This is a genomic window from Williamsia sp. SKLECPSW1 (genome assembly GCF_054332755.1).
Genome location: NZ_JBTGLI010000001.1, coordinates 114826 through 170696, shown reverse-complemented (window position 1 = coordinate 170696; position 55871 = coordinate 114826). Strand labels below are relative to the sequence as shown.

The 55871-nt window shown below is 70.5% G+C and carries 55 protein-coding genes and 2 tRNA genes (2 of these 57 only partly in view); 33 read left to right on the top strand and 24 right to left on the bottom strand.

Annotation, left to right across the window (positions count from 1 at the left end; all coding sequences use genetic code 11):
* The 4 genes in view from ACXVUM_RS00825 to ACXVUM_RS00810 are tightly spaced (at most 51 nt apart) and all read left to right on the top strand, a layout consistent with a single transcriptional unit that may run on beyond the window.
* A protein-coding gene (locus tag ACXVUM_RS00825) for a lysophospholipid acyltransferase family protein (protein ID WP_458519993.1) crosses the window boundary here: on the top strand, positions 1-219 show its end. It extends 678 nt beyond the left edge of the window; the window shows 219 of its 897 coding nt (coding positions 679-897); its start codon lies off the left edge, out of view; the stop codon is at positions 217-219.
* 51 nt (positions 220-270) lie between these two features.
* Entirely contained in the window at positions 271-1470 is a 1200-nt protein-coding gene (locus tag ACXVUM_RS00820; protein WP_458519992.1) for a cysteine desulfurase family protein, read from the top strand.
* 3 nt (positions 1471-1473) lie between these two features.
* Positions 1474-2556 (top strand): tRNA 2-thiouridine(34) synthase MnmA, encoded by a 1083-nt coding sequence (mnmA, locus tag ACXVUM_RS00815; RefSeq protein ID WP_458519991.1) that lies wholly within the window; start codon positions 1474-1476, stop codon positions 2554-2556.
* Positions 2553-3578: a vitamin-B12 independent methionine synthase gene (locus ACXVUM_RS00810; protein WP_458519990.1), complete on the top strand. Its 1026-nt coding sequence runs from the start codon at positions 2553-2555 to the stop codon at positions 3576-3578. Before mnmA ends, ACXVUM_RS00810 begins: the two co-directional genes overlap by 4 nt.
* Positions 3579-3587: 9 nt before the next feature.
* On the opposite strand, the gene ACXVUM_RS00805 is transcribed toward ACXVUM_RS00810, so the two are convergent.
* Both ACXVUM_RS00805 and ACXVUM_RS00800 read right to left on the bottom strand, forming a co-directional pair.
* On the bottom strand, positions 3588-4169 hold the full coding sequence (locus tag ACXVUM_RS00805; protein ID WP_458519989.1) for a L,D-transpeptidase: 582 nt from the start codon (positions 4167-4169) through the stop codon (positions 3588-3590).
* 40 nt (positions 4170-4209) lie between these two features.
* Complete coding sequence (locus ACXVUM_RS00800; protein ID WP_458519988.1) at positions 4210-4332, bottom strand: hypothetical protein; 123 nt, start codon at positions 4330-4332, stop codon at positions 4210-4212.
* Positions 4333-4413: 81 nt separating this feature from the next.
* Here ACXVUM_RS00800 and ligA point away from each other — a divergent pair, with 81 nt between their 5' ends.
* The gene (gene ligA / locus ACXVUM_RS00795; RefSeq protein WP_458519987.1) at positions 4414-6525 is read left to right on the top strand and encodes an NAD-dependent DNA ligase LigA; all 2112 of its coding nucleotides are present in this window, start codon (positions 4414-4416) and stop codon (positions 6523-6525) included.
* Positions 6526-6595: 70 nt separating this feature from the next.
* On the opposite strand, the gene ACXVUM_RS00790 is transcribed toward ligA, so the two are convergent.
* Positions 6596-7264: an amino acid-binding protein gene (locus ACXVUM_RS00790; protein WP_458522745.1), complete on the bottom strand. Its 669-nt coding sequence runs from the start codon at positions 7262-7264 to the stop codon at positions 6596-6598.
* Positions 7265-7386: 122 nt separating this feature from the next.
* Here ACXVUM_RS00790 and gatC point away from each other — a divergent pair, with 122 nt between their 5' ends.
* Both gatC and gatA read left to right on the top strand, forming a co-directional pair.
* Entirely contained in the window at positions 7387-7686 is a 300-nt protein-coding gene (gene gatC / locus ACXVUM_RS00785; protein ID WP_458519986.1) for an Asp-tRNA(Asn)/Glu-tRNA(Gln) amidotransferase subunit GatC, read from the top strand.
* Positions 7683-9170 (top strand): Asp-tRNA(Asn)/Glu-tRNA(Gln) amidotransferase subunit GatA, encoded by a 1488-nt coding sequence (gatA, locus tag ACXVUM_RS00780; RefSeq protein ID WP_458519985.1) that lies wholly within the window; start codon positions 7683-7685, stop codon positions 9168-9170. Before gatC ends, gatA begins: the two co-directional genes overlap by 4 nt.
* A gap of 9 nt (positions 9171-9179) precedes the next feature.
* On the opposite strand, the gene ACXVUM_RS00775 is transcribed toward gatA, so the two are convergent.
* Both ACXVUM_RS00775 and ACXVUM_RS00770 read right to left on the bottom strand, forming a co-directional pair.
* On the bottom strand, positions 9180-10397 hold the full coding sequence (locus ACXVUM_RS00775; RefSeq protein ID WP_458519984.1) for an alpha/beta-hydrolase family protein: 1218 nt from the start codon (positions 10395-10397) through the stop codon (positions 9180-9182).
* Positions 10394-10972 carry a hypothetical protein gene (locus tag ACXVUM_RS00770; protein WP_458519983.1) on the bottom strand — a complete coding sequence of 193 codons (579 nt, stop codon included), beginning with the start codon at positions 10970-10972 and terminating at the stop codon, positions 10394-10396. Before ACXVUM_RS00770 ends, ACXVUM_RS00775 begins: the two co-directional genes overlap by 4 nt.
* 164 nt (positions 10973-11136) lie before the next feature.
* On the opposite strand from ACXVUM_RS00770, the gene ACXVUM_RS00765 reads away from it, so the two are divergent.
* The gene (locus ACXVUM_RS00765) at positions 11137-12396 is read left to right on the top strand and encodes a sensor histidine kinase (protein ID WP_458519982.1); all 1260 of its coding nucleotides are present in this window, start codon (positions 11137-11139) and stop codon (positions 12394-12396) included.
* 4 nt (positions 12397-12400) lie between these two features.
* Complete coding sequence (locus ACXVUM_RS00760) at positions 12401-13054, top strand: response regulator (RefSeq protein WP_458519981.1); 654 nt, start codon at positions 12401-12403, stop codon at positions 13052-13054.
* Between the two features lie 25 nt (positions 13055-13079).
* Here the strand turns inward: ACXVUM_RS00760 and ACXVUM_RS00755 are convergent, their stop codons facing one another.
* From ACXVUM_RS00755 to ACXVUM_RS00745, 3 genes are all read right to left on the bottom strand, one after another.
* Entirely contained in the window at positions 13080-13811 is a 732-nt protein-coding gene (locus tag ACXVUM_RS00755) for an SDR family oxidoreductase (RefSeq protein ID WP_458519980.1), read from the bottom strand.
* A 42-nt stretch (positions 13812-13853) separates the two neighbouring features.
* The gene (locus ACXVUM_RS00750) at positions 13854-14945 is read right to left on the bottom strand and encodes an NAD(P)H-dependent amine dehydrogenase family protein (protein ID WP_458519979.1); all 1092 of its coding nucleotides are present in this window, start codon (positions 14943-14945) and stop codon (positions 13854-13856) included.
* Positions 14946-15027: 82 nt separating this feature from the next.
* Complete coding sequence (locus ACXVUM_RS00745) at positions 15028-15897, bottom strand: hypothetical protein (protein ID WP_458519978.1); 870 nt, start codon at positions 15895-15897, stop codon at positions 15028-15030.
* A gap of 111 nt (positions 15898-16008) precedes the next feature.
* Between ACXVUM_RS00745 and ACXVUM_RS00740 the strand changes: the two genes are divergently transcribed.
* On the top strand, positions 16009-17040 hold the full coding sequence (locus ACXVUM_RS00740) for a 6-phosphofructokinase (RefSeq protein ID WP_458519977.1): 1032 nt from the start codon (positions 16009-16011) through the stop codon (positions 17038-17040).
* 9 nt (positions 17041-17049) lie between these two features.
* Here the strand turns inward: ACXVUM_RS00740 and ACXVUM_RS00735 are convergent, their stop codons facing one another.
* Positions 17050-17262 (bottom strand): PspC domain-containing protein, encoded by a 213-nt coding sequence (locus tag ACXVUM_RS00735; protein ID WP_458519976.1) that lies wholly within the window; start codon positions 17260-17262, stop codon positions 17050-17052.
* A gap of 211 nt (positions 17263-17473) precedes the next feature.
* Here ACXVUM_RS00735 and gatB point away from each other — a divergent pair, with 211 nt between their 5' ends.
* The 3 genes from gatB (at position 17474) to ACXVUM_RS00720 (ending at position 21091) form a co-directional block, all read left to right on the top strand.
* On the top strand, positions 17474-18976 hold the full coding sequence (gatB, locus tag ACXVUM_RS00730; RefSeq protein ID WP_458519975.1) for an Asp-tRNA(Asn)/Glu-tRNA(Gln) amidotransferase subunit GatB: 1503 nt from the start codon (positions 17474-17476) through the stop codon (positions 18974-18976).
* A gap of 115 nt (positions 18977-19091) precedes the next feature.
* Complete coding sequence (locus tag ACXVUM_RS00725; protein WP_458519974.1) at positions 19092-19457, top strand: DUF485 domain-containing protein; 366 nt, start codon at positions 19092-19094, stop codon at positions 19455-19457.
* Positions 19454-21091 carry a solute symporter family protein gene (locus ACXVUM_RS00720; RefSeq protein ID WP_458519973.1) on the top strand — a complete coding sequence of 546 codons (1638 nt, stop codon included), beginning with the start codon at positions 19454-19456 and terminating at the stop codon, positions 21089-21091. The genes ACXVUM_RS00725 and ACXVUM_RS00720 overlap by 4 nt, the downstream gene beginning before the upstream one ends.
* Before the next feature lie 24 nt (positions 21092-21115).
* Here ACXVUM_RS00720 and ACXVUM_RS00715 read toward each other — a convergent pair whose 3' ends face one another.
* The gene (locus tag ACXVUM_RS00715) at positions 21116-22252 is read right to left on the bottom strand and encodes a PQQ-dependent sugar dehydrogenase (RefSeq protein ID WP_458519972.1); all 1137 of its coding nucleotides are present in this window, start codon (positions 22250-22252) and stop codon (positions 21116-21118) included.
* A gap of 77 nt (positions 22253-22329) precedes the next feature.
* On the opposite strand from ACXVUM_RS00715, the gene ACXVUM_RS00710 reads away from it, so the two are divergent.
* Together ACXVUM_RS00710 and ACXVUM_RS00705 are read left to right on the top strand one after the other, a co-directional pair.
* Positions 22330-23514, top strand: coding sequence for a DoxX family protein (locus tag ACXVUM_RS00710; protein WP_458519971.1), 1185 nt, complete (start codon positions 22330-22332; stop codon positions 23512-23514).
* A 33-nt stretch (positions 23515-23547) separates the two neighbouring features.
* Positions 23548-24240, top strand: a complete 693-nt coding sequence (locus ACXVUM_RS00705; protein WP_458519970.1) for a hypothetical protein — start codon at positions 23548-23550, stop codon at positions 24238-24240.
* 3 nt (positions 24241-24243) lie between these two features.
* On the opposite strand, the gene ACXVUM_RS00700 is transcribed toward ACXVUM_RS00705, so the two are convergent.
* The 4 genes from ACXVUM_RS00700 to ACXVUM_RS00685 form a co-directional block, all read right to left on the bottom strand.
* On the bottom strand, positions 24244-25065 hold the full coding sequence (locus ACXVUM_RS00700; RefSeq protein WP_458519969.1) for a crotonase/enoyl-CoA hydratase family protein: 822 nt from the start codon (positions 25063-25065) through the stop codon (positions 24244-24246).
* A gap of 53 nt (positions 25066-25118) precedes the next feature.
* Positions 25119-26789: a GMC oxidoreductase gene (locus ACXVUM_RS00695; RefSeq protein WP_458519968.1), complete on the bottom strand. Its 1671-nt coding sequence runs from the start codon at positions 26787-26789 to the stop codon at positions 25119-25121.
* A gap of 245 nt (positions 26790-27034) precedes the next feature.
* Positions 27035-28882, bottom strand: a complete 1848-nt coding sequence (ilvD, locus tag ACXVUM_RS00690) for a dihydroxy-acid dehydratase (protein WP_458519967.1) — start codon at positions 28880-28882, stop codon at positions 27035-27037.
* A gap of 136 nt (positions 28883-29018) precedes the next feature.
* The gene (locus tag ACXVUM_RS00685; protein WP_458519966.1) at positions 29019-29525 is read right to left on the bottom strand and encodes a PH domain-containing protein; all 507 of its coding nucleotides are present in this window, start codon (positions 29523-29525) and stop codon (positions 29019-29021) included.
* 265 nt (positions 29526-29790) lie between these two features.
* On the opposite strand from ACXVUM_RS00685, the gene ACXVUM_RS00680 reads away from it, so the two are divergent.
* Genes ACXVUM_RS00680 through ilvC form a run of 3 tightly spaced genes read left to right on the top strand, consistent with a single transcriptional unit; the run spans position 29791 to position 33270 of the window.
* Complete coding sequence (locus ACXVUM_RS00680) at positions 29791-31722, top strand: acetolactate synthase large subunit (protein ID WP_458519965.1); 1932 nt, start codon at positions 29791-29793, stop codon at positions 31720-31722.
* Positions 31719-32219 carry an acetolactate synthase small subunit gene (gene ilvN, locus ACXVUM_RS00675; RefSeq protein WP_458519964.1) on the top strand — a complete coding sequence of 167 codons (501 nt, stop codon included), beginning with the start codon at positions 31719-31721 and terminating at the stop codon, positions 32217-32219. The genes ACXVUM_RS00680 and ilvN overlap by 4 nt, the downstream gene beginning before the upstream one ends.
* A 49-nt stretch (positions 32220-32268) precedes the next feature.
* Positions 32269-33270: a ketol-acid reductoisomerase gene (ilvC, locus tag ACXVUM_RS00670; protein ID WP_458522744.1), complete on the top strand. Its 1002-nt coding sequence runs from the start codon at positions 32269-32271 to the stop codon at positions 33268-33270.
* Positions 33271-33892: 622 nt separating this feature from the next.
* Here ilvC and ACXVUM_RS00665 read toward each other — a convergent pair.
* The gene (locus ACXVUM_RS00665) at positions 33893-34552 is read right to left on the bottom strand and encodes a serine protease (RefSeq protein ID WP_458519963.1); all 660 of its coding nucleotides are present in this window, start codon (positions 34550-34552) and stop codon (positions 33893-33895) included.
* A 224-nt stretch (positions 34553-34776) separates the two neighbouring features.
* Between ACXVUM_RS00665 and serA the strand changes: the two genes are divergently transcribed.
* The 3 genes from serA to ACXVUM_RS00650 are packed head-to-tail and all read left to right on the top strand — an operon-like array spanning position 34777 to position 38270.
* On the top strand, positions 34777-36372 hold the full coding sequence (gene serA, locus ACXVUM_RS00660) for a phosphoglycerate dehydrogenase (protein WP_458519962.1): 1596 nt from the start codon (positions 34777-34779) through the stop codon (positions 36370-36372).
* A complete protein-coding gene (locus tag ACXVUM_RS00655; protein ID WP_458519961.1) occupies positions 36369-37376 on the top strand; it encodes a 3-isopropylmalate dehydrogenase in 1008 nt (335 codons plus the stop codon). Before serA ends, ACXVUM_RS00655 begins: the two co-directional genes overlap by 4 nt.
* Positions 37377-37433: 57 nt before the next feature.
* Entirely contained in the window at positions 37434-38270 is an 837-nt protein-coding gene (locus ACXVUM_RS00650) for a class I SAM-dependent methyltransferase (protein WP_458519960.1), read from the top strand.
* Here ACXVUM_RS00650 and ACXVUM_RS00645 read toward each other — a convergent pair.
* Positions 38199-39494, bottom strand: a complete 1296-nt coding sequence (locus ACXVUM_RS00645) for an MFS transporter (protein WP_458519959.1) — start codon at positions 39492-39494, stop codon at positions 38199-38201. The genes ACXVUM_RS00650 and ACXVUM_RS00645 overlap by 72 nt on opposite strands.
* Positions 39495-39602: 108 nt before the next feature.
* Between ACXVUM_RS00645 and ACXVUM_RS00640 the strand changes: the two genes are divergently transcribed.
* From ACXVUM_RS00640 to ACXVUM_RS00620, 5 genes are all read left to right on the top strand, one after another.
* The gene (locus ACXVUM_RS00640; RefSeq protein ID WP_458519958.1) at positions 39603-40376 is read left to right on the top strand and encodes a fumarylacetoacetate hydrolase family protein; all 774 of its coding nucleotides are present in this window, start codon (positions 39603-39605) and stop codon (positions 40374-40376) included.
* Position 40377: 1 nt separating this feature from the next.
* The gene (locus tag ACXVUM_RS00635) at positions 40378-41208 is read left to right on the top strand and encodes an alpha/beta fold hydrolase (RefSeq protein WP_458519957.1); all 831 of its coding nucleotides are present in this window, start codon (positions 40378-40380) and stop codon (positions 41206-41208) included.
* Between the two features lie 5 nt (positions 41209-41213).
* Complete coding sequence (gene gltX, locus ACXVUM_RS00630) at positions 41214-42701, top strand: glutamate--tRNA ligase (RefSeq protein WP_458519956.1); 1488 nt, start codon at positions 41214-41216, stop codon at positions 42699-42701.
* Between the two features lie 89 nt (positions 42702-42790).
* Positions 42791-42862, top strand: a tRNA-Gln gene (locus ACXVUM_RS00625).
* A 106-nt stretch (positions 42863-42968) separates the two neighbouring features.
* Positions 42969-43041, top strand: a tRNA-Glu gene (locus ACXVUM_RS00620).
* 56 nt (positions 43042-43097) lie between these two features.
* On the opposite strand, the gene ACXVUM_RS00615 is transcribed toward ACXVUM_RS00620, so the two are convergent.
* The 3 genes from ACXVUM_RS00615 to ACXVUM_RS00605 all read right to left on the bottom strand — a co-directional run bounded on the left by ACXVUM_RS00615 (position 43098) and on the right by ACXVUM_RS00605 (position 44692).
* On the bottom strand, positions 43098-43292 hold the full coding sequence (locus ACXVUM_RS00615; protein WP_458519955.1) for an Lsr2 dimerization domain-containing protein: 195 nt from the start codon (positions 43290-43292) through the stop codon (positions 43098-43100).
* Between the two features lie 101 nt (positions 43293-43393).
* Positions 43394-43891: a pyridoxamine 5'-phosphate oxidase family protein gene (locus ACXVUM_RS00610; protein WP_458519954.1), complete on the bottom strand. Its 498-nt coding sequence runs from the start codon at positions 43889-43891 to the stop codon at positions 43394-43396.
* A 45-nt stretch (positions 43892-43936) separates the two neighbouring features.
* Entirely contained in the window at positions 43937-44692 is a 756-nt protein-coding gene (locus ACXVUM_RS00605; RefSeq protein ID WP_458519953.1) for an IclR family transcriptional regulator, read from the bottom strand.
* A 70-nt stretch (positions 44693-44762) separates the two neighbouring features.
* Between ACXVUM_RS00605 and leuC the strand changes: the two genes are divergently transcribed.
* The 3 genes from leuC to ACXVUM_RS00590 all read left to right on the top strand — a co-directional run bounded on the left by leuC (position 44763) and on the right by ACXVUM_RS00590 (position 47664).
* Positions 44763-46205 (top strand): 3-isopropylmalate dehydratase large subunit, encoded by a 1443-nt coding sequence (gene leuC, locus ACXVUM_RS00600; protein WP_458519952.1) that lies wholly within the window; start codon positions 44763-44765, stop codon positions 46203-46205.
* Between the two features lie 35 nt (positions 46206-46240).
* A complete protein-coding gene (gene leuD, locus ACXVUM_RS00595; protein WP_458519951.1) occupies positions 46241-46828 on the top strand; it encodes a 3-isopropylmalate dehydratase small subunit in 588 nt (195 codons plus the stop codon).
* A gap of 167 nt (positions 46829-46995) precedes the next feature.
* Complete coding sequence (locus ACXVUM_RS00590) at positions 46996-47664, top strand: HU family DNA-binding protein (RefSeq protein WP_458519950.1); 669 nt, start codon at positions 46996-46998, stop codon at positions 47662-47664.
* Positions 47665-47768: 104 nt separating this feature from the next.
* On the opposite strand, the gene ACXVUM_RS00585 is transcribed toward ACXVUM_RS00590, so the two are convergent.
* Genes ACXVUM_RS00585 through cofC form a run of 3 tightly spaced genes read right to left on the bottom strand, consistent with a single transcriptional unit; the run spans position 47769 to position 51626 of the window.
* Entirely contained in the window at positions 47769-48662 is an 894-nt protein-coding gene (locus ACXVUM_RS00585) for an NUDIX hydrolase (protein ID WP_458522743.1), read from the bottom strand.
* The gene (locus ACXVUM_RS00580; protein ID WP_458519949.1) at positions 48662-50881 is read right to left on the bottom strand and encodes an RNA degradosome polyphosphate kinase; all 2220 of its coding nucleotides are present in this window, start codon (positions 50879-50881) and stop codon (positions 48662-48664) included. Before ACXVUM_RS00580 ends, ACXVUM_RS00585 begins: the two co-directional genes overlap by 1 nt.
* 58 nt (positions 50882-50939) lie before the next feature.
* Positions 50940-51626 carry a 2-phospho-L-lactate guanylyltransferase gene (gene cofC / locus ACXVUM_RS00575; protein ID WP_458519948.1) on the bottom strand — a complete coding sequence of 229 codons (687 nt, stop codon included), beginning with the start codon at positions 51624-51626 and terminating at the stop codon, positions 50940-50942.
* A gap of 93 nt (positions 51627-51719) precedes the next feature.
* Between cofC and ACXVUM_RS00570 the strand changes: the two genes are divergently transcribed.
* Positions 51720-52751 carry an NAD(P)H-dependent glycerol-3-phosphate dehydrogenase gene (locus ACXVUM_RS00570; protein ID WP_458522742.1) on the top strand — a complete coding sequence of 344 codons (1032 nt, stop codon included), beginning with the start codon at positions 51720-51722 and terminating at the stop codon, positions 52749-52751.
* 10 nt (positions 52752-52761) lie between these two features.
* Here ACXVUM_RS00570 and ACXVUM_RS00565 read toward each other — a convergent pair whose 3' ends face one another.
* Positions 52762-53271 carry a DUF3515 domain-containing protein gene (locus tag ACXVUM_RS00565; RefSeq protein WP_458519947.1) on the bottom strand — a complete coding sequence of 170 codons (510 nt, stop codon included), beginning with the start codon at positions 53269-53271 and terminating at the stop codon, positions 52762-52764.
* 141 nt (positions 53272-53412) lie between these two features.
* On the opposite strand from ACXVUM_RS00565, the gene thiL reads away from it, so the two are divergent.
* From thiL to ACXVUM_RS00550, 3 genes are read left to right on the top strand one after another with little or no spacing between them, the layout of a single operon-like run.
* Positions 53413-54402, top strand: coding sequence for a thiamine-phosphate kinase (gene thiL / locus ACXVUM_RS00560; RefSeq protein WP_458519946.1), 990 nt, complete (start codon positions 53413-53415; stop codon positions 54400-54402).
* Positions 54403-54454: 52 nt separating this feature from the next.
* On the top strand, positions 54455-54979 hold the full coding sequence (locus tag ACXVUM_RS00555; protein WP_458519945.1) for a gamma carbonic anhydrase family protein: 525 nt from the start codon (positions 54455-54457) through the stop codon (positions 54977-54979).
* Entirely contained in the window at positions 54976-55659 is a 684-nt protein-coding gene (locus ACXVUM_RS00550; protein WP_458519944.1) for a uracil-DNA glycosylase, read from the top strand. Before ACXVUM_RS00555 ends, ACXVUM_RS00550 begins: the two co-directional genes overlap by 4 nt.
* Positions 55660-55692: 33 nt before the next feature.
* On the opposite strand, the gene ACXVUM_RS00545 is transcribed toward ACXVUM_RS00550, so the two are convergent.
* A protein-coding gene (locus ACXVUM_RS00545; RefSeq protein WP_458519943.1) for an enoyl-CoA hydratase/isomerase family protein crosses the window boundary here: on the bottom strand, positions 55693-55871 show its 3' portion. Its footprint extends 634 nt past the window's final position; the window shows 179 of its 813 coding nt (coding positions 635-813); the start codon falls outside the window, past its right edge — the gene reads right to left on this strand; it ends in the stop codon at positions 55693-55695.

Sequence of the window (55871 nt, the reverse complement as noted above, 5' to 3'; positions counted from 1 at the left end):
CGTGTCCTGCGGGCCCGCGGCCTCACCGTGGTGGTCCGTGTCCACGAGCTGCAACTGCCCGGCGCCGACCGCCGCGAACTCGCCGCCCGCTGTGAGCGTCTCGTCTTCGGCGCCGACGATCGGCACGACGACGCCCTGCGGGCTCTCTCCGCGCTCCCGTCGCTCACGGGCCGCCGAGTCCCCGACGATCGCCTCGCGGACGCGGCCGGCGCGGCGTAGGGGTCCCCGCGGGCGCGGGCCGGGGATTTCCGCCGGTATCCTGGGTCGGTCATGTCCGTCCCGGTGAGCACACCCGTCTACCTCGATCACGCCGCATCGACACCGATGCATCCGGCCGCCGTCGAGGCGATGACACGCATCCTCGCCGACCCGGGCAACGCCGCGTCACTGCACGGGTCGGGCCGTCGCGTGCGCCGTCACCTGGAGGAGGCGCGCGAGTCGATCGCCGCGTCGATCGGTGCACGGCCCTCGGAGGTCCTGTTCACCGCCGGCGGCACCGAGAGCGACAACCTCGCCGTGAAGGGCATCTTCTGGGCCCGCGTCGCAGCCGACCCGCGTCGGCGTCGGGTGGTCATCTCCGCCGTCGAACACCATGCGGTGATGGATCCGGCGCAGTGGCTCGCCGACCGCGGAGACGCCGACCTCGTGGTGCTCCCGGTCGACGCCGAGGGACGCGTGTCACCGTCGGACCTGCGCGCCGAGCTCGCAGCCCACCCCGACGAGACGGCCCTCGTGTCGGTGATGTGGGCGAACAACGAGGTCGGCACCATCGAGCCGATCGCTGAACTCGCCGCCGTCGCAGCGGAGTTCGGCGTGCCCCTGCACACGGACGCGATCCAGGCCGTCGGCCACATCCCGGTCGACCTCGGGACCGTCGGCGTCAGTGCGATGAGCCTGGCCGCGCACAAGTTCGGCGGCCCGCACGGTATGGGTGCCCTCGTGCTGCGTCGTGACGTCGACTGTGTCCCGCTGCTGCACGGCGGCGGTCACGAGCGTGACGTCCGGTCGGGTACACCCGACGCCGCGGGCGCCGTCGGGATGGCCACCGCCCTGCGGATCGCGGTCGACGAACTCCCGACCAGCATGGTGACGGTCGCCGCCCGTCGTGATCGGCTGCTCGACGTGGCGCGTGCGGTCCCCGGTTGCGTCGTCAACGGACCCCTCGGCGACGACCGGCTGCCGGGCAACGCGCACGTGTCGCTCCTCGGTTGCGAGGGGGACTCACTGCTGATGCTGTTGGACGCCAACGGGGTCGAGTGCTCGACGGGATCGGCGTGCACCGCGGGTGTCGCGCGCGCCAGCCACGTGCTGTTGGCGATGGGCATGTCGACCGCGGACGCACGCAGCAGTCTGCGGTTCTCCCTCGCCCCGTCGACCACGGACGCCGAGATCTCCGCTGTCGCCGCCGTTCTCGGCGATGTCGCCGATCGTGCCCGGGTCGCGGGCATGGCCACCGTCGGGGAGCGCTGAGACATGCGGGTGTTGGCCGCGATGAGCGGCGGGGTCGACTCGGCCGTCGCCGCGGCACGGGCGGTGGACGCGGGCCACGACGTCACAGGCGTCCACCTCGCCCTGTCCACCGCACCCGGCGCACTGCGGACCGGCAGTCGCGGCTGCTGCTCGCGGGAGGACGCGCAGGACGCCCGCCGCGCCGCGGACGTCCTCGGGATCCCGTTCTACGTCTGGGATTTCGCCGAACGGTTCCGTGACGACGTGATCGACGAGTTCGTCGACGCCTACGCCCGGGGACAGACACCCAACCCCTGTCTGACGTGCAACGAGAAGATCAAGTTCTCCGCACTCGCACATCGCGCGCGGGCGCTCGGGTTCGACGCGCTGGCCACCGGGCACTACGCGCGCCTCCACGACGGCGTGCTGCGTCGTGCCGTCGACGCCGACAAGGACCAGTCGTACGTGCTGGCGGTCCTCACGGCGGACCAGTTGGCGCACGCGATGTTCCCGGTCGGGGACACCCCGAAACCCGAGATCCGCGCCGAGGCCGCACGCCGCGGACTCACCGTCGCCGACAAGCCCGACTCCCACGACATCTGCTTCATCCCCAGCGGGGACACGCGTGCGTTCCTCGGCGCGCGTATCGGCGTCCGGCCCGGACTCGTCGTCGACAAGGCGACCGGTGACACGCTCGCCGAGCACGACGGGATCCACGGCTTCACCATCGGGCAGCGCAAGGGACTGGGCATCGAGGCCCCCGCCGCGGACGGTGCCCCGCGATACGTCACCGCGATCGACCCCGACACCGCCACGGTCACCGTCGGCACGTCGGCCGATCTCGCGGTGAGTTCCATCGCGGCCGGACGCGCGGTGTGGACCTCGGGTGCGGCACCCGAGGGTGACATCGAGTGCGTGGTGCAGGTGCGCGCCCACGGGGGACTCGCGCCGGCCCGTGCACGTGCCGTCGACGACGGCGACGGGATCGTCATCGACCTGCACGAACCCCTCACCGGGGTGGCACGCGGGCAGGCTGCGGTGCTGTACGCGCCGGACGCCGCGGCGGGTGACCGCGTGATCGGCTGCGGCCGGATCCGCGCCGCGTGACACCCCAGGACGGTCCACGGCCGCCGACCGGTGTGGCGACCGGCGTCGGGTCGATGCCGGGCAGCGATCCGCGCGGGGCCGCGGACGTCGTCGCCGGCGAGGTCGCGCTGATGCACCTGCCCGAGCTGCCGGCACGGGGTGTCGGGGCCGACATGATCGGACGCTGTGCGGCGCTCCTCGTCGACATGCCCATGGATGTGGGCAACCACGGTTATCGCCTCGCCGGTGGGGGATCGGCCCTGCGGCGCCGCGCCCGCGACCTGCTCCGCGCCGATCTCGACGCGCTCGAGGAGGTGTGGGAGACCCGCGGCCTGGGCGGGCCGGACGCCTGGGTGAAGACGCAGATCGCCGGACCGTTCACGCTCGCCGCGACCGTCGAGCTGACCACCGGCCACAAGGCCCTCGCCGACCGCGGCGCCTGGGGTGACGTCGTCGGGTCGCTCACCGAGGGCATCGCCGACCACGTGCGTGACCTGTCCCGACGCCTCGGTGCGCGGGTGCTCGTGCAGATCGACGAGCCGTCCCTCGACGCCGTCGTCGCCGGGAGGGTTCCCCCGCTCTCCCGATTCGACGTGATCCCGCCCGTGCCGGCCGCGGTGGCCGCCGAGCACCTGAGCGCGCTGTGTGCCGGCGTCGGCGCGCCCGTCCTGCTGCACCACTGCGGTGACGCGTTCCCGTGGGACGTCGCGGCGCAGACGCCGCTGTGGGGCGTCTCACTCGACCTCGCGCGCATCGGCGCCGAACGCCCGCGCACCGAGGATCTCGACGGATTCGGTGAGGCGGTCGACGCCGGGCGTGTCGTGGTGGCCGGATGCGTCCCGACGACGGGTCCCACCCCGACGCCCGACGATGTCAGCGACCGCCTGATCGCACTCGTCGACACGATCGGACTCGATCACGCGGTCCTCGTCGAGCAGATGATCGTCAGCCCGGCGTGTGGACTGGGTGAGGTGGCGTCGGCGCGCGCGGTCGCCGCCCTCGGCGTCGCGACCGCGGTCGGTGAACGGCTGCCGCACCGCTGACCCGCCGCGTCAGGCGCGGATCGTCACCGTGGTGCCCAGCGTCGCCCAGGTGTAGAGGCGCGCCATCATGGGTTCCGGGACGTGCACGCACCCGCGGCTTCCCGCCGAGCGGTAGCGGATGTCGCCGTAGGGGAACGTCTGCCAGGGCGAGTCGTGGAATCCGTAGTCGCCGAAGAACTGCAGCCAGTAGTGCACGAACACCCGGTAGTCGGGGCCGACGAGGTAGCGATCGGTCTCGCGGTCGATGATCTTCCATGTCCCGACGGGTGTCCGGTCGACCGGCGTGTCGATGCCGGTCGTGATCGGCGACGCGACGGCCGTCGACGTCCCGGTGCACAACCACATGCGTTGGCGACTGATGCTGACCGAGATCGTCCGCGGGGCCGACGACGTGCGACAGGCCTGGGCGTCGGCGATCTGTTCGGCCGACTGCGTGGACGTCGGCGCCTGCGACGTGACGGCGGCCGAGACCGTCTGGGTCGTGCCGTCGTGCCGATCGCCGACGGCGCCGCCGATGAGGATGACAGTGAGGACGATGCTGAGCGGCACCACGAGCGCCGCCCACCAGTAGTCCCGCACCGCAGCCCGCATGGCGACCAGGATGGCACATCGGCGTGCTCGGGCCGAGTCGTCAGAAGTCGAGATCCCGGACCAATCGGGCGGGCGCGACGAGTCGGAAAACGCCGAGATGGGCGGGCACGAAGAAGCGGGTGTGCTCGGCGAGCGCCTCGGCCTCGGCGGGGTCCGGCGTCACCAGCAGCGCGTGGTCACGTCGACCACCGCCGGCCGCAGACCATGATCGGGTGCGGCATCGAGGGTGATGGTGGGGCCGGAGATGTCGGATCGCGCGACTATCGTCGTGCAGGTGGAGGACGGTGATCTGCGCGCTCAGTGGACGGCTCTGGCCGAGGAGGTCCGGGAGCACCAGTTCCGGTATTACGTCAAGGATTCGCCGACGATCACCGACGGTGAGTTCGACGAGCTCCTGAAACGTCTGCAGCGGCTGGAGGACGAGCACCCCGAACTCGCCGTCGCCGACTCGCCGACCCGGCTGGTCGGCGGTGGTTTCGCCACCGAGTTCGCCGCGGTCGACCACCTCGAGCGGATGTTGTCCCTGGACAACGTGTTCGACGCCGACGAGATGCGTACGTGGGTCTCGCGCGTCGAGGCCGACGCCGGCGTCGGGTTGGACTATCTCTGCGAACTGAAGATCGACGGGGTGGCCCTCGCCCTCGTCTACGAGAACGGCACCCTGGTGCGCGGCACCACCCGCGGCGACGGCCGGACCGGGGAGGACGTCACCCTCAACGCCCGCACCATCGACGACATCCCGGCGAAGCTGACCCCCTCCGACGACCACCCGATCCCGTCGGTGCTGGAGGTCCGCGGGGAGGTGTTCTTCCGACTGGAGGACTTCGAGGCCCTCAACGCGTCGCTCGTCGCCGACGGCAAGGCGCCGTTCGCCAACCCGCGCAACTCGGCCGCCGGGTCGCTGCGGCAGAAGAACCCGCAGGTGACGGCACGTCGCACGTTGCACATGATCTGTCACGGGGTCGGCCGGCTCGAGGGGTGGTCACCGGAGTCACTGCACGACGTCTACCTGGCCCTGGCGGCGTGGGGACTGCCCGTCTCGACGCACACCACGAAGCTCTCGAGCACCGACGAGATCCTCGACAAGATCGCCTACTGGGGCGAACACCGTCACGACGTCGAGCACGAGATCGACGGCATCGTCGTCAAGGTCGACACCGTCTCGCTACAGCGTCGGCTCGGGTCGACCTCGCGCGCCCCACGCTGGGCGATCGCCTACAAGTACCCGCCCGAGGAGGCGACGACGAAACTCCTCGACGTGAAGGTCAACGTCGGCCGGACCGGTCGGGTGACGCCGTTCGCGTTCATGGAACCCGTGCTGGTCGCCGGGTCGACGGTGTCAAGGGCGACGCTGCACAACGCCTCGGAGGTGAAGCGCAAGGGCGTCCTCATCGGCGACACGGTCACGATCCGCAAGGCCGGCGACGTCATCCCGGAGGTGCTCGGCCCGATCGTCGACCTCCGTGACGGCAGCGAGACCGAGTTCGTCATGCCGACGCAGTGCCCGGAGTGCGGCACCGAACTGCGCCCGGAGAAGGAGGACGACGCCGACCTGCGCTGTCCGAACAGCCGGTCGTGTCCGGCGCAGTTGCGGGAACGCATCTTCCACATCGCCGGACGGGGATCGTTCGACATCGAGGCGCTCGGCTACGAGGGCGCGGTCGCGCTGCTCGAATCCGGGGTGCTGGAGAACGAGGCGGAGCTGTTCTCGCTCACCGCCGACGACCTGATCCGGGTCCCGCTGTTCACCACGAAGGCCGGGGCGCTCTCGGCGAACGGCAGGCGGCTGCTGGCCAACCTGGAGAACGCGAAGTCGGCGCCGTTGTGGCGTGTGCTCGTCGGGTTGTCGATCCGCCATGTCGGTCCGTCGGCGGCGCGGGCACTGGCCACCGAGTTCGGGTCGCTGGAGGCGATCGAGAACGCCGATGTCGAGACCCTCGCCCAGACCGACGGGATGGGGGCGACACTCGCCCAGAGCGTCGTCGACTGGTTCGCCGTGGACTGGCACCGCGAGATCGTCGACAAGTGGCGTGCGGCCGGGGTGAAGATGGTCGACGAGCGGGACGAGTCGGTGCCGCGCACGTTGACCGGTCTGACGATCGTGGTGACGGGGTCGTTGCAGGACTACAGCCGCGACGGCGCCAAGGAGGCGATCCTGGTCCGCGGCGGCAAGGCGTCGGGATCGGTGTCGAAGAAGACCGACTTCGTCGTCGTCGGCGATTCGCCGGGCACCAAGGCCGAGAAGGCCGAGCAACTCGGCGTCCCGATCCTCGACGAGGAGGGTTTCACCCGACTGCTCGCCGAGGGACCGCCTCCCGCACCGGAGCCCGACGACCCTGAACCCACCCCGACCTGACCGTCCGTTGGGCGCCCGGAACCGTCTGTTGGGCGCCCGGAACCGTCTGGTGGGCGGTCGGGCCCGCTGATCAGTGGGTGGCGAGGACCGTCGTCACGATGCGGGTGAGGTACCCCACGCGCGCGAGTTCCGACGGACGGAAGTCGGGCCCGCCGGACCGACCGAGCAGCAAGGCCTTCGAGGCGCCCCCGATCGGGGCGGCGGCCATCCGGGTGTCGATGTCGCGCCACGGTTGCGGGACCCAGGCGGCGTCGGGGTCGAGCTGGACCGGCTCGGTGACGGGCAGCCAGTCGACGTCGCCGAGAGGTGTCTCGGGCGCACTCGAACTCCCGAACAGCACGACCACCCCGCCGGCGCCGGGCCCGACGATCATCGCCCACGACACCCGCAGCACGCGCGGCGCGAGGTCGACCAACACCTGCATGCGCGCGGCACCGTTGGCGCGGGCGATCTCGTCGACGAGTTCGAGTTCCCGGTGGGTCTCGAGCACTCCGGTGTAGGGACGGATCGAGTCGACGCGGACGCCGTCGATGTTCTCGGCGGCGGTGATGAGCGTGTCGGGGAGTGACCCGCGCGGGACGTCGACGACGATGTCGTCGACCGCGTACCCCTCGCCGCGCTCGACGACGTCGAGTGAGAGGATGTCGGCCCCTACCGACCCCAGGGAGACCGCCAGCAGGCCGAGGCTGCCGGGTCGGTCCTGCAGGTAGACCCGCAACAGATACGACACGCCGGACAGTCTCCCATCCGGCGCAGGTGCCCGCCCGTCGCCCGCGACCCGCCTGCCGTCCGCCGACCGGCCATGCGACCCGGCCCACTAGGGTTGTCGGGTACTCCACGGACGTGAGAAGGGACCCTGTCGTGTCTGCGATATCCCGGGACGAGGTCGCCCACCTGGCGCGGTTGTCGCGGCTGGCGTTGAGCGATGACGAACTCGACCAGTTCGCCGGTCAGCTCGACTCGATCCTCACCCACGTCGCCCAGATCGCGGAGGTGGACGTCTCCGACACCGACGGCACCGCCCACCCGGCAGGCCTGGCGAACGTGCTGCGACCCGACGAGCCGGTGCCCGGCCTGACGCCGGAGCAGGCCCTGTCCGGCGCGCCCGCCGTCGAACAGGAGCGATTCGCCGTCCCGCAGATCCTGGGGGAGGAGCAGTGACCGCGATCCGACCGGCCGGTGAGATCACCGGCCTCGACGCGGCCACGCTGGCGCAGCGCATCCACGCGCGCGACCTGTCGTCGGTGGAGGTCACGCGCGCCCACCTCGATCAGATCGCCGAGATCGACGGCGACCTCGGCGCGTTCCTGCATGTCGGGGCGGACGCGGCTCTCGCAGCGGCCCAGGCCGTCGACGACGCGATCGCCGACGGGGCCGAGCCGGTCTCGCCGCTGGCCGGTGTGCCGATCGCGCTCAAGGATGTCTTCACCACCACCGACGCACCGACGACCTGCGGGTCGAAGATCCTCGAGGGCTGGGTGCCGCCCTACGACGCGACGGTGACCCGCCGGCTGCGCGAGGCGGGCATCCCCATCCTCGGCAAGACCAACATGGACGAGTTCGCCATGGGCAGCTCGACGGAGAACTCGGCCTACCAGCTGACCCGCAACCCCTGGGACACCGACCGGATCCCGGGCGGATCCGGCGGCGGCAGCGCCGCGGCGCTCGCGTCGTTCCAGGCTCCCCTGGCGATCGGCACCGACACGGGCGGGTCGGTGCGTCAGCCGGCCGCGGTGACGGCGACCGTGGGTGTGAAGCCCACCTACGGCACCGTGTCCCGGTACGGCCTCGTCGCCTGTGCGTCGTCGCTGGACCAGGGTGGTCCGTGCGCGCGCACCGTCCTGGACACCGCGATGCTGCACGCGGTGATCGCCGGACACGACCCGCGCGACTCCACCTCGATCGACGCGCCGGTCCCCGACGTCGTCGGGGCCGCTCGTGCGGGCGCCGAGGGTGACCTCTCCGGGGTCCGCGTCGGCATCGTGCGTGAGCTGTCGGGTGAGGGATACCAGCCGGGCGTGCTGGCGTCGTTCACCGCCGCGGTCGAGCAGCTCGCGGCCCGGGGAGCGGAGATCGTCGAGGTCTCCTGCCCGCACTTCACCTACGCCCTCGGCGCGTACTACCTGATCCTGCCGTCGGAGGTCAGTTCGAACCTCGCCCGCTTCGACGCGATGCGGTACGGCCTGCGCGTCGGCGACGACGGTTCGCATTCGGCCGAGGAGGTCATGGCATTGACCAGGGCGGCCGGTTTCGGCCCGGAGGTCAAGCGCCGCATCATGATCGGGACGTACGCGCTGTCGTCGGGCTACTACGACCAGTACTACGGACAGGCGCTGCGGGTGCGCACCCTGATCGCGCGCGACTTCGAGCAGGCGTTCTCCGACGTCGACGTGCTCGTGTCGCCGACCACGCCGACCACCGCGTTCCCGTTGGGGGAGAAGGTCGACGACCCACTCGCCATGTACCTGTTCGACCTGTGCACCCTGCCGGTGAACCTGGCCGGCAACTGTGCGATGAGTGTGCCGTCGGGACTGTCCGGCGACGACGGTCTCCCGGTGGGTCTGCAGATCATGGCGCCCGCGCAGGCCGACGACAGGCTGTACCGCGTCGGTGCCGCCTACGAGTCGGCGCGCGGGGCGATCTGACCACGACGGTCAGGCACACGGCGGCACACGGGTTCCCTGCTCGACGCCGTACTGGTGGCCGTGGCCGGCGGGGAACGACAGCGAGCCGATGAGGTCGATGCTCGTCTGCACGAAGCTCGCTACCGGGAACCACGGCGGTCGGGGGAGGTCGGCAGGCCCCTCCCATCGATGCGGCGGGAGGACCAGCTCCGCCGGTGACCACCGGGTGACCGGATCGCTGGCGTTGGCGACGACGACCCTCCGACCGGCGTGCGCGGCAACGGTTCCCGCCGGCGGACCGGCGAGCACCGTCGCGCAGACCGTCCGGTGGTGGGTCTGCGCCCATGACCGGGCGGCGTCGGCCCCGACCGCCCCGAGACTCTGCCCGTAGAGGATCACCTGGGGGCGACGGCCCTCGGGGAGCTGCGCCACGGCGGTGGTCACCGAGTCGACGAGCGCGATGGCGCTGCGCCGCGCGGGGCCGGTCCCGGCCACGAACGCCTCCCAGCTCGGGCTGTCGTCGAACTGCATGGACAGCACGGACACGTCACCGGCGAAACGATGTGCGAATCCCCGCACGGCGTCCGGGTCGACCCATCCCGACCCGGTCGGGACGGCGACGACCACCGCCGCGCGGGTGGCGCCTCCGGCGTCCAGCCAGCGTCGCACCAGGGTGTGCGCGCGGGCGGCGAAGTCGACGCCGGGTCGAGCGTCGGAGAGCGACGAACTCATCTGCATCACGGAGGACCCGACCGCCGGGTGGGCGAGGGCGGTCGGGACGCCTGCTGTCGGGGCGGCGGCGGTGGACGGCCCGGCACCGATGACCGCGACGGCGACGACCGCGGCCAGCGACATGGCCGTGACGATCCGGGGTCGTACCGACGACAGCGAGGCACCCAGGTAGACGACGACGGGCAGCAGCGACCACAGCGCCCATCCGGGGCCGAGGGGTGGTGCGCCGAGCAGGTGTGACCGCAACGACGACTGCCAGGCGGTGTTCGCTGCCACGAGTCCGCCGTAGGCCGTCGCGATCACCCCCACGAGGAGGTCGGTGCGCGGGGTCGCCGGCGGACGCGGCCCGACCGCGAGTCGACCCGCGCCGGTGCCCAGAGCCGCTCCCGACACGAGACAGACCACGAGGACGATCAGATGCACGGCCATCGTCCGCGGCAGCGATCCCGGCGCCAGTGCCACCGCTGCGCCCAGGAGCGCGCCGACGAGTCCGGACGGCCGCAGCGGGTGCCTCACCGGTCGACGTCCTGCACCACGCGCAGGACGACCGACGACGCGATGGTCCCGGCGTCCTCGGCGACGGGGACCCCGTCGTGCTGACGCCACGTGTTCACCGCGAGTCCGACGAAGGCCATGTCGGCGGCGGCGGTGCAGGCGGGGTCGTCGCAGCTGTGCCGCATGGCGGTCACGAGCGTCGCGTCGAGTCGGAGGCGCGCCCACGATCCGAGCGGATGTCCCGACCGGGCCGCCCACCGCAGGACGTCGTACCCGAGATCGTGGGCGGCACAGAACGGACGGAACCGGGCGGGCAGTGGGATGGGGGACGAGCAGTCACCGTGTGGGTTCGTGGGGCGTCCGTCGACGACGACGGGTGTGTAGCCGAGCTCGGTGGTCGCCGCACGCAGCAAGGGCACCGCATCGGTGGGATGCGGTCCGGTCAACGCGGCGATCGTCGCCCCTGCGGGCGTCCGCAGGTCCGCGGGGTCGGGAGCGTCCGAGGTCCGACGGAGATGGACGACGAGCAGCAACAGGAACGATGTGATGACGAGAAGCGTTGCGAGCAGCAGGGTTCGACGTTCGGTGAGCGGCATGGGTCGACGCTAGGAACGGGTGGAACCCGCACACATCACCGTGAGGTCGCGACGGCATCGCGACTTCGGTGGTGGATCCGTGTCGGCCACCGATACCTGCGGGGGAGGGCGGATGCGACCCAGGTGTGACGACACCGTCGGGCGCGGCGAACTACGGTCGAGCGGTGATCAGTCCGAGACGAGGTGCACGAGAGCTGTGGTCGTTCCTGTGCGACCTGCCGGTGGTCTCCGACCCTGCAGTGGCGGCGTTCCTCGGCCGCCGCATCAACATCCTGTTCACCCTCGCCGGCATCGTCCTCTTCTCGGTCGCGTGGCCGGTCCTGCCCCTCACGCACTCGGTGCTCGTCGTCCTGATGCCCCTCGTGGCCGGTCTCGCGTCGTTGCCGGTGGTGCTGGCATGGGCCAGACCGGCTCTCGGACTGACCGTCTCGCTCACCGCGGCCGTCGTCCTGGGAGTCGTCGTACCGCGTGTCGACGGGTGGGAGTGGCGCATCACGGTCGTCCACATCATCGCCCTGGTGATCCTCGCGGCGATGACGTTCCTGCGCGGCCCGCTCCGGCTGATGCCGCTCTACTGGGCGATGACCTGCGCCGTGTTCGCGGTGTCGGCCCCGTCCGGTGCCCGTGCGGGGTGGGTCGCGGGTGTCAGTGTCCTCGCCGTGGTGTGCGGCCTGGTGCGCGTCCTCGCCCGCTCACGCCGGGATCTCGCCCACGAGAGCGAGCTGAAGGAGGTGGCCGACGCCCGGACCGCGGTCCTGGCCGAACGGGCGCGCATCGCCCGCGACCTGCACGACGTCGTCGCGCACCGGATGTCGGTGGTGGTCGTCGCGGCTCAGACGGCGCGCTACCGCGTCGACGGGATCGGCCCCGAGGCCGACGCTGAGCTGCAGGCGATCGCCGCGATGGCCCGTCAGACCCTCGACGAGGTCCGCCAGATGCTCGGGGTCCTGCGGGTCGACGACTCCGTCCCGCAGGCCCCGACGCCGGGCCTCGCGGAGATCACGGACCTCGTCGAGGCCACCCGCAGTGCGGGCGTCGCGGTGACCGCGCGCCTCGACCCGCGCCCGGCCGAGTCCGTCGGTGAGGGCACGGCGCTCGCCGCCTACCGCATCGTGCAGGAGGCGCTGACCAACGCGGTCCGCCATGCGCCGGGTGCGCCGGTCGACGTCACCGTCGGGACCCACGGCGACAGCGTCCTCGTCACGGTGACCAATCCGATGACCGCCGCCCCGACGCCGTCGACGACGGGCCTCGGCGGCCACGGCGTGCCCGGGATGACCGAGCGTGCCCACGCCGTCGGTGGGTCGGTGCACGTCGGCCCCGACCCGACTCCGGACGACGGGCCACCGCTGTTCCGCGTCGCCGCGACGCTCCCGATCCGTGTGGGGCACCACATGGCCACGACGACCCCGGTCGTGGGGTGAGCCGATGGTGACGACCGTGTTCATCGCCGACGATCAGGCGATGGTGCGCCAGGGGTTCGGTGCGCTCCTGTCGGCGCAGGCCGACATATCGGTGGTCGGTGACGCCGCGGACGGCGTCGCGGCGGTCGCCGAGATCCGACGGTTGCAGCCCGATGTGGTGCTCATGGACGTGCGGATGCCGCGGATGGACGGCCTGAGCGCGGCCCGGTCCGTTCTCGGCGGATCGTCGGCCGACGGTCCGAAAGTGTTGATGCTCACCACCTTCGACATCGACGACTACGTCTACGAGGCGCTACGCATCGGCGCCTCCGGGTTCATGCTCAAGGACGCGCCCGCCGAGGAACTCGTCCGCGCGGTGCGCGTGGTCGCCGCGGGCGATGCCCTGCTCGCGCCGTCGGTGACGAGACGGCTGATCGCAGAGGTGACCGGACGGCGCCCCGCGACCCTCGCGGGGCGCTCGGTCCTGGAGACCCTCACCGGGCGCGAACGAGAGGTGTTGGAACACATCGCGGCCGGAGAGTCGAACGCCGAGATCGCGGCGGCGTTGTTCGTCGCCGAGCAGACCGTCAAGACGCACGTCGGGAAGGTGCTCGCGAAACTCGGTGTGCGGGACCGCGCGCAGGCGGTCGTCTTCGCCTACGAGAACGGGCTGCGCTGACGCGTGAGGTCCTCGGCGGCCCCGCTCAGGCGATCGTCCCCGCGGTGAGTCCGCCGTCCATCACGAACTCGGCGCCGGTGGAGTAACTCGACTCGTCGCTGATGAGGAAGACGATGAACGACGCGACCTCGGACGGATCGGCGGAGCGCTCCATCGGGATCTTCAGCATCCCGTCGGGGATTCCCTCGGTCATCGGGGTGCGGATGAGGCCGGGGTGGATGGAGTTGACGCGCACGTTCTGTGCCGCGAGTTCGAGGGCCGCGGACTTGGTGATGCCGCGCACGGCCCACTTCGACGCGACATAACCATGCGCCCACGGGCTTCCCTGGAGTCCCTCCACGGACGAGACGTTCACGATGGACCCGCCCCCGGCGGCGATCATCGCGTCGGCTGTGGCCTGCATGCCCAGGAACGTGCCCGTCAGGTTCACGTCGAGGATCTGGTGCCACTTCTCGAGGTTGAACTTCTGCAGGGTCGAACCGTTGACGATGCCGGCGTTGTTGACGAGTCCGGTGAGCGACCCGAACGCCTCGGTGGCCGTCGTCACCGCATCCGCCCACTGCTCAGGCTGTGTCACGTCGAGGTGCACATAGCGTGCGGCGTCACCGATCTCGGCGGCCAGTGCAGCGCCGTCGTCGTCGAGGATGTCCCCCAGGACGACTCGCGCACCCTCGGCGACCAGGGCGCGGCCGTGCGCCGCCCCCATGCCCCTCGCGCCGCCGCTGATGAGGACGACCTTGCCGTCGACGCGTCCCATGTGTGTGTCCCTTCTCGGTGATGTTTGGTGGGAAGTGCTGTCTCAGTGCGAGACCGGGGTCGGTGGACGGACCACGCCCCGGCTCATGACCAGCGGGAGGTCGAGTGTGGTCCGCAGTCCGGGCTCGGCCGCGACGACGGCGGGGATCGCGTTCACGATCCGTCCCGCGGCGGCGACGATCGCGGCGTGGTTGTGGTCGCCGTGGGCGCTGGTGGGGCAGATGTCGACGACGTAGGAGGGTTCACCGGTGATCTCCACCCGGTAGGACCCTCCCGGTTGTGCGGACTGAGCCCAGTCGGGACGCAGGTCGGGGCGCAACCGGGTGACGTGCTCGACGACGACGACGTCCTCGCCGCCCACCCGACCGCGGATCTCGAAGCGGATCGCGGCGGTGGTGCCCTTGCGGATGGTGCCCGCCGCGATGTCGAAGTCCTCCGGTGCCGGCTCGCGCTCGTTGTGGTCGACGATCTCGTCGACCGTCACCCCGAGGGCGTCGCCCAGCATCCGGATCGCCGAACCCCATGCGAGCGAGAGGATCCCGGGCTGGAGGAACAGCGGCGGCTCGTCGACGGGTGAGCCGAACCCCATGACGTCGAAGACGACCTCGGCCCCGTCGTAGGTGGCGTAGTCAGCGATCTCCATGCATCGGATGCGCTGGACGTCCTGGCAGGTGCTCGCGAGGGCGATCGGCAGCAGATCGGTGGCGAACCCCGGATCGACGCCGGTGATGTACATGCTGGCGTCGTTCTCGCGACCTGCTGTGTCGATCCGGTCGATGAGCGCGTCGGGCATGATCTGCCACGGGTACTGGAACGACACGGGCGCGGACCCGACGACGTCGATCCCGGCCTCGAGGAGCCGTTGGCAGTCCTTGGTCGCCTCGCCCATCCGTGTGTCGCCCATCGCGCAGTAGACGACGACGTCGGGTCGTGCGGCGATCACCGCGTCGAGTCCTTCTCCGGCGAGCACCTCGGTGGTGACGTCCACCCCGGCCAGCTCGCCGGCGTCGCGGCCCACCTTCTCGGGGGTGGAGACACCGACGGCGACGAGGTCGAAGCGCGGATCGGAGATCAGCTGCCGCAGGGTCAGGCGCCCGACGTTGCCCGTCCCGATCTGTCCGACGCGCACCGCCATGCCGACTCCCTCACACCCGGACCCCCGTGGTCACTTGATCAGACACTAGTCCAGACAGGTGATCGGTCAAGTGCCGTACGGGTCAGGTCTCGGTCGTGGGGGCCGTTCCGCGGGTCGGCGACACGCGTGGCATCGGCGGGAGAGGGGGGAGCGGGGGAACCGTCGGCATCGGCGGCACGACGAATCCGTGGCGCGAGTTGCGCCACACGGCGACCAGCGCCCACGCGAGCAGTGCAGCCGCGACGGCCCTGCCCGCAGGAGTGCCGAGTGCACCCGCAGCGCGGGCCACGGGGACCCATGCCAGGCGCACGATCGACGTCGCGATCTGCATGGGGGTCTCCACCCCGGGCACGCCCTCGGACTGCCGATGGGAGTTCGCGGAGACTCCCGCCCGGACCAACTCGGCCGCGGTGTGACACCCGCCGTCGCCGGGTTCGCAGGTCGCCTCGACGCGCCGGACCAGCTGGGCGTCGAGCGCCTCTCGCGCCCACGGGCCCTGCGTCGACCCGACCATGGCGCTGTAGCGCAGGAGGTCGTACCCGAGGTCGTGGGTCTTGCACGGAGCATCGAAGGCGGCCGGCAGGGCGATCGGTGACGAGCACCCGCCGTCGGGATTCGCCGGCACGCCGTCGTCCATGACGGGGAGATAGCCCATCGCCGCGGCGAAGCCGGGCGGCACCAGGGTCGACGCCGAGACGGGATCGGAGCCCACGAGGGCTGCGATCGCCCGTCCGGTCGGGGTGTCCCGTCCCGCGAAGCGCGTGACGGTCGGGGTCGAGGACACGGTGGCCCCGGATGCGTCCACCACCGACGAGTCTGTGGCGGGAACCGCGGTCTGCGCCGAGGACGTCGTCGCCACCGAGCCGACGACGAGGCCCGCCGCGACCACCAACACCGCGACGAGGACACGCCACACGCGCAGGCGCGCGCGCTGCATCTTCCCGTTCTGCACCTGTCGAGGTTACGCGTCCACTGGCCTCGATGGTCGCCGGAGCGAGCAGGCTCACCGCGGGTTACCTAGGTTTGTGGGGACCACAGCGGACGGCGAGAGGACGACGACGACGTGAGCAGGTTCGGCATCCTGACCTCCGGCGGTGACTGCCCCGGTCTGAACGCGGTCATCCGCGGCGCCGTCCTCAAAGGTGAGACCGTCTACGGCCAGCAGTTCTTCGGCTTCCGCGACGGGTGGCGGGGCCTGGTCGAGAACGACGTCATGCCCTTGGACCGCAGTTCCGTCCGCGGTCTGTCGCATGAGGGCGGGACCATCCTCGGCACCAGTCGCGTCGGCCCGTACTCGGAGACGCACGGAGGGATCGAGGCGGTCCGGGGCACGATCGCCGACCTCGGGCTCGACGGTGTGATCGCGATCGGCGGTGAGGGCACCGCCTCGGCGTCGAAGCGGTTGCACGCCGACGGGGTGAACATCGTCGGCGTGCCGAAGACGATCGACAACGACCTCGGTGCCACCGACTACACCTTCGGTTTCGACACCGCCGTCGAGATCGCGACCGAGGCCATCGACCGCCTCCGCACCACCGGCAACTCGCACAAGCGGTGCATGGTGCTCGAGGTGATGGGCCGTCACGCGGGGTGGATCGCGCTGTACTCGGGCATCGCCGGCGGTGCGCACGCGATCCTCATCCCCGAGCAGCCGGAGAGCCTCGACCAGATCTGTGCGTGGGTGACCAGCGTCAAGAACCGCGGTCGCTCACCGATGGTGGTCGTCGCCGAGGGCTTCCGTCTGCCCGACATGGACTCCGCCCACTCGACGAAGGGTCTCGACGGGTTCAACCGTCCGCGCCTGGGTGGCATCGCCGAGGTCCTCGCCCCGCTCATCGAGAGCCGCACCGGGATCGAGACCCGTGGGACGGTTCTGGGCCACATCCAGCGTGGCGGGTCCCCGACGGGTTTCGACCGCGTGCTCGCTACCCGTCTCGGCATGGCGGTCACCGACATGGTCGCGGAGCGCGACTGGGGGAAGATGGTCGCGCTGAGCGGGACCGACATCGTCCGTGTCGCGTTCGACGAGGCCCTCGCGAACCACAAGACCGTCCCGGCCGATCAGTACCAGGAGATCCGCGTCATCTTCGGATGAGGTGTGTGGTCAGCGCCGGGGGATGACGATCCAGAGCACGAGGTAGAGCAGCACCTGCGGGCCCGGGAGCACGACGGAGAGCACGAACAGCAGTCGGAGCAGGCCCGAACTGATCCCGAAGCGCTCGGCGAGACCGCCGCAGACGCCGCCGAACCACTTGTCGGTCGACGATCTGCGCAACGCGCGACTGGGTCCGGGTGTGGCGTGGGCAGGCTGGTTCATGGCGCTCCTGTGGTGTCCGCGGCCGCGTCTCGGCCGTCACCGCCGACGGTAGAGACGACCGCCGTCGCCGGCATCAGGGTTCACCCGGGGATCGGCCCGATCGCCGACGGACGAGGGCCCCGCCTGCCGCGGCGTCGACCGGCCGTCGATGACGTCGGTGGGGCGAACGGTCCGGGTCGGCGCCGCGCGACGGTCGGCCTAAACTGACGGGATGACCGCGCCGACCGCCGAACTGCTCGACTACGACGACGTCGTCGCCGAGTTCGACCCCGTGCTGGGCCTCGAGGTCCACGTCGAACTCGGTACCCGCACCAAGATGTTCTGCGGGTGCCGCACGGCCTTCGGGGCCGAGCCCAACACCCAGGTGTGTCCGGTGTGCATCGGGCTGCCCGGGTCGTTGCCCGTCGCGAACGTCGCCGCGATCGAGTCCGCCATCCGGATCGGGCTGGCGCTGAACTGCTCCATCCGGCCGTCGAGCCAGTTCGCCCGGAAGAACTACTTCTATCCCGATCAGCCGAAGAACTATCAGATCTCCCAGTACGACGAGCCCATCGCGTACGACGGCCATCTGGACGTCGTCCTCTCCGACGGGACCACGTGGCGGGTCGAGATCGAACGTGCCCACATGGAGGAGGACACCGGCAAGTCGCTGCACATCGGCGGCAGCGGACGCATCCACGGGGCCAGTCACTCGCTGCTGGACTACAACCGCGCCGGCGTACCCCTGGTCGAGATCGTGACCCGGCCGATCACCGGTACCGGCGCGCGGGCCCCGGAGATCGCGCGTGCGTACGTGACCGCCCTGCGGGATCTGTTGCGTGCCACGGGTGTCTCCGATGTCCGCATGGATCAGGGATCGCTGCGCTGCGACGCGAACGTGTCCCTGATGCGCAAGGACGCCACCGAGTTCGGGACCCGCACCGAGACGAAGAACGTCAACTCCTTGAAGAGCGTCGAGGTGGCGGTCCGGTTCGAGATGCGCCGTCAGGCCGCGATCCTGTCCGCCGGGGGTGAGATCGTCCAGGAGACACGGCATTTCCACGAGTCCGACGGCACGACGTCTGCCGGACGTCGCAAGGAGACGGCCGAGGACTATCGCTACTTCCCGGAGCCCGATCTCGCCCCGGTCCGTCCCGACGCCGAGTGGGTGGAGAGCCTGCGGGCGACGCTTCCCGAGCTGCCCTGGGTCCGTCGCGCGCGGATCCAGTCCGAGTGGGGTGTCTCCGACGAGGTGATGCGCGACCTGGTCAACGTCGGCGCCATCGATCTCGTCATCGCGACGGTGGATGCGGGCGCGAGCCCGGAGGCGGCCCGCGGGTGGTGGGTCAGCTTCCTCGCGCAACAGGCCAACGCCCGTGACGTCGAACTCGACGGCCTCGCCATCACACCCGCGCAGGTCGCCGAGATCGTCGCGATGGTCGACGAGGGGAAGCTCACCACGAAGCTCGCGCAGCAGGTCGCCGTGGCCGTGCTCGACGGCGAGGGGGAGCCCGCCCAGGTCGTCGCCGACCGTGGACTCGAGGTCGTCCGCGACGACTCCGCGCTGCAGCAGGCCGTCGACGAGGCGCTCGCCGCCAACCCCGACATCGCGGAGAAGATCCGCGGCGGCAAGGTGGCCGCGGCAGGCAAGATCGTCGGTGACGTCATGAAAGCGACACGCGGACAGGCTGATCCGGCCCGCGTGAAGGAACTGGTCATCGCAGCCTGCAGCTGAGGCTCTGCCTCCCGGCACGACACGGGCGAGACACGGATTGTCGCTTTCGTCCCCTTTGTGTGCTTCGTCACGCTAGCGTCCGACTCGACCCACACGGTCGAATCGGAGGAGAACGATGACCAGCGAGACGGAGTCCGCGCGCCCGACCGGCGCCCACGAGCCCCGCGTACCCACCGCCGACGATTTCGTCGCCGTCCAGTCCAGCCCCGAGTTCACGGAGCTCAGACATCGACTGCGGCGCTTCGTCTTCCCGATGGCGGTGGCCTTCCTGACCTGGTACCTCGCGTATGTGCTCCTGGGCGCGTATGCCCACGACGTCATGGCGACGCGGGTGACCGGCACCATCACCGTCGGCCTGCTGCTGGGACTCGCGCAGTTCGTGACGACCTTCCTCATCACCGGTCTCTACGTGCGCTACGCCAACCGTGAGATCGATCCGCGGGCGACGGCGATCCGCGAGCAGATGGAGGGCACCCGATGAACGACACCCTGATCTCCGCAGCCGACGAGACCGTCGGCAACCCGGCGGCGAACATCACGATCTTCGGATTGTTCGTCGTCGTGACCCTCGTCGTCGTCGTGCGCGCGAGCCGAAACAACGCCACCGCGGCGGACTTCTTCACCGGCGGCCGTGCCTTCTCCGGGCCGCAGAACGGTGTCGCCATCGCCGGCGACTATCTGTCGGCGGCGAGCTTCCTCGGCATCGCGGGCGCGATCGCCGTCTACGGCTACGACGGCTTCCTGTACTCGATCGGATTCCTCGTCGCCTGGCTGGTCGCACTCCTGCTCGTGGCCGAGATGCTGCGCAACACAGGCAAGTTCACGATGGCCGACGTCCTCAGCTTCCGGCTGCGGGAACGCCCGGTGCGGACCGCCGCGGCAGTCACGACGCTGGCGGTGTCGCTGTTCTACCTGCTCGCGCAGATGGCCGGGGCCGGTGGCCTCGTCGCTCTGCTGCTCGACATCTCCGACCGCGCCGGGCAGTCGATCGTCATCGCGGTCGTCGGCGTCCTCATGATCGTCTACGTCCTCGTCGGCGGGATGAAGGGCACCACGTGGGTCCAGATCATCAAGGCGGCGCTGCTGATCGCCGGTGCGGCCTTGATGACCGTGATGGTGCTGGTGAAGTTCGGTTTCGACTTCTCGGGGATGCTCGGCGAGGCGCAGGCGATGGTCTCCGGCTCGGCGTCGGAGACGGTGGCCGCTCGTGACGTCCTGGCCCCGGGCGCACAGTACGGCGGATCGTGGCAGAGCCAGCTGAACTTCGTCTCACTCGGCCTCGCGCTGGTCCTGGGCACCGCCGGTCTGCCACACGTGCTGATGCGGTTCTACACCGTGCCGACCGCCCGCGACGCCCGGCGCAGCGTCGTGTGGGCGATCGCGCTGATCGGCGCGTTCTACCTGTTCACCCTGGTGCTCGGGTACGGAGCCGCGGCGATCGTCGGGCCGGACCGCATCCTGGCCGCAGCCGGTGGTCAGAACGCGGCCGCGCCGCTGCTGGCCTTCGAACTCGGCGGCGTGATCCTGCTGGGGATCATCTCCGCGGTGGCCTTCGCGACGATCCTCGCCGTCGTCGCCGGACTCACGATCACCGCCTCGGCGTCGTTCGCCCACGACATCTACGCGTCGGTGATCAAGAAGGGCGACGTGGACGAGAAGGAACAGGTCCGCGTGTCCCGGGTGGCCGCGGTCGTCATCGGTCTCATCGCCATCGGGCTCGGGATCCTCGCCAACGGACAGAACATCGCGTTCCTCGTCGCCCTGGCGTTCGCGGTCGCCGCGGCGGCCAACCTGCCGACGATTCTCTACTCGCTGTTCTGGCGTCGCTTCACCACCCGCGGTGCCCTGTGGAGCATGTACGGCGGCCTCATCTCGACGGTCGTGCTCATCGTGTTCTCGCCGGCGGTGACGGGGTCGTCGACGGCCATGATCACCAGCATCGACATCGCCTGGTTCCCGCTGTCCAACCCGGGCATCGTGTCGATCCCGCTCGCGTTCCTGCTCGGGGCGATCGGGACCTGGACCTCACCGGACACCGAGGACAGTGCCCGCCAGGCCGAGATGGAGGTGCGGTCGCTCACCGGCGTCGGCGCGGAGAAGGCGATCAGTCACTGAACCCTGGGCGAGAGGGCGTTGCCGTCAGACGCGGCTCTGCGATCCGTTCGGGGGCAGGAAGCGCACCACGCGGTCGTCGGTGGCGACCGGTCGACCCGACTGCTTGTTCAGGGTGCCGACCTGGAACAGGCCCGACGGTGTCGCCGACATCCGGCCGAGCACGCCGTAGCGGCGTTCGAGCACCGTCACCGGTGGGGTGACCGTGGGGTTCTCGCGGGTCGGTTCACCGAGCAGTTCGACGCGCTGTCGTCCCGCCTCCGACACCAGGACACTCCCGCCCGCGGCGGCGCACCCGGAGATGCCCGGTCGATCAGGCCACGTCCACAGCGGACGCAACCCGCCCGACGGGTCGATGATCTGCAGGCGATCGGCCGTGGGCGCCCGATCGGTGAGGTAGAGACGGCCGCTGGTGGCATTCGCGCAGATGGTGGCGTTCTCGCCGAGTCCGGACGCGAGGATCCGGGGGCGCGCGTTCGCGCCGGACTCCAGATCCGTCACCGACAGTAGCTTCCCGGCCAGCGACGCCGGATCCGCGGCGGCCTGCGGGTCGCCCGCGTCGCCGGTCGCGACGAGGAGTTCACCCGGGGAGCGGAACAGCAGCGACCCGACGTTGCCGGTCGTGCCGCGCGGGATACCGGTGAGGATCGGCTTGGCCACGTCGCCCGGTGCGATCCGGACGACACGGTTGTCGACGGGAGTCGACACCAACGCGTAGACGAGGCGGTCCTGCTCGTAGGTGGGGGACATCGCGAAGTCCAGCAGACCACCGTCGCCGGAGGGGTCCACGTCGAACGACGCGACGACCTTCTTCGGAGCGTTGCGCGCGGTCAGGATGATCTTGCCGGTGGTGCGCTCGGCGACGATGGTCGACTCACCCTTGGGGTCACCGACCATGACCGCGCTCGTGGCAGCCAGACAGGTGGCGATGACCGCGGGGTCCGGGTCGACGCAGGGCCCGGACGGCGGTGGGCCGTCGTCGGTCGGCGGTTCCGACGGCGGCGTCTGAGTCGGTGCGACGGGTGTCAGGTTCTCGGAACTGAACGGTCCCGCCGACCGCTGTTCGTCCTGCGCCCCGAAGTCGGCGCATCCCGCGAGGCCCACTGCCAGCACGCACACCAGCGCGGCGAGGGTGACGCGTGTGCGTCGAGGGCCGGCCGACATGCGCCCCAGGGTAGGTGATCGTCGGACACTCCCTCCGCGTCCGCGTCCGGGCGCCCGTCCGCGCCTAGGGTGAGGCCGTGAGCGAACGAGATCCGGAGCCCCGCGCCCAGGGGGCCAGCCCGTACGACGAGCCGACCGAGACCTTCCGCATGCCCCGTGATCTCGGCGACGGTGACAGCGGTCGGGCCGACAGCGGGCAGGCGGACGCCGACGCGGGCGAGGCCGGGTCCGACGAGACCGGTGTCGTCGGCTACCAGCCGTACCGACGGGACTCGGCCGATTCGGCGTCGACCGTCGCGACTCCTGCCGCGAGCGGTTCGGGATCGACCGGTTCGGGCGAGACCGGCGAGAACCGCGAGGCCCGCGACACCGCGCCGCCCACGACGGCCATCGATCGCGACGCGTTCCACCGCGAACACAACCGTCGGGCCGCGTTCGACGCGGAGGACCGGCGCACCCGCGCCTACTCCGAACGGGATCTGGGCGACGACGAGCTGACCCAGGACGATCTCGCCCGGGACGAGCTGACCCACGACGACCCGGATCCGCGCGACGACGACCGATGGGCCGACGACCGGACGGAGCGACTCGATCCCGCGGGCAGCCGTCGTGGCCTACGCCGCGGTTCCCGGCGGGACCGCACCCGCGACGACGAGGACGACGAGCTGGCCGCAGCACAGGCCGCGGCGCGGCGTGGCACCACCGACCTCGGTCTGCTGGCGCTGCGGGTGGCGGTCGGACTCATCGCCATGGCGCACGGCGCGCAGAAGTTGTTCGGCTGGTGGAACGGGCCCCGGCTGAGCGGGTTCGAGGCGTTTTTGGCCAACAACCCCAACCCGGACATCGGATTCCGGGGGGACGCGACCAAGCCCCTCGCGATCATCGGTGCCCTGTCGGAGTCGCTCGGCGGGTTGATGCTGGTACTCGGGTTGCTCACCCCGATCGCCGGCGCCGCGGTGCTCGGCGTGATGATCCTCGCCGCGACCTACAAGGCGACCCTGGCGGGCGGTGTGTGGTTCTTCGCCACCGGACAGGCCGGTCCCGGTATCGAGTACGAGGTGTTCCTCGGCATCGCCGCGGCCGTCATCATCCTCACCGGGCCGGGGCGGATCTCGCTGGACTTCGGCCGTGGATGGGCGACGAGACCGTTCGTCGGGTCGGTCGCCTGGCTGGTGATCGGCATCGCGGTCCCGGTCGCGATCTGGATCCTGCTCAACGGCACCAACCCGTTCCACTCGCCGGGCAACCCGACGTCGAACTAGCCTGGTGATCGTGCGAGGCCGGGCGAACAGCGTGTGAACGAGGTACTCCACGTCCTCGGGAACTACTGGTGGCTGGTCTTCCCGTTCAGCGGCACCATCTTCGGCGGCTTCCGGGCCGTCGCGGCCGCCAACCAGCGTCGTGCCGACCGGCGCATGGAACGGTTCCGTCTGAAACAGCAGGCGAAGATCGCCGCGGCGGAGGCCGCGGGCAAGCGACGCGTCGACGCCGAGGCGGAGACCCGGGCGACGACACGCCTCATGGCCGAACACGACACCGTCGACGGACGGTGGTTCACCTACGAGACAGATGTCATCGCGCTGCTCGAGTTCCCGATGATGACGAACATGCGCGAGCCGTTGACCGTCGCGTTCCATCGGGCGCGGCGTGAGGCGGACTCCCTCCGACCGTCGGAGCCCGCGGAGACCGTCGGCGATCATGCCGCCCAGGCCGCCTACCGCACCGCCGTCCACGACTACGCCGTGGCGTTCGACGCGGCGGAGTCGGAGGCGAGACGCCGACGTCGCGGCGACTTCAGCGGCGAGGAGCAGTCCCGGCTGGTGCGGGCACAGAGTCTGCTGCGGCTGGCGATGGACACGGGGGCCACACCGCAGGAACGGCAGTCGGCCTACCGGCGCGCTCTCGACGAACTCGAAGGACTGGTCACCCTGCCGGCGGTCACCTACGCCCAGCTCGAGCGGCGGGTCGCCGGTGAACTGGAACGCTGACGGTCACTCGCCGCGGTAGACCGGTGGACGCTTCTCGAACACCGCGGTGATGCCCTCGGTCAGGTCGTGCGACGGCAGGAACGCCGAGTTCCACGCGGCGACGTAACGCAGGCCGTCGGCGACGGGACCGCGACGGGGGTGGTCGAGGACGTTCTTGACGCCCTCCACCACGCGGGGCGGGTTCGCGGCGATCTCCGCCGCGGTGGCCCGGGCGGTCGCCAACGCTGCCTCGGCATCGTCGAGGACGTCGTTGACGAGACCGATCCGCAGGGCGCGGTGCGCGTCGATGTCCTTGCCGGTGTAGGCGAGTTCCCGCACTGCTCCCTCGCCGATGATCGCCGGTAGACGCTGCAGCGACCCGATGTCGGCGACGATCCCGACCTTCGCCTCGCGCACACTGAACTGCGCGTCGGCGCTGGCGTAGCGGATGTCGGCCGCGGCGATCAGGTCGACACCGCCACCGATGCACCACCCCTGGATCGCCGCGACCACCGGAACTCGACTGTCGGCGACCGCGGTCACCGACGCCTGCATCGACTCGATGAGGGTGTGGAAGCGGCTGCGGGGGCCGGCGAGAGCCTGGTCGGCGAGCAGCGGGGCGAACTCGCCACCCATCTCCGCCAGGTCGAGCCCGAACGAGAAGTGCTTGCCCGACCCGGCCAGCACCACGGCGCGGACGTCGTCGTCGGCGTTCAGCTCCGCGAACACCTGCGGCAGTTCGGCCCAGAAGTCGCGGCCCATCGCGTTGCCCTTTGCCGGGCCGATCAACGTCACCTCCGCGACGTGATCGCTGATGTCGACGGTGAAGGCGCGCCAGTCGGTCATCCCCGCAGCCTAAGGCATCGCCAGCGGCCCACCTTCGGGCCGTCGCGACCGCGTCACCCCCCGGCGGCGATGATCGCGGCCATGTTGCGCTCGGCGAGCGCGGTGATCGTCAACGACGGGTTCGACGCCGCCGAGGAGCCGGGCAACATGGCGCCGTCGGCGACGTAGAGATTGCGATAGCCCTTGACGCGGCCGTGGGTGTCGGTGCCCGCGCCGAGAGCCGCGCCGCCACACATGTGCGCCCAGAACAGATCCGGCTCGTAGAACACCCCGTCCACCGGCAGCTCCGATCGTTCGGCGAGTCGGTGGCCGATCCGCAGCGAGTTCGCCTCCACGGCACCGTTCCCGCCGGCCGGCCAGTGCAGCACCACGTTCTTCGACGACCGGTCGTAGCGGAACGCACCGCGCGTCGGGTCGATCGAGGTGATGCCGGTCTTGAACGCCGAGACGTTCGCCGCGGCGGCCAGATCGTCGAGCGGGCCCAGTGTGTAGGTGTTGTTGACGACGACGCGTGCGAACGGCCCGTCGGTGTCGTAGAAGCAGGACGCCCCGACGGCCGACTGCGGCCCCTTGCGTGCGTTGCCGACGGCGACGTCGATGTTGGCGTTGCCGTTGTTGCCCCAGCCGGTGCCGATGAGGGGACTGAGCTCGGGCAGTGTGCCCGTCTCGCGGGCGGCGACGAGCAGCCTGTTGGTGCCCAACGACCCTGCGGCGAGGACGAGCCGGTCCGTGGTGAGGACGCGCTCGGCGAGGACATCGCCGTACGGGCTCAGGTACTCGGCCTCGACGACGTACCGCCCCGACTTCTCGACGTGGATTCCGGTCACCTGGTGGCGGGGATGGATAGTGGCCCTACCGGTCGCCTCGGCGCGTGGCAGGTAGCTGAACTGCAGGGAGTGCAGGGATCCGTTCGAGTTCGTCGCCGACGACACGATCGCCTCCGGCCGCGCACGACCGGCGATCTCGTTCCGCACGACGTCCCAGTTCCAGTTGCCCGGGACGCGGTGCGGCGAGTACCCGGCCGCGCGTGCAGTCCGCTCGAAGTCCCGGACGTTGTCGAAGTGACGGTCGGCCATCACATCTCGCGGCGTCACGGTCGCGCCGAGCCCGGCGAGTGCCTTCGGGTACCAGATGCGGTGCATCTCGTCGTAGTCGACGACGCCGCGGAAGGCCTCGTCGAACGGCGTGCGTTCGGGTTGGACGGTGATGGCGATGTACACCGTCGACCCGCCCCCGACGGCGGCGGCGCACATGAGGGCGGCGTTGTGGTGCCAGCTGATCTCGAACAGCCCGCCGAAATCGTCGATGCCGGCCATCGCGGCGGCGGCGAACCCGTGTCCGGGCACCGCGAGGGTCGAGTCGAGCGACCGGTCCGCCAGCGACCGTTGGGCGTGCCAGTACTGACGGCCGTCGGAGCCGAAGATCTCCCGCCACGGGTCGTGCGGCCAGCGCGATCCGCGCTCGAGCACGGTGGTCTGCATGCCGGCCTCGGCGAGCCGCAGGGCGCTGACGGCGCCGCCGAACCCCGAGCCGATGACGAGCGCCTCGGAATGCTGACGCGGCGGTGGGACGGGCCGGAAGATCTCCGGGACGAGCCGCTCGTAGCGCCCGCGCGCGGCGGGTGCGGCGGCGGCGGTTCCCGCGGTGGCGGCTGCGAGCGCCGACGGCACCGCGGCACCGGCAGCGGTGGCAGCGGACAACTTCATGAACGTGCGGCGATCCATGCCGTGATTCCCCCCCAGGCAGACGAACCGGTCCCGCGTCGCGGGACCCGCACCGATCGCCCTCCCCAGACCGACCGGCACACCGCGCCCTCCCCGGACGCGGCGTGCAGAAGTGTACGACACCGCGGTCGATACCGATCGTCGTGCGGTACGGCGTCGTCGGGGATGCAGGGGCATCGCCCGGTCACCCGGCGACGACCCGCACCGGACAGGGTCGGCGACGTCGACGGCGTCAGTCGACGGCGTCAGTCGACGCGGCGGACGGCGCCCCGGTCGGCGGAGGTCGCGAGCTTCGCGTACGCCCGCAGTGCAGTGGTGACCTTTCGTTCACGGTGTTCGCGCGGCTGCCACGGCCGTTCGGATGCCTCCATCTTCGCGCGGCGCTCGGCGAGCACCTCGTCGTCGACGAGGATCTCCAGACGTCGGGTCCGCACGTCGACCAGGATGGGGTCGCCGTCCTCGACGAGCGCGATGTCGCCGCCGGCCGCGGCCTCGGGCGACACGTGTCCGATCGACAACCCCGACGAGCCGCCGGAGAAACGCCCGTCGGTCACGAGCGCGCACTTCTTGCCCATGCCCGTGCCCTTCATGAAGGCGGTGGGGTGCAACATCTCCTGCATCCCCGGGCCGCCCGACGGGCCCTCGTAGCGCACGACGAGCACCTCGCCGGCCTGGATGGTCTTGCTCAGGATGACCTGCACGGCCTCCTCCTGGCTCTCCACCACCCGCGCGGGACCCTCGAAGTGCCACAGGTCCTCGTCGATGCCGGCGGTCTTGAGGACCGCGCCGTCGGCGGCCAGATTGCCGGTGAGGACGCACAATCCGCCCTCGGCGGTGTAGGCGTGCGCCAGGTCGCGGATGCAGCCGCCCGCGGCGTCGGTGTCGAGGGAGCTCCACCGGTTGGCGGTGGAGAACGGCGTCGTGGTCCGCACGCCGCCCGGTGCCGCGTGGAAGAGCTCGAGCGCGGTCTCGGTGGCCGTCCCACCGCGGATGTCCCAGTCGTCGAGAAACGCTCCGAGAGTGGGGGAGTGGACCGTGGTCGCCGTGTCGTCGATGAGTCCGGCTCGTCGGAGTTCACCCAGGATGGCGGGGATCCCGCCGGCGCGGTGCACGTCCTCCATGTGGTAGTCGGAGTTCGGCGCGACCTTCGCCAGACACGGCACGCGGCGGCTGATGTCGTCGATGACCGACAGGTCGAAGTCGTCGACCTCGCCCTCCTGCGCGGCGGCGAGGATGTGCAGCACGGTGTTCGTCGACCCGCCCATCGCGACGTCGAGGGCCATCGCGTTGCGGAAGGCGGTCGCGGTGGCCACGTTCCGTGGGAGGACGCTGTCGTCGTCGTCGCGGTACCAGCGTGTCGCGGCGTCGACGACGACGGTTCCCGCGCGGGAGAACAACGCTCGACGTGCCTCGTGGGTGGCCAGTGTCGAGCCGTTGCCCGGCAGTGCCAGTCCCAGGGCCTCGGTGAGGCAGTTCATCGAGTTCGCGGTGAACATGCCCGAGCACGATCCGCAGGTCGGGCACGCGGACCGCTCGACCTCGGACAGGGCGTCGTCGTCGACCGCGTCGTTCGCGGACGCGGAGATCGTCGTGATGAGGTCCGACGACGGGTGCACCACACCGCCGACGGCGACCGACTTGCCGGCCTCCATCGGACCGCCCGAGACGAAGACGGTCGGGATGTTCAGGCGCATCGCGGCATTGAGCATCCCGGGGGTGATCTTGTCGCAGTTCGAGATGCACACCAGGGCGTCGGCGGTGTGGGCGTTCACCATGTATTCGACGCTGTCGCTGATGATCTCGCGGCTCGGCAGCGAGTAGAGCATGCCGTCGTGGCCCATCGCGATGCCGTCGTCGACGGCGATCGTGTGGAACTCGCGGGGGACGCCGCCGGCGGCGCGGACGGCGTCGGCGACGATCTCACCGACGTCCTTGAGGTGCACGTGGCCCGGCACGAACTGCGTGTACGAGTTCGCGATCGCCACGATCGGCTTCCCGAAGTCGTCGTCGGTCATGCCCGTGGCGCGCCACAGCGAGCGGGCGCCGGAGGCGTTGCGTCCGTGAGTGGTGGTGCGGGATCTCAACGGCGGCATGGTCTACCTCGATCGGATGGTGGGTACGAGGGCCGATCGCGACGTGAGACGACGGCCCGAGGCCGGGGCCAGCGTACGCCGCCCGCGCGGGGCGTCGTCACCGGTCACGGCGCGACCGAGGGCGAGACGAGGGAGCTCAGTCGCCCCGGGGCTCCTCGGCGGCGGGGTCGTCGGCGGAGTCCTCGGCCTCGGCCACCGTCTCCGCCCGCGCGGCGTAGGGGTCGGGGATGCGTCCTCCGCTGACCGCGGACAGTCGCGGCAGATCGCGGAACGAGACGGCAGGCAACCGGACCCGGCTGGAGTCGGCCAGTTCGGCGCGGACGGAGCCCCACCGGGGGAAGGACAGACCGGTGAGATCGGCCCACGCGAACTCGCGGGTCCGCAGCGTGCCGACGGCGCGGACACCGTCGGCGGTGGCCACCGTCCGGATGTGGCGCATCCACCAGGCGGCGACGAACGGCACCACCAGGGTCCAGCCGAGATACACCAGCGATGTCCCGGCGAGGATCAGCGCGGTCACCATCATCATCAGTGGGCCGAAGTAGGCGGTGCCCGCGATGCGGAACACCACCGGTCCGTTCGTGACCTGCGCCGGAGGCGTCTCGACGGTGCCGGGGTCTGTCTCGGGTTCGGGAGCGGACACGTCTCGATTGTGGCATCCGGGGGGTATCGTCCCATCATCTGGGACAGCATGACCAGCAAGTTGACTCGCGCGCGGGCGCAGACCTACCTTTGCTCTCGTGATCCTTCGTGACATTCTCGTACTCGGCCGGCGCGTCATCGCCTGACCGGGTTTCGACGAGACCTCACGAAGCAGACGCGCCACCCTCGAACAGCCACCGGCTGTCGGGGGTTTTTTGTTGCCCGACACCTCGTTCTCGACTCCTTGACCAGCAGAGGAAAGTGCAGTGAGCGCACCAGCAACTCGGCCTGCGGACTCATCCGCCGACCGGCCGTCGGCGAAGCCCTCCCCGTCGGCCCGCCCCCGCACGATCGGCGCCGCGACGGTGGCGCCCGAGCGCGTCAGCGGAGCGCAGGCCGTGGTCCGCAGCCTCGAGGAGCTCGGTGTCGACGTCGTGTTCGGGCTTCCCGGCGGCGCCGTCCTGCCCGTGTACGACCCGCTGCTCGACTCGCAGAAGGTCCGGCACGTCCTGGTCCGGCATGAGCAGGGAGCCGGCCACGCCGCCACCGGATACGCGCAGATCACCGGTCGCGCAGGTGTCTGCATGGCCACCTCCGGTCCGGGTGCGACGAACCTCATCACCCCTCTGGCCGACGCCCAGATGGACTCGGTCCCCGTCGTCGCGATCACCGGGCAGGTCGGCCGGGCCCTCATCGGCACGGACGCCTTCCAGGAGGCCGACATCACCGGCATCACCATGCCGATCACGAAGCACAACTTCCTGGTGACCTCGGGTGCCGAGATCGCGCAGGTGATGGCCGAGGCCTTCCACATCGCCGAGAGCGGCCGTCCCGGGGTCGTCCTCGTCGACATCCCGAAGGACATCCTGCAGGCCCAGACGACGTTCTCGTGGCCGCCGCAGATCGACCTCCCGGGCTATCGGCCGGTCACCAAGCCGCACGGGAAGCAGGTCCGCGAGGCGGCACGGCTCATCGCCGCGGCCGAGCAGCCCGTCCTCTACGTCGGTGGCGGTGTCATCAAGGCCGAGGCCTCGGAGGAACTGCTCGCGCTCGCCGAGCTCACCGGGATCCCCGTCGTCACCACGCTGATGGCGCGAGGAGCGTTCCCGGACAGCCACACCCAGCACCTGGGCATGCCCGGCATGCACGGCACCGTCGCGGCGGTCGCCGCCCTGCAGCGCAGCGATCTGCTCATCACCCTCGGCGCCCGTTTCGACGACCGCGTCACCGGTCAGCTGTCGTCGTTCGCCCCGGACGCCAAGGTGATCCACGCCGACATCGACCCCGCCGAGATCGGCAAGAACCGGCACGCCGACGTGCCGATCGTCGGCGACTGCCGCGCGGTCATCACCGAACTCATCGAGGCGATCCGCGACGAGCAGGCGACGAGCAACCGCACCGCCGATCTCACCGAGTGGTGGTCCTACCTCGACGGGATCCGTCGCACCTACCCGCTGAGCTACAACCGGCCGTCCGACGGTTCGATGTCACCGGAGTTCGTCATCTCCTCGGTCGGCAAGGCCGCCGGGCCCGACGCCGTCTACTGCGCCGGTGTCGGACAGCACCAGATGTGGGCCGCACAGTTCATCTCCTACGAGAAGCCGCGCACCTGGCTCAACTCCGGTGGTCTCGGGACCATGGGGTACGCCGTGCCGGCGGCGATGGGGGCCAAGATGGCCGCGCCGGACACCGAGGTCTGGGCCATCGACGGTGACGGCTGCTTCCAGATGACCAACCAGGAGTTGGCGACCTGCGCGATCGAGGGCATCCCGATCAAGGTGGCCCTGATCAACAACGGCAACCTCGGCATGGTCCGTCAGTGGCAGACGCTGTTCTACGACGAGCGGTACTCCAGCACCGACCTCGCGACGCACTCGCGGCGCATCCCCGACTTCGTGAAGTTGGCGGAGGCGTTGGGGTGTGCGGCGTTCCGTTGCGAGAACGAGGCCGACGTCGACGACATCATCGCGCAGGCCCGCGCGATCAACGACCGCCCCGTCGTCATCGACTTCATCGTCGGCGCCGACGCCCAGGTGTGGCCGATGGTCGCCGCGGGCACGGGCAACGACGAGATCATGGCGGCCAAGGGGATCCGCCCGCTGTTCGACGACGACGAGGCCGCCTCGGACCCCGTCGACATCCACGCGGCGATGATCCCCGGCGCCGACGGCAAGACCGAACCGGAAGGCGACCGATGACCACCCACACCCTCAGCGTCTTGGTCGAGGATCGTCCGGGCGTCCTGGCGCGCGTGTCGTCGCTGTTCTCCCGTCGAGGTTTCAACATCGAGTCCCTAGCCGTCGGTCCCACCGAGATCAAGGGTGTCTCGCGGATGACGATCCTCGTCTCCGTGCAGGACTTCCCGCTCGAGCAGGTGACCAAGCAGCTCAACAAGCTGATCAACGTCATCAAGATCGTCGAGCAGGACCCCGAGTCCTCGGTGTCGCGGGAGCTGATGATGATCAAGGTGCGCGCCGACGCGTCGTCGCGCTCCGAGGTGACCGGGATCGTGGACCTGTTCCGCGCGAAGGTCATCGACGTGTCCACCGAGTCGGTCACCATCGAGGCGACCGGGACGTCGGACAAGCTCGAGGCTCTGCTGCGGATGCTCGATCCGTACGGCATCCGCGAGATCGCACAGTCCGGCGCGGTCGCGCTCGGGCGTGGACCCAAGAGCATCTCGGCCACCCGCTGAGACGCACATCGTTTCGAAGAACCGAAGGGAAGTATCAGTGGCAGTCGAGATGTTCTACGACGACGACGCCGATCTGTCGATCATCCAGGGCCGCAAGGTCGCTGTGATCGGTTACGGCAGCCAGGGGCACGCACACTCGTTGAGCCTGCGCGACTCCGGCGTCGACGTCGCCGTGGGTCTGCGTGAGGGAAGTGCATCGCGGGACAAGGCGTCCGAGCAGGGCCTGAAGGTCATGTCGGCGGCGGAGGCCGCGAAGTGGGCCGACGTGGTGATGCTGCTGGCGCCGGACACGTCGCAGGCGCAGATCTTCGCCGACGAGATCGCCCCGAACCTCACCGACGGCAACGCGCTGTTCTTCGGCCACGGACTGAACATCCACTTCGGTCTGATCAAGCCCGACGCGCAGATCACCGTCGGCATGGTCGCCCCCAAGGGGCCCGGGCACCTCGTCCGCCGTCAGTTCGTCGACGGCAAGGGCGTGCCCTGCCTGATCGCGGTCGAGCAGGACCCCAAGGGTGAGGGCGAGGCGCTCGCACTGAGCTACGCCGCCGCCATCGGTGGCGCCCGCGCCGGCGTCATCAAGACCACCTTCAAGGAGGAGACCGAGACCGATCTGTTCGGTGAGCAGGCCGTGCTCTGCGGTGGCACCGAGGAACTGGTCAAGACCGGGTTCGAGGTCATGGTCGAGGCCGGCTACGCGCCCGAGATGGCGTACTTCGAGGTGCTGCACGAGCTGAAGCTCATCGTCGACCTCATGTACGAGGGCGGCATCGCGCGGATGAACTACTCGGTCTCCGACACCGCCGAGTTCGGTGGGTACCTGTCGGGGCCGCGGGTCATCGACGACGGCACCAAGGACCGGATGCGCGGGATCCTCAAGGACATCCAGGACGGCACGTTCGTCAAGCGCCTGGTCGCCAACGTCGAGGGCGGCAACACCGAGCTCGAGTCGCTGCGCGCCAAGAACGCCGAGCACCCCATCGAGGTGACCGGCAAGAAGCTGCGCGACCTGATGAGCTGGGTCGACCGGCCCATCACCGAGACCGCCTGACCCACAGGGACTCTGCTCTACCCACGAGAGCCCCCACCGTTCACCGGTGGGGGCTCTCGCCGTCGTCGGCCTGACTGTTCGTGTCGTCGAGTGGCGGGGTTCGCTCGGTCGGGGACGGATTCGCACGTCGTCGGCCTGTTCGCATGTCGCGGGGGCCGTGCGAATGCACCGGAGGCGTGCGAACGGTGGGCGAGGGTGCGAGCGGCGGGGTTTCGCCCGCCCGCGTCGGGTTCGCCCGGGCAATTGGGCGGACGAGTCCGATGTGGGGTGGCGGGAGTCCGAGATCGCGGGCGAATCCCCCAGTCCGGGGGGTTTCGCTCGGTCGGGGACGATTCGCGCGTCGTCGGCCTGTTCGCGCGGCACGGGGGCCGTGCGAATGCACCGGGGGCGTGCGAACGGTGGGCGAGGGTGCGAACGGCGGGGTTTCGCCCGCCCGCGTCGGGTTCGCCCGGGTAATTCGGCGGGCGAGTCCGACGTGGGGTGGCGAGAGGAAGAAACGGCGGGCGAATCCCCGTGTCGGTGCTGGGTTTCGCGCAGCGGGGAACGGTTCGACGTGTGGTGGTCCGCCCCCAGACGACGAGAGCCCCGCCGGATCCCGGCGGGGCTCTCGTCGAGCGACAGATCAGATGGGGCGGAAGTTGTTCACCCCGGCACGGCTCATGGCCGCGAGGATCGGGCCGATGTTCGAGCCGGTCTCGGGACCGATGCACGCCGTGAAGTAGTAGGCGTTGACCATGCCGATGAGGCGATCGCCGATGACCACGGGGCTGCCGGAGTCACCCTCGGCGACGCAGACCGCGCTGAAGTGGGAGACGTTGTCGGAGAAGAACGTCACACCGCACGTCGACCCGGTGGTGCGGCCCGTCTTGCACAGGATCGACGGGAACTGCGGCGGGGTGGTCTGGATGGACCGGATGGTCACGTTGCCGACGGTGCGCAGCGGGATGACCTTCGCGCGGTCGAACTGGATGACGTCGAAGTCGAGGTCGTTGTTGGAGACGATGATGCGGCCGGCGGGACCGCGGTTGCCGAACCGCTCGGAGTAGACCGTCTGGCCGACGGCACCGCAATGGCCTGCGGTCAGGCCCACGAGCCGCCCCGCACCGTCGTTGCCGATGGTCGTCAGGGTGCAGGCGTCACCGCTGTCGCCGCTCTTCAGGATGATGATCCCGGAGCCACCACCCAGCGGGATGTTCGGCGCCGCGGACGCGGCCCCGGTACCCACGATCGACAGCAGCGCAGCCGCCACGACGGCGAGCAGGACTGCCATTTTCTTCACCATGGGTGCTCCACTTCCTCATTCCCCGGCCCAGCACGAAGGATCCGTCGTACACGGATTCAGGGGCAATGTATCCGTAACCGGCGTCACACCGCCACTTCGTGACCGGTCCGGTACCCAGTCGCTGCCGGATGCTCGCGTGTCGGCGTCGAATCCGTCACCTCTAAGCTGAGCCGGGAGGTCCGTCCCGGGCCCCGACAGCACCGACATCCACAGGAGAACCCCGCGTGAGCACTTCCGGTCGACCAGTCGTCCTGATCGCCGACAAACTCGCACCGTCGACCGTCGAGGCGCTCGGCGACGACGTCGAGGTGCGGTGGGTGGACGGGCCCGACCGCCCGGCGCTCCTCGCCGCGGTCGCCGACGCCGACGCGATCCTCGTCCGATCTGCGACGACCGTGGACGCCGAGGTCCTCGCCGCGGCGCCGAAGCTCAAGATCGTCGCGCGCGCCGGTGTCGGCCTGGACAACGTCGACGTCCCCGCGGCGACCGAGCGCGGCGTCATGGTGGTCAACGCCCCGACGTCGAACATCCACACCGCCGCCGAGCACGCCATCTCGCTGATGCTCTCCGCGGCCCGCCAGATCCCGGCGGCCGACGCGACGCTGCGCAACCACGAGTGGAAGCGGTCGAGCTTCAACGGCGTCGAGATCTTCGGCAAGACGATCGGCGTGGTGGGTCTCGGCCGGATCGGCCAACTGGTGGCGGCCCGTCTCGCGGCGTTCGAGACGCAGATCATCGCCTACGACCCGTACGTCTCGCCGGCACGCGCCGCACAGCTCGGCATCGAGCTGGTGACCCTCGACGAACTCCTCGAGCGCGCCGACCTGTTCACCGTGCACCTTCCGAAGACCCCCGAGACGCTCGGGATGATCGGCGCCGAGCAGCTCGCCCGGACGAAGAAGGGGGTCATCGTCGTCAACGCCGCCCGCGGCGGGCTGATCGACGAGGCCGCACTCGCCGACGCCATCAAGTCGGGTCAGGTCCGGGGCGCCGGTCTGGACGTGTTCGCGACCGAGCCCTGCACCGACAGCCCGCTGTTCGAGCTGCCGGAGGTCGTCGTGACCCCGCACCTGGGTGCGTCGACGTCGGAGGCGCAGGACCGCGCCGGCACCGACGTCGCCAAGAGCGTCCGCCTCGCGCTGGCCGGACACTTCGTCCCCGACGCGGTCAACATCACCGGCGGCCCGGTCGACGAGGAGGTCGGCGGCTGGCTGGAGCTCGTCCGCAAGCTGGGCGTGCTCGTCGGGGCCGTTTCCGGGCAGATCCCCACGTCGATCACCGTCGAGGCCCGCGGCGAACTGGCCGTACGCAACGTCGACGTCCTCGGACTGTCGGCGCTGCGCGGTCTGTTCTCGGCCGTCCTGGAGGACCCGGTGACGTTCGTCAACGCGCCGACGGTCGCCCAGGAGCGTGGCGTGACCAGCGAGGTCGTGACCGCCACCGAGAGCCCGAACCATCGCAGCCTCGTCGACGTGAAGGCCGTGTTCGGCGACGGGTCGACGGTCAACGTCGCGGGCACCCTCAGCGGACCGGCCGAGGTGGAGAAGGTCGTGACCATCAACGGTCGCAACTTCGACCTGCGCGCCGAGGGCCGCAACCTCGTCGTCAGCTACGGCGACAAGCCGGGCACCCTGGGCAAGATCGGCACGCTGCTCGGCAACGCGGGCATCGACATCGCGGCCGCAGGCCTGTCGCAGGACGCGGAGGGTGGCGGTGCGACCGTGCTGCTGCGCGTGGACCGGGAGATCCCCGCCGCCGTCGTCGACGCCATCGCCGAGGCGGTGTCGGCGACCCTCATCCGTCAGGTGGACCTGACGTGAGGCTCGCGGTCATCGCCGGGGACGGCATCGGACCGGAGGTGATCGGGGAGGCGGTGCAGGTCCTCGACGCCGTCGTCGACGGGGTCGAGACCACCGACTACGACCTCGGCGCGCGTCGCTACCACCGCACGGGCGAACTCCTCACCGACGCCGACCTCGCCTCCATCCGCGAGCACGACGCGATCCTGCTGGGCGCGATCGGTGACCCGTCGGTGCCGTCGGGCGTGCTGGAGCGTGGCCTGCTGCTCACGATGCGCTTCGCGCTCGATCATCACGTGAACCTTCGTCCGAGCGTCCGGTTCCCGAACGTCCCGGTGCCGCTGGCCGGTGACCCGTCGATCGACTTCGTCGTGGTCCGTGAGGGCACCGAGGGGCCGTACACGGGCAACGGCGGGGCCATCCGCACCAGGACCCCGCATGAGGTGGCCACCGAGGTCAGCCTCAACACCCGGTTCGGGGTGGAACGCGTGGTGCGGTACGCCTTCGACCGCGCACAGGTGCGACGCAAGAAGCTGACGCTGGTGCACAAGACGAACGTCCTCGCCTACGCGGGCTCGCTGTGGCAGCGCACCGTCGACGAGGTGGCTCGCGAATACCCCGACGTGACAACGGATTACTGTCACGTCGATGCCGCGACCATCCACATGGTCACCGACCCCGGACGGTTCGACGTGATCGTCACCGACAACCTGTTCGGCGACATCATCACCGACATCGCGGCCGCGGTCAGCGGCGGTATCGGGCTGGCGGCATCGGGCAACATCGACGCCACGGGGGCCAACCCCTCGATGTTCGAGCCGGTCCACGGATCCGCGCCGGACATCGCCGGACAGGGCAAGGCCGACCCCACCGCGGCGATCCTGTCGGTGGCGTTGCTCCTCCGCCACATCGGTGAGACCGATGCCGCGCAGCGGGTGGAGGCGGCGGTCGCCGCCGATCTCGCCGAGCGCTCCGGCCCGGTGAGCACCTCCGAGACCGGCGCCCGCATCCGTTCACGGTTGTAGCCGACGTCCGCCGACCCGAGGGGCCGGCGACGGTGTGGGCGACGTGCGAGAAGGGGCGTGGTCGGTGTGCGAGACGGTGAGCCGAGCGCGACCGCATTCGGTGCGGCGCGGCATCGGGCGCTGCACCAGGATCTCGAGGGCGGATCGGTGTTCCGCGACCCGCTGGCGTGGCCGATCCTCGGCATCGAGCGGACGGCGGCTCTGGCGGCGGTCGGGGACGATCCCGACCGCGGGCTGCGGGTCTTCATCGCCGCACGCCATCGCTGCGCCGAGGACCGGGCCCGCGCCGCTGTCGCCGACGGTTGCGACCAGGTGATCGTGCTGGGGGCTGGGCTCGACACCTTCGCATACCGTCTGGACACCGGCGAGGTGACGGTCTTCGAGGTCGATCACCCCGCCACCGGTGCATGGAAGCGCGAACGCCTGCGCGACGCCGGGATCCCGGCGGGACCCCACGTGCGCTGTGTCCCCGTCGACTTCGAGCGCGATGACCTGCTCGACGCATTGCAGGCCGAGGGGCTGGACCCGACCCGCCGGGTGGTGGTCATGTGGCTCGGGGTCGTGCCGTACCTCAGTCGAGACGCCGTCGCGGCCACGCTGGGTGCGCTCGGGACGATGCCGTGCGAGGTCGTCGCGGATTACCGTGCGCCGCTGGCGGCGACCGCGGACCCGGCCGAGCGGCGGCGGTCGTCGTCGCTGCAGGAACGCACGACGGCGGTCGGTGAACCGCTGTCCGCCCCTGTGGCACCGGCGCAGATGAGCGAGATGCTCGCCGCTGCAGGTTTCGTCACCGTCGACGACCTCTCCCGACCCGACATCCGCTCACGGCTGCTCGGGGTCCCGCCCGCCGGTGACGCCGGTGGCGGGCACATCGTCATCGCCGCGACCGTCTGATCGGGCGGCGACGGAGCCGTCCGGGTCGGAGGGCACCAGCGGCAGCGCGATCACCGGCGCGACCGCCATCGCCAGGAAGGCGGCCGGGAACCCGAACGCGCCGATGACGGCACCGAGCGCCGGCGTGGTCGCCGCGGTGGCGAGGAACTGACCGGTGTTCTGCACCGCGAGTGCGCGTCCGCTCCACCGTGGTCCCGCGTATTCGGCGATGCCGGTGAACGCGAGGCCGTTGTCGGCCACCGTGACGACGGTGGCGACCACCATGAGAACGACGGCCACCGGGCTCCCCAGCCAGTCGGTGAGCGCGAGTGCGGCAGACATGATCACCGCGGCGACGGCGATCACCCGGATCGGCCGCATCCGTGACCCCCAGACGTCCGACCACCGGCCCGCCGCGATCCTGCCTGCCGCGCCGAGGAACTGGGCGCCGGTCACGACGACCCCCGCCGACGCGGGGGACCAGTGGTGACCGACGATGAGCCATGCCGTGGAGAACGTCCACAACGTGGACTGCGGGATGACCAGCAACACGCTGACGGCGTGGACGCGGGGAAGGAATCGGGATGTGCGGTAGGGGTTCTCGCCCTCGGCGACGGAGCCGGGTGTCGTCGCCGTCCGGGGCGGGTCGACGACACACACCGCCACCGCCACCAGCGCGACGACGGCGGCCACCAGCGGCACGACGAGCCCCGCGGTGATCCCGTGGCCCGCGCTGAGGACGGGGATCGTCATGGCGCACAACCCGATCCCGAGCGGCTGTGCGGTCTGGCGGACGCCCATCGCCGTGCCGCGCGACCGCGGTGGGAACCACCCGACCACGATGCGCCCACTCGCGCCGTTCGTCGCGGCCGACACCACACCGCCTGCCACGAGTGTCGCCCCCAGTGCGACGTAGCCGAGGTCTGCCGCCGCCGCCGCGAGCGCAGCGGCCGTGGCGACGACGGTGAGCACCAGGGACAACACCAGGATCCTGCGTTCGCCGAACCGGTCGAGGGCGGCGCCCCACGGGATGATCGAGACCATCAGACCGACGGTCGGCGCGCTCGCGAGCGTCGACGCGGCGGCGATCGAGAGCCCTTCGTCGGTGTGCAGCGTGGGGATGAGGAAGCCGGCACCCGAGACGGCGCACGTGGTCGCCATCGCCGCGAGGACCGACGCCGCCAGCATCGCCCAGCGACGGACCGCCCCGACCGCCACCGGGACCGTCTGCTCCGTCGTCGTCATCGCCACCCCTCTCGCGTCCCACAAATTGGGAGTAGTGTCCCGAATGGTAATACCGACGGTGGTGTACCCGCGAGCCCGCTTCCCGCACGGTGGGATAGGGTCGGAACCATGCGACTAGGTCGAATCGCGAGTCCGGACGGCGTCGCCTTCGTGGCGATCGAGGGCGACGGAGACGACGCCCGCGCACGGGAGATCGCTGAGCATCCCTTCGGCACACCCACCTTCACCGGTCGGTCGTGGCCGCTGTCCGACGTCCGCCTGCTCGCGCCGATCCTGGCGAGCAAGGTGGTCTGCATCGGGAAGAACTACGCGGCGCACGCGGCGGAGATGGGTGGTGAGGCTCCGGCGGACCCAGTGATCTTCATCAAGCCGAACACCTCCATCATCGGGCCCCGGGTGCCGATCGTGCGGCCGCCGAGTTCGACCCGGGTCGACTACGAGGGGGAGCTCGCGGCGGTCATCGGCCGGCCCTGCAAGGACGTCTCCGCGGCACAGGCACGGTCGGCCGTCCTCGGCTACACCGTCGCCAACGACGTGACGGCGCGCGACCTGCAGCAGGCCGACGGTCAGTGGACGCGCGGCAAGGGCTTCGACTCGTTCTGCCCGCTCGGGCCGTGGATCGAGACCGAGATCGACCCGTCGGACCTCGAGATCCGCACCGAACTCGACGGCGCCGTCGTCCAACGCAGCCGGACCTCGCTGATGATCCACGACATCGGGGCGATCGTGGAGTGGATCTCGTCGATCATGACCCTGCTCCCGGGCGACGTCCTGCTGACGGGGACGCCCGAGGGCGTCGGACCGATGACGGCGGGGCAGGAGGTCTCGGTGGTCGTCGAGGGCGTCGGCACGCTGACCAACCCCGTCGTCGACCGGAGCTGAGATGCCGCCGACCCCGCCGAGAACCGCGTCCGTCAACGGGATCTCGATCTCCTACGAGGACGCCGGACAGGGCCCGCTCGTCGTGATGGTGATGGGCACCGGCAGCCCGGGTCGTGTGTGGAAGGCCCACCAGCAGCCCGCGCTCGTGCGCGCCGGCTACCGCGTGGTCACATTCGACAACCGGGGCATCGCGCCCTCCAGCGAGTGCCCGGAGGGCTTCGGCATCGCGGACATGGCCGCCGACACCGCCGCCCTGATCGAGCACCTCGACGCGGGACCCGCTGCGGTGGTGGGCACCTCACTGGGCGCGCGGATCACGCAGGAGTTGACCCTGACCCGCCCGGACGTCGTCCGGTGCGCGGCGCTGATCGCGACGTACGGCCGCAACGGCCCGATGCAGGAGGCGATCTCGCGGGGTGAGCGCGAGATCATCGACAAGGGCATCGTCCTGCCCGACGCGTACCGCGCCGCGATCACCGCACACCTCAACCTGTCGCCGCACACCCTCGTCGACGACGCCTCGGCGCGAGATTGGCTCGACATCATCGAGTTCTCCGGCGAGGCGCGCACCCCCGGGGTCCGCGCGCAGCTACAGCTGCACGACAACGAGGCCGACCGGTTGGCGGCGTATCGCTCGATCACGCGGCCCACGCTGGTGATCGGATTCGCCGACGACCGGACACTTCCCCCGCACCTCGCGCGCGAGGTCGCCGAGGCGATCCCGACCGCGGAGTACCGCGAGGTGGAACGAGCAGGCCACTACGGATACCTCGAGCAGCCGGACGAGGTGAACCGGCTCCTCATCGACTTCCTGGGACGGGCGATAGCCTGACGGGCATGTCCGCACCGTCCCGCGTCCGCGTCCGCTTCTGTCCCTCTCCGACCGGCACCCCGCATGTCGGACTCGTCCGGACGGCGCTGTTCAACTACGCCCACGCGCGACACACGGGCGGTGACTTCGTCTTCCGTATCGAGGACACCGACGCCGCGCGCGACTCCCAGGAGTCCTACGACGCCCTGCTCGACGCGCTGCGCTGGATGGGTCTGGACTGGGACGAGGGCCCCGAGGTCGGCGGGCCCTACGCGCCGTACCGGCAGTCGGAGCGTGCGGGTCTGCACCGCGAGGTCGTCGCCGAACTGCTCGCCGCCGGCGAGGCGTACGAGGCGTTCTCCACCGCCGAGGAGGTCGAGGCACGGCACCGGGCGGCCGGTCGGGACCCGAAACTCGGCTACGACAACTTCGACCGCGACCTCACCGAGGCCGATCGCGAGCGGTTCCGGTCGGAGGGACGCACCTCGGTGGTCCGACTGCGCATGCCCGATCGGGACATCACCTTCGACGACCTCGTGCGGGGTCCGCAGACCGCGCGCGCCGGCACCGTCCCGGATTTCGCGGTGACCCGCGGCGACGGGCGTCCGCTCTACACCCTCGTGAACCCGGTCGACGACGCGGCGATGAAGATCACCCACGTGCTGCGGGGCGAGGACCTGCTGTCGTCGACGCCGCGTCAGATCGCGCTGTACGAGGCGCTCATCCGGATCGGTCGTGCCGACGCGGTCCCGCAGTTCGGGCATCTGCCGTTCGTGATGGGCGAGGGCAACAAGAAGCTGTCCAAGCGCGACCCGCAGTCGAGTCTGTTCCATCATCGCGACCGCGGTTTCATCCCCGAGGGGCTCCTGAACTACCTGGCGCTGCTGGGCTGGGGCATCGCCGACGACCATGACGTGTTCAGCCTCGACGAGATGATCGCCGCGTTCGACATCCGGACGGTCAACGCCAACCCCGCCCGATTCGACGAGAAGAAGGCCGAGGCGATCAACGCCGAGCACATCCGGCGTCTGGAGCCGGCCGACTTCGCCCGGCGGTTGCGTGCCCACCTCGACACCGCGGGCCTCCTGCCCGCGACGGTCGACGAGACCGCGTTCGCCACCGTCGCCGACCTGGTGCAGACGCGCATCCAGGTGCTCGGTGACGCCTGGGGGCTCATCGCGTTCCTCTACACCGCCGACGCCGACCTCACGATCGACGAGACCGCTGCGCGCAAGAACCTCGGGCCGGACGCCGGCCCGGTCCTCGACGCCGCGACCAGCGCGCTGGAGTCGGTCACCGACTGGACGACCGACTCGATCGAGGCGGCGTTGAAGGAGGCCGTCGTGGACGGCCTCGACCTGAAGCCACGCAAGGCGTTCGGTCCGATCCGTGTCGCGGTGACCGGTTCGCACATCAGCCCGCCGCTCTTCGAGTCGCTCGAGCTGCTGGGTCGACAGAGCGCGATCACCCGCCTCGTCGCAGCCCGCCGCGATCACTGTCAGAACCCGGCCTGAGCAGGCGATTTGTGGTCTGGGTGTAGGCCCTTGCTATCCTGCTTCACGGCGCTTTTCCCGGTCGCTCGTCGGCCGGGGGAAGCATCCATTGGGGTATGGTGTAATTGGCAACACAGCGGTTTCTGGTACCGCCATTCTAGGTTCGAGTCCTGGTACCCCAGCGTCGCGCAGGCGCGGAGCACCGATTTCGGTTTCCGTTCCCGCACCAGTAATCTGGCGTCGCCGCACCGGGCTCACCCGGCCACGGCGAAGTGACACGAAGTTCCTGGCCCCGTCGTCTAGCGGCCTAGGACGCCGCCCTCTCAAGGCGGTAGCGCGGGTTCGAATCCCGTCGGGGCTACAACGCACGAGCCCCCCGACCACGTCGGGGGGCTCGAGTCGTCTGGTGGGCTGGTCTCAGCCGGCGCGTCGGGACCGTACCGGCCGCGACGCCAGCAGGTAGGGCTCGATCTCGGCCCGGAAGCGTGCGGCCTCGTCACCGTCGAGGTCGATCGCGTACTCGGCTCCGTCGAACCCATAGTGGATGGTCTCGGCATGTGTGTCGCCCGCGCGTGCCTCGCGCGCCCCGGCGACCTCGTCGATGTGTGCCACGGTCGTGAACCCCCTCGGATCAGTGATGCTTCGAGACGGTACCCAGGGCCGGGCGTGCGTGCAGTACGACGTTCGCACCACATGCACGGGTTGTCGGTCGATCACAGGAACGCCGCGGTGCTCCCCGCGATCGGCATCTCCGGCAGGCCCAGCTTGGCGTGATCCCAACTGCGAACGCGGTCGGGGACGACCCGAACGGCGACCCGCTTGTGCATCATCTGGTCGACGAACGGGCGGACCTCGTCGGTGTACTCGCCGTTGTAGCGTTCCCACACGCTGATGCCCACCCGGAGCAGGGAGTCGGGGTCGTCGACGATCTCCGCCGTCCCCTCGACGGCGACGCCGCGCAGGCGGTCGTAGGTGACACCGTCCTCCACCATCACCGACACCGCGGGGTCGCGGCGGATGTTCACCGCCTTCTGCGACTTCGCCTTGGTCTCGAACCAGATCTCACCGTCGAGCAGGGCGTACCACATCGCGACGAGATGGACCGCGCCGCCGGGCCCGCGGGTGGCGAGCGTGGCGGTTCGGCTGCGTCGCAGGAACTCCTCGATCTCGGTGCCGTCCATCACGATCTGTGCGCGCTGCTTGGTTCCCACTCGGGTGCCTCCTCGGGTCGCTTCGTCGCTGAAACTACGCCCCGGTCACCCGTGGACGAGCCGGGCGTGGATCGCGTCGGCGGCGGCCACCAGGTCGGCCGCCCATCGTGCGCCGGGCCGACGGCCCATCCGGTCGATGGGGCCGGACACCGAGATCGCGGCGACGACGTCGCCGCCGGCGTCGCGGACCGGTGCCGAGACGCTCGCGACGCCGGGTTCGCGTTCGCCGGCGCTCTGGGCCCAGCCGCGGCGGCGGATGTCGACCAGCGATCTGTCGGTGAGCGTGCTGTCCGGCAACAGGGTCCGCTGGGTGGCCGGATCCGACCATGCGAGAAGCACTTTCGCGCCGGACCCGGCCGTCATGGGCAGGCGCGCACCGACCGGCACGGTGTCACGCAACCCGGTGGGCGGCTCCATCGCGGCGACGCAGACACGTTGCGCCCCTTCGCGCCGATACAGCTGTACGGATTCGCCGGTGATCTCCCGCAGGCGCGGGAGCACCATCAGGGCGGCGTCGCGGACGGCGTCCCCGGCGCCGGCGGCGAGTTCGGCGAGCGCCGGTCCGGGGCACCAGCGCCCGGAGGCGTCGCGGATGAGGAGCCGGTGGGTCTCGAGACCCATCGCGAGACGGTGGGCGGTCGCGCGGGGGAGGCCCGTGTACGCACACAGCTCACCGAGGTTCCGCGGCCGATCGGCGATGGCCCGTAGGACGGCGACCGACTTGTCGAGGACGCCGACGCCGCTCACCACCATCTCGGGAGCGGTCTCGGCGGCGCTCGGCGGTGCGCTAGGATGTCCCATAGGCCGATACTAGCCTCCCGAATAGTGAAATGCCGAGACGATCGAGCACATCCGGATGTGGAGTGTGGACATGAGCACTGCTGAGACGACTGCGCCGCGGACGCTGGCCGAGAAGGTCTGGGACGAGCACGTCGTGCGTGCCGGCGAGGCGGATGCGAGCGGACAACGCGACCCCGACCTCATCTACATCGACCTCCATCTCGTCCACGAGGTGACGAGTCCCCAGGCGTTCGAGGGTCTGCGACTGGCCGGCAGGCCTGTGCGTCGCCCCGACCTGACGATCGCGACCGAGGACCACAACGTCCCGACCGTCGACATCGACAAGCCCATCGCCGACCCCGTCTCGCGGACGCAGGTGGAGACGCTGCGACGCAACTGCGAGGAGTTCGGGATCCGGCTGCACCCCATGGGGGACGCAGAGCAGGGGATCGTGCACATCATCGGTCCGCAGCTCGGACTCACCCAGCCGGGGATGACGATCGTGTGCGGCGACAGCCACACCTCCACCCACGGTGCGTTCGGTGCGATCGCCATGGGGATCGGCACGTCGGAGGTCGAGCACGTCCTCGCCACGCAGACATTGTCGTTGCGGCCGTTCAAGACCATGGCCATCACCGTCGACGGTGAACTGCCGGACGGCGTGACGAGCAAGGACCTGATCCTCGCGATCATCGCGAAGATCGGCACCGGTGGCGGACAGGGCCACGTGCTGGAATACCGCGGCAGTGCGATCGAGAAGCTGTCGATGGAGGCGCGGATGACCATCTGCAACATGTCCATCGAGGCCGGAGCCCGCGCGGGGATGATCGCCCCGGACCAGACGACCTACGACTACCTGGCCGGCCGTCCGCACGCCCCCTCGGGTGCGGACTGGGACGCCGCGGTGGCGCACTGGGATTCACTCCGGACCGATCCCGGTGCGCGGTTCGACACCGAGGTGCACATCGACGCGGCGGCGTTGACGCCGTTCGTCACCTGGGGAACCAACCCGGGTCAGGGGGCCCCGCTGGGGGACACCGTCCCGGACCCCGCGGAGATCGTCGACGAGACGCAGGCGCAGGCGGCCGAGAAGGCGTTGGCGTACATGGATCTGGCCCCGGGCACCCCGCTGCGCGACGTCGCGGTGGACGCGGTGTTCCTGGGGTCGTGCACCAACGGGCGGATCGAGGACCTGCGGGCCGCTGCCGGGGTCCTCGAGGGGCGGCGGGTCGCCGACGGTGTCCGGATGTTGGTGGTACCGGGGTCGATGCGCGTCAAGAAGCAGGCCGAGGACGAAGGGCTCGACGCCGTGTTCCGTTCCGCCGGCGCGGAGTGGCGCCAGGCGGGGTGCTCGATGTGCCTGGGTATGAACCCCGATCAGTTGGCGCCGGGCGAGCGCTGCGCGTCGACGTCGAACCGCAACTTCGAGGGACGGCAGGGCAAGGGCGGTCGTACGCACCTGGTGTCACCGGCGGTGGCCGCCGCGACCGCGGTGCGCGGACGTCTCGCGGCCCCCGCCGATCTCGCCGACTGACCCCTACCGCCCCCACAGCACCGAAAGGCACCGGAATGGAACCCGTCATCACCCACACCGGGATCGGCGTCCCCTTGCGCCGCAGCAACGTCGACACCGACCAGATCATCCCCGCGGTGTATCTCAAGCGCGTCACACGGACGGGGTTCGAGGACGGGTTGTTCGCGGCCTGGCGCTCGGATCCCGACTTCATCCTCAACAACGAGCCGTGGTCCCGGGGCTCGGTCCTGGTGGCCGGTCCGGACTTCGGCACCGGCTCCTCCCGGGAGCACGCGGTGTGGGCGCTGTCGGACTTCGGGTTCCGCGTGGTGATCTCCGCCCGCTTCGGTGACATCTTCCGCGGCAACGCCGGCAAGGCGGGTCTCGTGGCCGCGCAGGTGGAGCAGTCCGACGTCGAGCTGATCTGGAAGCGGCTCGAGGAGACCCCGGGGACGGAAATCACGGTCAGTCTTGAGGATCGGACGGTGACCGTCGGTGACCTGGTGGTGCGCTTTGCGATTGACGACTACACGCGGTGGCGTCTGATGGAGGGTCTCGACGACATCGGGCTCACGTTGCGGCAGGTAGAGGCGATTTCCGAGTTCGAGCAGACTCGCCCGCACTGGAAGCCGGCAACTCTGTAGGACCCGGCCCGACAACCCGTGTGAGGCCCGCATTCTAGGCTCGGGGCCGCACAAATCTCGCGCCACGCACACATTTTCGTGCGCGGTTCATGGAACTTTGCCATCTCGACGTTTACGGTGTGCTGTAGCTGGCTCAACGTGGGCCACCAGCTTGCGGAGGTTGATCCATGAACAAGGCAGAGCTCATCGAAGAGCTGACGAAGAAGTTGGACACCGATCGTCGGACGGCGACCGATGCCGTCGAGCACGTGGTGGACACGATCGTTCGCGCGGTGAACAAGGGTGAGAGCGTGACGATCACCGGGTTCGGTGTCTTCGAGAAGCGCAAGCGCGCCGCTCGCGTCGCCCGCAACCCGCGGACCGGTGAGACCGTCAAGGTGCGTCCGACCTCGGTCCCGGCGTTCCGCCCGGGCGCTCAGTTCAAGGCCGTGGTGGCCGGCAAGCAGAAGCTCAGCGCCACCGGCCCGGCCGTGAAGCGCGGCAGCAGCTCGGCGACCCCGACCAAGGCGGCCGCGAAGAAGACCGCCACGGCGGCGAAGAAGACCACCGCGGCCGCGAAGAAGACGGCCACAGCGGCGAAGTCGACCGCGGCCAAGAAGACCACCACGGCGGCGAAGAAGACCACCGCGGCGGCCAAGAAGACCACGACTGCGGCGAAGAAGACGACGCCGGCGAAGAAGACCACCGCGGCGGCCAAGAAGACGACGACCGCGGCGAAGAAGAGCGCACCGGCCAAGAAGGCCACGGCGGCCAAGAAGACCGTCGCGAAGAAGACCGCGCCCGCGAAGAAGACCGCGGCCAAGAAGGCTCCGGCCCGCAAGGCCCGCGCACGCTGATCGCCCTCGCGGCGAGCACACATCACACGACGACCCCCGGACGGGACTTCCCACCGTCCGGGGGTCGTCGTCTGTGCGGGGTCAGGGAAGCGGGTCGGCGACCGTCAGCGGAGCGGGCTGTCCACATGATCGGCCGCGACGACGGTGCCGTCGAGAAGGGACACGACCCACATGCTGGCCTTGCGATTACGTGCCCGCGGGAGGGTGAGCCCGTCGGCGGACACCCACGACTGCATCAGGCCCGGGATCACCTTTCCCTGACTGCACACGACGCGGACGTCGTCGAGTGCGGCGATCTCGCGGATGCGGGTGAGCGCGGGGTCGGGGTCGTCGCGGTAGGCCTCTTCCGACAGGGCGCGCTCGACGGTGATCCCGGTGCGCAGCCGGAGCGCGAGGGGTTCGACGGTCTGCAGACACCTCGTCCGGTCCGCGGAGTGGACATACCGGGCCCCGAAGGCCAGTGCCTGGTCGACGATCTTCTCCGCCTGCAGCAGACCGACCTTCTCCAGCGGCCGGAGGCGGTCGTCGCCGCGGTAGCGGGATGCTCGACCGGCCTTGGCGTGTCGGACCACGAGCACCGTGTGCAGATCGGCGGGGAGTCGGGTGAACTCGGCGAGGACTTTCCGGTCCGCGGCGAAACTCGCCGTGGACGCCGCCTTCTCCGGTGAGAGCCACCGCATCTCGTCGACCTCGTCGTTGACCGCGAACTCGCCCGCGCACCACCGGGCGGACCAGTAGTGGACCACCTTGCGGCCCGCTGGCACGTCGTAGCCGACGGTCGCCAGCCTCCGCCCCAGGCGGGTGGAACAGCCGGTCTCCTCGGCGATCTCGCGGACCGCGGTGGCGACCAGGTTCTCCCCGGACTCACGCTTTCCCTTCGGCAGCGTCCAGTCGTCGTACCGGGGGCGGTGGATGAGCGCGACCTCGACGTCGCCGGACGAGGTGGGGCGCCACACCACTCCGCCCGCGGCCCACACCGTGCGCTTCTGTGCTGACATCACGAGGCGTTCTGGTCGGCCCTGCTGTGATGCCGGCGCATGAGTTGCTGTTGGTGGTCACGCACGTCCTCGCCGGCGGCGGGTGACGCCCGCCAGTTGCCGGTGGTCTCCAGTACCCAGCACCGTGTCGTCGGGTCGAGTGCGGATGCGAAGATCTCGCGCAGCTCTCGGGTGAGTCGCTGGTCCTTGACCTGGGCCATGACCTCGATCCGCCGATCGAGGTTGCGGTGCATCATGTCCGCCGAACCGATCCAGTACTCGTCCAGCGCCCCGAAGTGCAGGATCCGTGAGTGTTCCAGGAACTGGCCGAGGATCGACCGCACCGTGATGTTCTCGCTCACGCCGGGCATCCCGGGCCGCAGTGCGCAGATCCCGCGGACGACCACCTCGACCGGGACGCCGGCCTGGGAGGCACGGTAGAGCGCGTCGATCACCTGCTCGTCGACGAGTGCGTTGGCCTTCAACTGGATCCGTGCGCGGGTGTCGCCGGCGGCATGACGTTCGATCTCGGCGTGGATGCGCGCGATGATCCCGGCGCGCACACCCAGCGGCGCGACCAGCAGGTTCCGGTACTCCCGCTTGCGCGAGTACCCGGTCAGCGTGTTGAACAGGTCGGTCAGGTCGGCACCGATGTCGGGGGCCGCGGTGAGCAGGCCGACGTCCTCGTAGAGCCGGGCAGTCTTCGGGTTGTAGTTGCCCGTCCCGATGTGGCAGTAGCGGCGGATCGTCGATCCCTCGCGCCGCACGACCAGGCATGTCTTGCAATGGGTCTTGAGGCCGACGAGTCCGTAGACGACGTGCACGCCGGCCTGCTCGAGCTGGCGGGCCCACTTGATGTTGGCCTGCTCGTCGAAGCGGGCCTTGATCTCCACCAGCGCGACGACCTGCTTGCCGGCCTCCGCCGCGTCGATCAGTGCGTTGACGATCGGTGAGTCACCGGACGTGCGGTAGAGGGTCTGCTTGATGGCCAGCACCTGCGGGTCGGAGGCCGCCTGCTCGATGAACCGTTGGACGCTCGTGGAGAACGAGTCGTAGGGGTGGTGGACCAGCACATCGCCCTCGCGCAGGGTGGCGAAGACGGACTTGGGGGTCTCGCGTTCGCCGAACGCGGGGTGCGTGGCGGGGACGAACGGTCGGTCCTTGAGCATCGGCCGGTCGAGGCCGAACACCTGGAACAGACACGACAGGTCCAGGAGGCCCGGCACCTCGATGACGTCGGCGGGATCGACGTCGAGTTCACGCAACAGCAGCTCGAGCATGTGCTCGCTCATGTCGTCGGCGACCTCGATCCGCACCGGCGATCCGAAGCGACGGCGGGCGAGTTCGCGCTCGAGGGCCTGCAGCAGGTCCTCGTCGCGGTCCTCCTCCACCTCGAAGTCCGCGTTGCGGGTGATGCGGAAGACGTGGTGCTCGACGATCTCCATGCCGGGGAAGAGATGGTCGAGGTTGGCTGCGATGAGGGTCTCCATCGGCAGCAGGATGGTGCGCGGCGGTCCGTCGACCGGCGGCATGAGTTTGTCGACCTCGACGAACCGGCTGACGTTGTCGGGCACCTTGACCCGCGCGAAGTGTTCGCCGCCCTCGTTGACGTCGCGGACGGTGACCGCGAGGTTCAGCGACAAACCGGAGATGTAGGGGAACGGGTGGGCGGGGTCGACGGCGAGCGGCGTCAGTACCGGGAACACCTCGTCGTGGAAGTACTCCGCCATCCGCGAACGCTCGTCCTCGGAGAGGCCGTCCCAGGTGACGATGTGGATGTTGTTGTCGGCCAACGCCGGTCGTACCGAGTCGAGGAAGACGCGAGCGTGTCGTTCGGCGATCGTCTGGGTGCGGCGGGCGATCATCGACAACTGTTCGCGCGGTGACAACCCGTCGGCGGAGCGGACCGACAGGCCGGTCTCGTCACGGCGCTTCAGGCCGGCCACCCGCACCATGAAGAACTCGTCGAGGTTCGAGGCGAAGATGGCGAGGAACTTCGCACGATCCAGCAGGGGCAGCGAGGTGTCCTCGGCGAGCGCGAGCACCCGCGAGTTGAAGTCGAGCCAACTCAGCTCGCGGTTGAGGTAGCGGTCGTCCGGCAGGTCCGCCGTCTCGTCGGGCAGGAGCGTCGCGGCAGGGGGTGCGGCCGGGAGCGTCGCCGTCTCGACGGGCGTCTCCGGGCCGGAACCGGTCTCGGTCTGCTGGCTGTCCGTGGAACTCACGGCACCATCATGACGCATCCGGGTGCCGCCGTGTCGCGTCGTGGGACGAGGCCCGTGATCGCGGGATGCGATCGGTTCACCGTCGGCATGCGGCGGTGTCGAGTTCCCGGAGCACCGCGTCGGTGCGTGTACCCACGCCGAGCTGCAGTGCGGCGCCGAGATCGTCGACGGTGTCCACGTCGGTCCGCAGGTCCGGCCATCTGTCGTCGCCCGTAGTGAGATCGACGGCGCCCGAATCACGGTGCGCGCGAGCGGAGTCGACGCCGAACAGGATGGTCCGGTCCGTCGGGTCCGCCAGCACCAGGGCCGCGGTCCCCTGGGCGGACCGATCGGGGACGACGGCGCGGCGATGTCCGTGTGCTGCAGCGACGGCCGCACGGAGCGATTCCGCCCGCAAGGAGGGGAGATCGGCCTGCAGGACCACCACGTCGGCCTCGGGTGCGGCCATGCGCACCGTGTCCACACCATGGGCGAGGGCCGTGTTGAGGGGGCCGGGTGCGCCGGGACGTGTGCCGGGTGCGGGGTCGGCGACGGCGCGGGCGCCGACGGCCTGCGCCGCCGCGGCGACCGTCGGGTCAGGCGTGACGACCACCGTGTCGAGCGCGCCGGCGGTGTGGACCGCGTCCAGGGTGTCGGCGAGCATCGCCAACACGATCCGTCGCCGGTCGGGCGGGTCGAGAACGGAGGACAGGCGCGATTTCGCACCGGCGAGCCCCTTCACGGCGAGCACCACCGTGAAGGCGTCGGCCGGCGGGACGGGCATCAGCCCATGATGCGCCTGTCCCGAGGCCGCCGCCCACTAGGGTGTCGGGCAGCGTCCGTCGGGCGCGGGAGACCTGGGAGGCGACGAGTGTCCATCACCGGTGAGACGGGGACGCAGCGGCCCGCCGTCACGCGCGCCGCCGTCCTGGGATCGGGGTCGTGGGGTACGGCGATGGCCGCGGTGCTCACCGACGCCGGCACACAGACCACGCTGTGGGCGCGACGACCGGAACTGGCGCAGACAATCAGCACCGACCACGTCAACCCCGACTACCTCCCGGGGATCACCCTGCCGGAAGGCCTCCGGGCCGTGTCCGACGTCGACGAGGCGCTCGACGGCGTCGACCTCGTCGTGTGCGCCGTGCCGTCGCAGTCGTTGCGCGACAACCTCGGCCGGTGGCGCGCCACCCTGCCGTCCGGAGCCCCGGTGCTGTCGCTGGCCAAGGGCATCGAGAGCGACACGCTGCTCCGCATGACGCAGGTGATCACCGACGTCGCCGGTGTCCCCGACGATCGTGTCGCGGTGCTCTCCGGTCCGAACCTCGCGCGGGAGGTCGCACTGCGGCAACCGGCGGCGACCGTGGTCGCGTGCACCGACGAGGCGATCGCGCGATCGATCCAGGACGCCTGCACGACGCGGTATTTCCGGCCGTACACCAACACCGACGTCATCGGGTGTGAGATCGGCGGTGCGATCAAGAACGTCATCGCCCTCGCGTGCGGCATGGCCGCGGGCGCCGGGCTCGGGGAGAACACCCTCGCGTCGATCATCACCCGCGGCCTCGCCGAGACGATCCGTCTCGGGATCGCGCTCGGCGCCCGACCCGAGACGTTCGCCGGACTCGCCGGCGTCGGTGACCTGGTGGCGACGTGTTCGTCGCCGCTGTCCCGCAACCGATCGTTCGGTGCGCGACTGGGGGAGGGTCGTTCGCTCGACGAGGCGCAGGAGGCGACGCACGGTCAGGTGGCCGAGGGCGTGAAGTCGTGTTCGTCGGTGCGCGCCCTGGCGGCGGCGAACGACGTCGAGGTGCCCTTGACCGACGCGGTCCACCGCGTGTGCCACGAGGGTCTGCCGGTGCGGGACGCGATCGTCGCCCTGCTCAGTCGCAGCACCAAGCCGGAGTGAGTGTCGCGGGCTACCCGAGGTCGAGGGAGGCGCGCGGCAGCACGCGGTCGATGACCGCCGAGACGTCGGTGATCGGCCCGTTGCCCACGTTCACGGGCAACCACAGCGCGACGTAGGGCCGGTGGTCGACGGCCACCCAGAGCGTGCCGCGGCGGTCCTGATCGGAGTTGAACCACTGCACCGGGTCGACGACCTGCAGCGCCGATGTGGGGGCGAGGCCGGTCGGACGCGCGACGCCGCAGCGTAGTTGGACGGGATCGCCGGCATCGGAGCCCGTCGCCGGCCATCGGACGAGTCCGTCCTCGACCGTGCGCGTGCCGTATCCGGGGAACGTCTGGGGCAGCGCGTCCACCAGGCGGGTGCAGTCCGCCGACGGTGTCGCCGAGGCGGTGGTCAGCGGCAGCGACGAGTCGTCACCGCGGGTCCGCGTCGCGGCGATCGCGATGAACACGACGATCACCACGACGGGGACGGCCACCAGGGTGGCGATGAGTGCCGGGCTCCGCCGCTCGTCGGCCACCGGTGGCGCTCCTCTCGTCGCTGCTACGCGGATGCATAGACTCGTCCGCGATTCTCGCCGACGTGCCGACGTCGGGGCCACCCCGGGTCGGGCCCGACCCACCCGCGTCCGTCGACGCGAGGCGAAAGGAGCGTCCGCGACGTGCATGCCGAGCAGCCGTGGCGCGACCGGACCGTCGCCGAGATCGGCGAACGCCCCCTGCTCGCCCGGCTCCGCCAGGTCGCGCAGGAGCACCGGCCGACGGGCGTCGCGTCCGATCCGGTGGTGGTCGGACCCGGTGACGACGCGGCCACCCTCACGGTGCGTCCCGACCTCGTCGTCAGCACCGACACCGTGGTGCAGGGCAGGCATTTCCGGCTGGAGTGGACGACACCGTTCGACGTCGGTCGGCGGGCGACCGTACAGGCGGCGGCCGACGTCGCCGCGATGGGTGCCGCCGGTGTGGGCGTCGTCGTGTCGATCGGGTGTCCGTCCACGACGCCGGTCGGGGTGTTGCTCGACATCGACGAGGGCATCACGACCGCGGCGGCGCAGTGGGGTGTCCCGGTGGTGGGCGGGGACCTGGTCGCGACAGGGGAGATCGTGGTGACCGTGACGGTGCTCGGCACGACGGCCGGTCGTGCCGCGACCCGCCTCGACGGTGCACGCGTCGGTGATCGTCTCGCGCTCAGCGGACCGGTCGGGTCGTCGGCTGCCGGCCTGGCGCTCCTCGTGGCGGGCGTCGAGGACTTCCCGGGACTCGTTGGCGTGCACAAGGTCCCGACAGTCGACCTGACACAGGGAGCGGTCGCCGCGCGGCACGGGGCGACCTCGATGACCGACGTGTCCGACGGTCTCGTCGAGGAGCTGCTGACGATGGCAGACGCCGCCGGTGTCGGGTTCGACGTCGAGTCGGCCCGCGTCCCGCGCGATCCCGAGCTGGTACGTGCGGCCGGTGTGCTCGGCGTCGACGCCGACGGCTGGATCCTCGGCGGCGGTGAGGACCACCAACTCCTCGCGACGTTCGCCACGACGGTCCCGGACGGGTGGTCGGAGATCGGTGTCGTCGTCGACGCCCGCGACGCGGATCCCGTCCGCGTCGACGGTCGGGATCCCGCCGTGCACGGGTGGTCGAGCTTCGGCGACGGGTAGCGGCGGTGGGTGTGCGGCGGCACCCGGTGCGCAGCCCGATAGATTCGCCTGCATGGCCATCTATGCCCTCGACGACCGTGTCCCGGAGATCGCCGACGACGCCTATGTCCACCCCGATGCGTGCGTGATCGGGGCCGTGGTCCTCGGTCCCGGCGCGTCGGTGTGGCCCGGTGCCGTCCTCCGTGGGGACTACGGCACCATCACGATCGGCGCGCGGACCAACATCCAGGACGGGACGGTCGTGCACTGCACGCCCATCGACCCGACGGTCATCGGTGAGCGCTGTGTCGTCGGGCACAACGCGCACGTCGAGGGCGCCACGATCGGTGACGACTGCCTCATCGCGTCGGGGTCGGTGGTGCTCAACGGTGCCAAAGTCGGCGCCGGGGCGATTGTCGGAGCGGGAGCGGTGGTGCCCTTCGGGTTCGACGTCCCCGCACGTGCGATGGCGCTCGGTGTCCCCGCACGGATCCGCGAGGGCCACGAGGTGGCCGAGGGGCACGTGGCGATGAACGTCGAGATGTACGCCGCGAACGCCGAGTACTACCGCACGGCGCTGCGGCGGATCGACGGATGACGGCGACCGCCCGCCCCCTCGACGAACTGATCGACCCCGACTGGGCCGCGGCCCTCGCGCCGGTCGAGGACGACATCGCCGCGATGGGACAGTTCCTGCGATCCGAGGTCGCTGCCGGTCGCCGCTACCTCCCGCCCGGGGACATGGTGCTGCGCGCATTCACCCGGCCGATGAGTGACGTCCGGGTGCTCATCGTCGGGCAGGACCCCTACCCGACACCGGGACATGCGGTGGGACTGAGCTTCTCGGTCGCCCCGGATGTGCGGCCGGTCCCGCGCTCGCTGCAGAACATCTTCACCGAGTACACCGAGGACCTCGGGTTGCCGCGGCCGCAGTCGGGGGACCTGTCGCCATGGGCCGACGCAGGTGTGCTGCTGCTCAACCGCGTGTTGACGGTCGCGCCGGGGTCGCCGGCATCGCACCGCGGCAAGGGGTGGGAGGCGGTCACCGAGTGCGCGATCAAGGCGCTGGTGGCGCGTGACACCCCCCTCGTCGCGATCCTGTGGGGCAAGGACGCGGGATCGTTGCGGGAGTGGATGCCCGACGTGCCGACCATCACCTCCGCGCACCCGTCGCCGATGTCGGCGTCGCGCGGGTTCTTCGGGTCCCGACCGTTCTCCCGGGCGAACGACGCGCTCGCCGAGCTGGGTGCCGATCCGGTCGACTGGCGACTGACGTGAGCTGACCCGGCACCCGGATCGCCGGGTGACGGCTCAGTCGGTGGCGGGCCGGTCGGTCACGGTCCAGTCGGGACGGCGCTTGGCGACGAAGGCGTCGACGCCTTCGACACCGGTGGGGGTTCCGGCGAGCCGCGAGATCGCCTCGGCCTCGGCGTCGAGGTGCGCGTCGAGCGTGGACTCGGCGCCGGCGGCGAGGAGACGGCGCGCCGTCG

Coding starts and splice junctions, on each gene's coding strand:
- ACXVUM_RS00820 (WP_458519992.1), top strand. CDS start 271: ATGTCCGTCCCGGTGAGCACACCCGTCTACCTCGATCACGCCGCATCG.
- mnmA (WP_458519991.1), top strand. CDS start 1,474: ATGCGGGTGTTGGCCGCGATGAGCGGCGGGGTCGACTCGGCCGTCGCC.
- ACXVUM_RS00805 (WP_458519989.1), bottom strand. CDS start 4,169: ATGCGGGCTGCGGTGCGGGACTACTGGTGGGCGGCGCTCGTGGTGCCG.
- ligA (WP_458519987.1), top strand. CDS start 4,414: ATGTCGGATCGCGCGACTATCGTCGTGCAGGTGGAGGACGGTGATCTG.
- ACXVUM_RS00770 (WP_458519983.1), bottom strand. CDS start 10,972: ATGCCGCTCACCGAACGTCGAACCCTGCTGCTCGCAACGCTTCTCGTC.
- ACXVUM_RS00760 (WP_458519981.1), top strand. CDS start 12,401: ATGGTGACGACCGTGTTCATCGCCGACGATCAGGCGATGGTGCGCCAG.
- ACXVUM_RS00755 (WP_458519980.1), bottom strand. CDS start 13,811: ATGGGACGCGTCGACGGCAAGGTCGTCCTCATCAGCGGCGGCGCGAGG.
- ACXVUM_RS00750 (WP_458519979.1), bottom strand. CDS start 14,945: ATGGCGGTGCGCGTCGGACAGATCGGGACGGGCAACGTCGGGCGCCTG.
- ACXVUM_RS00735 (WP_458519976.1), bottom strand. CDS start 17,262: ATGAACCAGCCTGCCCACGCCACACCCGGACCCAGTCGCGCGTTGCGC.
- gatB (WP_458519975.1), top strand. CDS start 17,474: ATGACCGCGCCGACCGCCGAACTGCTCGACTACGACGACGTCGTCGCC.
- ACXVUM_RS00725 (WP_458519974.1), top strand. CDS start 19,092: ATGACCAGCGAGACGGAGTCCGCGCGCCCGACCGGCGCCCACGAGCCC.
- ACXVUM_RS00720 (WP_458519973.1), top strand. CDS start 19,454: ATGAACGACACCCTGATCTCCGCAGCCGACGAGACCGTCGGCAACCCG.
- ACXVUM_RS00715 (WP_458519972.1), bottom strand. CDS start 22,252: ATGTCGGCCGGCCCTCGACGCACACGCGTCACCCTCGCCGCGCTGGTG.
- ACXVUM_RS00700 (WP_458519969.1), bottom strand. CDS start 25,065: ATGACCGACTGGCGCGCCTTCACCGTCGACATCAGCGATCACGTCGCG.
- ACXVUM_RS00695 (WP_458519968.1), bottom strand. CDS start 26,789: ATGGATCGCCGCACGTTCATGAAGTTGTCCGCTGCCACCGCTGCCGGT.
- ilvD (WP_458519967.1), bottom strand. CDS start 28,882: ATGCCGCCGTTGAGATCCCGCACCACCACTCACGGACGCAACGCCTCC.
- ilvN (WP_458519964.1), top strand. CDS start 31,719: ATGACCACCCACACCCTCAGCGTCTTGGTCGAGGATCGTCCGGGCGTC.
- ilvC (WP_458522744.1), top strand. CDS start 32,269: ATGTTCTACGACGACGACGCCGATCTGTCGATCATCCAGGGCCGCAAG.
- ACXVUM_RS00665 (WP_458519963.1), bottom strand. CDS start 34,552: ATGGTGAAGAAAATGGCAGTCCTGCTCGCCGTCGTGGCGGCTGCGCTG.
- ACXVUM_RS00645 (WP_458519959.1), bottom strand. CDS start 39,494: ATGACGACGACGGAGCAGACGGTCCCGGTGGCGGTCGGGGCGGTCCGT.
- ACXVUM_RS00640 (WP_458519958.1), top strand. CDS start 39,603: ATGCGACTAGGTCGAATCGCGAGTCCGGACGGCGTCGCCTTCGTGGCG.
- ACXVUM_RS00635 (WP_458519957.1), top strand. CDS start 40,378: ATGCCGCCGACCCCGCCGAGAACCGCGTCCGTCAACGGGATCTCGATC.
- gltX (WP_458519956.1), top strand. CDS start 41,214: ATGTCCGCACCGTCCCGCGTCCGCGTCCGCTTCTGTCCCTCTCCGACC.
- ACXVUM_RS00605 (WP_458519953.1), bottom strand. CDS start 44,692: ATGGGACATCCTAGCGCACCGCCGAGCGCCGCCGAGACCGCTCCCGAG.
- leuC (WP_458519952.1), top strand. CDS start 44,763: ATGAGCACTGCTGAGACGACTGCGCCGCGGACGCTGGCCGAGAAGGTC.
- leuD (WP_458519951.1), top strand. CDS start 46,241: ATGGAACCCGTCATCACCCACACCGGGATCGGCGTCCCCTTGCGCCGC.
- ACXVUM_RS00590 (WP_458519950.1), top strand. CDS start 46,996: ATGAACAAGGCAGAGCTCATCGAAGAGCTGACGAAGAAGTTGGACACC.
- ACXVUM_RS00585 (WP_458522743.1), bottom strand. CDS start 48,662: ATGTCAGCACAGAAGCGCACGGTGTGGGCCGCGGGCGGAGTGGTGTGG.
- ACXVUM_RS00580 (WP_458519949.1), bottom strand. CDS start 50,881: ATGCGTCATGATGGTGCCGTGAGTTCCACGGACAGCCAGCAGACCGAG.
- cofC (WP_458519948.1), bottom strand. CDS start 51,626: ATGCCCGTCCCGCCGGCCGACGCCTTCACGGTGGTGCTCGCCGTGAAG.
- ACXVUM_RS00555 (WP_458519945.1), top strand. CDS start 54,455: ATGGCCATCTATGCCCTCGACGACCGTGTCCCGGAGATCGCCGACGAC.
- ACXVUM_RS00550 (WP_458519944.1), top strand. CDS start 54,976: ATGACGGCGACCGCCCGCCCCCTCGACGAACTGATCGACCCCGACTGG.